The sequence below is a fragment of the bacterium genome (assembly GCA_035945995.1).
Taxonomy (GTDB): domain Bacteria; phylum Sysuimicrobiota; class Sysuimicrobiia; order Sysuimicrobiales; family Segetimicrobiaceae; genus DASSJF01.
In genome coordinates this window covers 1-46,831 of the sequence record DASYZR010000086.1, presented here as the reverse complement: position 1 = coordinate 46,831, position 46,831 = coordinate 1, and the positions used below count along the sequence as shown (strand labels likewise).

Genomic DNA, 46,831 nt, shown 5'->3' with positions numbered 1-46,831 from the left:
CGTGGATCTCGGCGCGAGCCTGGAGTGGGTCGCCGCGGACCACGCCGGGACCGCGACGGGAATGGTGTGGCTGGATACGGAGACGACCGGCCTCGCCGCCGGCACGGGAACCTACGCGTTCCTCATCGGGCTCGCATATCTCGACGGCGAGGCGCTGGTCACCGAACAGTTCCTGCTGCGGCGCCTGCGCTCGGAAGCGCGCCTGCTCGCCGCGGTGGCTGAGCGCCTCGCCGGACGCCCGCATCTCGTCACCTTCAACGGCCAACGGTTCGACTGGCCCATTCTCGAGTCGCGATTCATCCTGTCGCGCCAGCAGCCGGCCGTGCCCGCGGTCCACACCGACCTGATCACGCCGGCGCGGCGGTTGTGGCACCGGGTCCTCGGCACGCACCGGCTCAGCACGCTCGAAGCGGAAGTGATCGGGGCACCCAGGGACGGCGACGTCCCGGGATGGCTGATCCCCGGCATCTACGTCGAGTACCTCCGCTCGGGAGACCGCGCATCGCTGGACCCGGTCGTCGCCCACAACCGGGCCGACCTGCTCGCGATGGTGGCGCTCCACGGGGAAGTCGTGAGGACGCTGCGCGACCCGGAGCGCTCGCGAGTCCCCTTCGATTGGGAAGGGGCCGGCGTGCTGCTCGTGCGCCGCGGCGAGCACCCCAGGGCGGCGGCGTGCCTCGAGCGCGCCGTAGACGCCGCGGCCGATCCTGCTGATCGCTGGCGGGCGCTGCAGCGCCTGGCCCGCGCGTACCGCCTGCTCGGAGACGAGACGCGGCGGCACGCGCGATGGGAAGCCGAGGCGGCGGCGTGGCCGGCGCCGGATCGGTATCGCATGCACGTGCTCGAAGAAGCCGGGAAGGCGAGGGCGCGCGCCGGTGATCGGACCGGTGCGCGGCGCGCGGCCGCGGAGGCTCTTGCGTTGGCGGGACGGCTCGGCCTATCCGGCCCGATGGAGCGGCTGCGTCGGAGGGTCGCTCGGCTCGGCGACTAATGCATCGGCGCCGCGCGGCGCCCCGACGGCACGCGGAAAAACGGGATGCAGATCGCCATCGCGAGCACCCCCACCAGCACGACCTGAAAGGCATGCTCGAACGCGAGCACCGAGGCCTGCTGGCTGATCATTCCGTTGATAATGGCGGCCGCCTGGTGCTGGGCCGCGACCGGATCGCCGCCCCGGCCGGCCGCGAGTGCCTGGAGTTGTTGGAGCCGCGATGTGAACTGAGGATCCGTCGGGGCGGTGTGGACGGCGAGCAGGGCGTGGTAGCGCTGCATGCCGTCTTGGAGCATCGTGGCGAGCACCGCGGTGCCAAATGCCGAGCCGAGTTGGAGTTGAAGACTGAGCAGACCGGCCGCCCCGGTGAGCCGGCGGCGGTCCAACGTCGCCAGCCCCGACGTGAACAGCGGAAGGAACAGCAGCGACAGACCGAAGCCATTGACCATCAAGGCGAGGAGGATCTGTGGCGGGCCCGTGTCCAGCGTCCACCGCGACATGAGAAACACGCCGGTCGTGACGGACGCGACGCCGACCGTGGCCATCGCGCGCGGGCCGACACGGGGCATGAGGAGGCCGGCCAGCGGACTCATGCACATGGTGATGAGTCCGCGCGGCAGAAACGCCCACCCCGTCTGCGTGGCGGTATACCCCAGCACCTCCTGCAGGAACAACGATTGGAGCAGCAAGGCCCCGATGAGTCCGAACGCCATGAGGGACACGCCGGCCCAGGCCGCGGCAAACGGCGGATGGGCGAGCACGCGGAGATCGACCGCGGGGGTGTCGGTCCCGAGGAGCTCCCACAGCACGAAGAGCACGAGGCACGAGATCGCCGTGAGGCCGATCCCCCACACGAGCGGAGAATCGAACCACCCCCACTCGTTGCCCTGTTCGAGGACGACCAGCAGGCCGGCCAGGCCCACGCTGACGAGGCCGATGCCGACGGCATCGACCGTGGTCGGCCGGGCTCTCGCGTGAGCGGGGTCCGGGACGAACGCCGCCACCATGAGCGACCCGATGATGCCGACCGGCAGGTTGATGAAGAAGATCCAGCGCCAAGTGTAGTTGTCGGTGATCGCCCCGCCGATGAGCGGCCCGATCGTCGGCCCCAGCACGACCACGAGCGCGTAGAGGCCGGTCGCCAGACCTTGCTCCTCGGGGGGAAACGTTTCGCGCAGGATTGTCTGCTCCGTCGGGCTGAGGACGCCGGCGCCGAGCCCCTGCAGCACGCGCGCCGCGATCAGGAACGGCAGCGACGGGGCCAGGCCGGCCAGCGCCGAGGCGCCGATGAAGACGAGCAGGCAGGTCTGGTAGAGCCGCTTGCGCCCAAAGACCGACGACAGCCAACCGGTGAGCGGCAGCACGATGGCGAGCGCGATCAGGTAGCCGGTCGAGATCCACGCGACTTCGGTGATCGTCACGCCGTAGTTCGCCTGGATGTTGGGAAGGGCCACGTTGACGATCGACGTGTCCACCGTCCCCATCAGCGTCCCGACGGTCACGGCGGCGGTGACCAGCCATTTGTTCCGCGTGCCTCCGTCGGGGGCCGCGGTGATCGCCGGAGCGGCCGAAGATGTCACGATCGGGACCTTTAGGGAGCGGCCTGGGCCGTCCGTCCGGGCTGCGTTGTGTCGATCGTCACCTCGACCGACAGCCCCACCTGCAGCGCGCGGCCGGCGGGATCATCCAGCGCGACCCGGACCGGCACGCGCTGTACGACCTTCGTGTAGTTGCCGGTCGCGTTTTCGGGCGGGAGGAGGGATAACGCCGCGCCGGTCGCGGGCCCGAGTCGCTCGACGTGCCCGTGGAAGGTTTGATTGAGCAAATCGACGTGGACCAGCGCAGGCTGCCCCACCCGAACGTACCGCAGTTGCGTCTCCTTGAAGTTGGCGTCGATCCAGCGGGGAGAGAAGGGGACCAGCGTCATGAGCGTTTGGCCGGGCTGCACGACCTGTCCCACCTGAACAGGCACCTGGTCTGCGATCGCGCCGTCGGCCGGCGCGACGATCCGGGTCTCCCGCGCTTCCTCGGCCGCGGAAATGCGCTGCGCCTGCGCCTGCGACGCGGCGGCCCGCTGTTGATCGATCGCGGCAGCCAGTTGCCCCTGTGCCGCCCGATACTGCGCGGCCGCGGTGTCCTGGGCGGCCGTCGCCGCGTCAAGATCCATCGCCGCGACGGCCCCGGCGCGATACAGAGTCTGCTGACGGGCAAGATCCCGACGCGCCTTGGTGAGCGCGGCGTCCGCAGCCGCCACGTTACCCTCCGCGGCGCGGACCTGACCCTCGGCGGCGATCGCCTGCGCCGCCGCGGCCGCCGCCTGGTCGGCCTGCACGCGCGCGTCCGATGGGAGCAGCGTGACCAACAGGTCTCCCCGCCGTACGTGCTGATCGCCGTTCGCCAGCACCTGGGTCACGCGCGCGGAAATCTTGGCGTTGATGGCGACGGTGTCGCCGCCCACCGACGCATCGTCGGTATTCGGGTGGGTCGCGGCGTAGCTGAAGTAGTGCACCGCGTATATTGCCGCCGCCGCCACGCCGACGAGGACGCCGAGGAAGAGCCAGCGGCGGCGCATCCACGGTGCCTCGCGCCGCACGCCAGCCTGATCCGGAGGCGTGCCTGACGCCGACGCGCCGGCGTCAGGCGGTGCGCCGGACTGGCTGATCTCGGATGGAGCAGGATGGCGCGGAGGATTCGGCATGGTGCATCACCACGGTCCCGGACGTGCTGTACTGAACGGCTGCTCAGGTTATACCGTGGCTCGAAGCTTGCCTAACAGCAACTAGGGGACAGATGAGCCGGGCTCCGGAAGGGAGACCGGCAGCACTCCCTGTGCCGTGACGAGGCCGGCGAGCGCGCGCGCCCCGGCGCGCAGCGAGGCCGGGTCGTCGCCGTAGACCGCAAGACACGTCGCCTGCGGCGGCACGTCCGCGAGGACATACGGGGCGCCGGTCGCGATGACGACGAGCGGACCGGTCTCCGCCGCGGCCTGTGCGACGCGCGCGGCAGTCGTGCGCGTCTCTGCCGTGTCGCGCCGCGCGTGCCCGACCGGGAGGACGAGGACCCCGTCGCCGGGCGCCTGCCCGGCCACCAGCGGCACGCAGACCGCCTCACGCCCCGCCGCCCGCAGCGCCTCGGCCAGCCGACCCGCGGTGCCGTCACCTGCCGCTCCGTCGACGACTGCCACCGGCCCGGAGCACAACGGGAGCAACGCGCCGGGATCGCGGACCAGGGTCACGGCGGCTTCGGCCACCCGGTCGGCGACGATGAGGTGGGCCGGCACGCCGACCCGGCGCGCAACGTCTTCGACCCGTACGGTCGCCCGCTCGGCCAGTTTGACCCGCCGCTTCAGCGCGTCCACCCGCGCGACGGCGTCCGCGATCCTGGTCGGCGGAATGCGGCCGCTCGCCACCGCCTCGCGCACCGCGGCGAGGGCCTCCCGCTGTGCGTCGAGCGCCCCGCACGCGAGCACGATGTCGGCGCCGGCCAGCACGGCCTGCACCGCGGCCTCGCCGGGCCGCGCGTACCCCCTGATCGCGTCCATGGCCATCGAGTCCGTCACGATCACCCCGCCAAAACCCAGGCGCTCGCGCAGGAACCCGAGCACGGCGGGGGAGACGGTGGCCGGGCGATCGGGATCGAGGGCCCGGAAGATGATGTGCGCCGTCATGACCGCGGCGCACCCCGCGGCGATGGCGGCCCGGTAGGGGGCGAGCTCGACCCTGTCCAGCCGCCGGAAGTCGTGCTTCACGGTGGGCAATCGGACGTGCGAGTCGACGGCCGTGTCCCCATGTCCGGGAAAGTGCTTGACGGTCGCCGCGACGCCCGAGACCTGCATTGCCCGGACCGCTGCGGCGCCAAGCCGGCCGACGCGGTCCGGGTCTTCGCCGTACGACCGCACGCCGATGACAGGATTCCGCGGATTCGTGTTGACGTCGAGCACGGGCGCAAAATTCATCGGCACGCCGACCGCGCGCAGCTCCCGCGCGGTGATGCCGGCCGCGGAGGCCACCAGGGCCTCGCTGCCGGCAGCGCCGAACGCCATCGCGCTCGGGAAGTGGGTGGCGCCGGCGCGCAGGCGCACGACCGGACCGCCCTCCTGGTCCATGCTGATCAGGAGCGGCGGCTGCCCGGCGTCTGCCGCGATGCGTTGGAGCGCGTTGGTCAAGGCCGCGATCTGGACCGGCTCGGCGATGTTCTTATCGAACAGCACGATGCCGCCGGCGCCGTCCCGGATCAGACGGTCCACGTCCGGCGACGGTTCGAGGCCGGTGAAGTCCACCATGAACAGCTGGCCGATGAGATCCGACGGCGGCGTGACCGAGCCCGGCATCATAGCAGCCGCTCGCCGTGACGGTAGCGCCGGTGCGGCGCGAAGCCGAGTTTTCCGTAGAAGTCGAGCAGAATCGTCCAGTCGATCACCATCTCATCGACGCCGAGCCCGGCGAGATGAACCATAGCCCGATCGAGGAGGGCAAGGCCAAGGCCGCGGCCGCGGATTTCGGGGGACAAGCCCATGGGTCCGAGACCTCCGGCCGCCGCCGCGGGATAGGAGGCCCAGGCGATGCTCGGCCCAATCCAGCGCGACTGCGGGTGAAAGAGCAGCGCGAATCCGCGGATCGTCCCGTCCCGCGTGACGCCCATCACGTCGCCGATGGGTCCTCCGCGGGCCAGAAACCGTTCGATCGTGTACCGCCAGCGCCCCGGAAACGCCGCGGTGAGGAACGCGAGCAGCGCGGGCCGGTCGCCGGGGGCGAGCGGCCGGATTTCGATGTCGTGGTGCTGTGCCAAGAGGGCCGTCACCGCTTCCGGAGTGCGATAGTCCCTTAGGAATCGGTGCAGATCGTAGGCCTCGCCCCGAAAACGATAGCCGCACGCTTCGAAAAACCCGCCCGCGTCCGTGGCGTCCGGGACGCCGGGAAAGAAGTGCGCCGGATCGGACCCCAGGACCGCCTTCGCCCGGTGCCTGGTGCGGAGAAATGCCTCCGCGGCGCCGACGAGCGACCTCCCGATTCCGCGCCGCCGGTGCTGCGGGTCGACGGCGACGAGACTGAGCCATCCCCGGTCGGCCGCCAGGCCGTCGGCCCCGAGCGGCTCCCGCGCAATCTTGGCGATGCAGCATCCGACGACGCGGTCCGTCGACGCGGCGCAGGCGAGCGATGCCCCCTCGGGGTCGAAGTGTGGATCGAGCACGGTGTTCTGCCGAAGGAGCGCCTCCCTGAGCGGGAAGGCGGCACCGGCCGCGGCGTTCCAGAGTCGGACGATCTCGCCGATCCGGCCGGCGTCGAACGGCCGCAGGTGGATGCCCTCCGTCATCCGACCCGCATGTCGAGGGCGGCGTGGAAGAGCCGTTTCCACGGGAATCCGACGCGGTCGATGACGATCGGCACCGCGAACGAGCGGGCGATCGGCGGCACGCAGGTCTCCTGGAGCCACGCGCGCGCGGCCTCCGCGCACGCGTCGTAGGCCGGCCCGCTGTCCGGGTACCCTGCGCGCGAGTAGCGCGGCAGGACCTCCTGCAGGAGACGCTGCCGCACGACGGCCTGATACCCCCAGTCGTCGAGGAAGCGCAGGATCGTAAAATCGCGGTTGGCCCGCTCGCCGCCCCCCACGGAGATGAGGGCCTGGGCGAGCACCATTCCGAGGGTGTTGCTCATCGTGTTCCACCCGCCGTAGGCGCAAACGCCCGAGGCCCGCGGTGCTTCGAGCAGACGGGCGACGCAGGTACAATCCGCGCCGTTACTGTACCGGACGTCGGCCAGGGCGCACGGGGTCCCCGACGCGACCCCGCCGGTAAGCGCCTCGAACAGGCCGTCGAGTTCGGAGCGGGGGTAGGGCGCCTGCTGCGGCGCCTCCTGCTGCTCGCCCGGCGAGTTGTGGACGAAGAGATGTAGATCGGGCGAAGCGTTCACGCGCCCGCACCCGGCCGTCGCGATGTGCGAAGTCACCGTGAGATCCAGCGCCTGGCCCTCGTACCGCGGGATCACGTCGCGGAACGCCGGGGCCGAGTAGGTCACCTGCACCCGCGGTGGATCCCGCCGCTCAGTCACGAGCGCGCGGGCCAGCAGCCGCGCCGCGAGCTCATCCGTGCCGTACGTGACCCAGGCGCGCGACCCGGCGCCACATGAGGCGACCGCGGCGGCCAGCGCCCGCAGGTCGCGGCGCGTCCAGCCGTATTCGGCCGCGTCGTCCTGCCCGATCAAGAGCGCGTCGAAGATCTCCTCGCCGGCGAGCTCGACGAGGCGCTGCAGCACGGCGAGGTTTCGCTCGCGACGCCACCGCACATCGGCGAGCACCGTCGCCGGCACGGCGGCCGCCGCCGCGGCCGCCCGTGTCCGGGACGTCGGGTCGCCGGTCGCCGCGTAGCGGTCGTCGTCGTAACTGTGCGCGAAGATGTCCGGCCCGTACTCCGTCCAGTAGTCGGGTTCCTCGGTGGCGTCCGCGGTCCGCGGAAGACGCAAATTGCTCGCGGATAGGTACAGACGCCGGCGCGGCCGCGCGCGCCGCGCCTCGCCCCATCGGGCGGCGAGCGCCAGGCATCGGTCGAGGGGCTCGTGTCCGACCCGGCTGGGTACCAGGCCGCCGTAGATCAGCAGTTCCGCGGAGGCCACGACGAGGTCCGCGTGCGCGCCGGGTCCGGCGAGCCACGCCCACAGCCCCTCGACGTCCGCCGGCCGTTTGAGATCGCCGAGGTGCTCGGGCGCCGGGGTCAGGACGTCGGCGCCGGCGATCGCGGCCAGCCGGAGGAAAGCGCCCCGCGTGACGGGCCGGCCGTCGAGTGGCAGAAACGCAATTCTCACTTCACCGCCCCGAGCATGATGCCGCGGAGAAAGTAGCGCTGCAGCGCCACGAACACCACGATCACCGGCACCGTCATCAGCACGGCCCCGGCCGCGATGTAGCGCGTGTTGAACGCAAACAGCCCCGACAGGTAGAGCAGCCCCACCGCGAGCGGATACCGGTCCGGCGACTTCAGCACGATGAGCGGCCACAGAAACGAGTTCCAGTACGCCGAGAACTCGATGATGGCCAGCGTCGCCAGCGCGGGGGCGACGAGCGGCAGCATGACCTGGGCCCAGAGGCGGAACTCGCCGGCACCGTCGATCCGCGCGGCGTCTTCGATCTCCGCGGGGACGACGAGGTACGCCTGACGGAGCAGAAAGATCCCGAACACGCTGGCCAGGCTCGGCAGATACACCGCCGCGTAGGTGTCCACGAGGTGCAGCCGCATCATCGTTACGAAGTTCAAGATCAGCCCGACGTGTTGCGGCAGCATGAGGCTCGCGACGATGGCGTAGAAGATCTGGTCGCGCCCGGGGAAACGCATGCGCGCGAGCGGGTAGCCGGCCGCGGCGCTCACGAGCAGCGTGAGCACGATGCCCATCCCCGTGATGTACGCGGTGTTCAAGAAAAACCGGCCCACCGGCATCGTCTGCCAGACGCCGGCGAAGTTGGCCAGCGTCGCGGGACGCGGAATCAGCGCCGGCGGAAACGCAAAGACGGCGCCGTGTGAGCCGAGCGCGGTCGCGAGCAGCCAGAGGAACGGGAACACGGTCACCACGGCGAGCGCGGTCAGGAGAAGGTACATCCCGGCCGTGCCCGCGCGACGCCGGACGGCGGGTTTAATAATAGGACAATCCTCCGTGGCGCATCAGGCGGAAGTTCACGGCGGAAAACAGCGCCGTGATCGCCGCGAGGACCACGCCGATCGCGGCGGCGTAGCCCAGATGCAGCGAGTTGAACGCCTGATCGAACATGTAATAGAAGATCGTGTAGGTCGAGAAGATCGGACCGCCGCCGGTCATGACGTAGACTTCCTCGAAGACGCGCAGCGCCGCGAGAATCGAGATCGTGCTGGCCAGCAAGATGCTGGGACGTAACAGCGGGATCGTCACCCGGAACAGCCGGGCGACGGGCCCGGCCCCGTCCAGGGCCGCGGCCTCCTCGTAATAGGCGGGGATGGCCTCGAGACCGGCGAGGTAGATGACCATGTAGTAGCCGACGCCCTTCCACCAGGTCACGAGCATGACCGAGTACAGCGCCAGCCCGGGATCGCTGAGCCAGTGAATCGGGCCGTGGATCAGTCCGAGCCGCAGCAGCACGTAGTTCAGCAGCCCGGCTTCATCGTACAGCCAGCGCCACATGAGTCCCACCACGACGATCGACGTGACGACCGGCACGTAGTAGGCGACCCGGAACCAGGCAATGCCCCTGAGGGGGCGCCGCACCCACAGCGCGACCACGATCGCGGAGAGCTGCAGCGCCGGCACGACCGCGAGATAGACGGCGCTGTTCCGCAGCGCCGTCCAGAAGTAGCGGTCCTGCCACAGCGCCGCGAACTGGCTCAGGCCGACGTACCGGGGCGGCGAGATGACGTTGTAGTCGAACAGGCTGAGCGCCGTACCGAAGACGACGGGATAGAATGTAAAGACGGCCAGCAGCACCAGCGCCGGCGTGAGGAACAAGTACGCGATCGCCGTGCGGGCGACGGCCGGCCGACCCCGCCCCACGGCGGGTTTCCGCCCTCGGCGGTCTTGGGTCACGCGGCCGGCGGGACGCCCCGGCACGGGCTCAGAGCTTGGCGTTCCACTCGCGGACCGCCCACTGCAGGGCCTGCCCCGGGGTCATCTTCCTGTAGAACGCGCTTTCGATCGCCTCGCGGAACACCCGATACAGGTCGTCGCTGTGGGGCACGACCACCGTCAGGTCCCGCGCCGTCGCGAGTTCGCGGGCGGCGACGACGCGCGCACGGTCCTCCGGGCCGGCGCCGGCATGGGTGAAGTAGGGGTCCCCCGCCGCGGCGCGCGTCGACGGGAAGATGACCACCTGTTTCGAGAACGCGAGCTGATTTTCGTCGTCGGTGACGTAGAGCGCAAACGCCACGGCCTCGGCGCGGTGCCGGCTGGCCGTCGGCACCGCGAGGTCCATCGTCGGCAGGTCGAGCACGTGGCCCGCGCCGAGCGGCGCCGGCGCCACCGCGGTCTCGCGGTAGACGTCCGGGTTGTCGTTCCGCACGCGCAGGAGGAACTGCGGCCCCGTCGTCAGCATGGCCAGCTGGCCGCCGCCGAACCGTTCGGTCGCCCCGAGGTAACCGCGGCGCAGCGTGTCGTCCGGAAACTCGTCGTGCTTGTAGAGATCGACGTATCGCGCCAGCAGCGCGATGTGCGCGGGACTGTCGAACACGGCGTGCCGCCGGTCCGCGCTCAACACAGGCAGGCCTTCCTCTTGGAAGACCTTGAGAAACCGGATCCCGTCGATGTTGGGCATGAAACCGTAGACACCGGTCTTCTGTTTCACCGCCGCGGCGGCCCGGGCAAACGCGTCCGTCGTGGCCGGCGGATGGGCGGGGTCCAACCCCGCCCGGCGAAACAGCGCCTGATTGTACGCGAGCACGTCGGGCACGACGTACCAGGGCACCCCGTAGGCGCGCCCGTCGAGCCGCTGTGAGGCCCAGATGTTCGGGAAGTATCGGGCGCGCGCGGCGGCCGGCACCGCCGCGTCCATGTCGACGAGCGCGTGCGCCTCGGCCAGCCGCAGCGTCGTCTCCGTGTTGAGGTTGACGACGTCGGGCGCCACCCCGCCGGCGATGGACGACAGGAGCTTCTGATCGAGCGCCTGCGGCTGCACGTCGATCCAGCGGATCCGAATGCCGGGATGATCGTGCCGGTACCGGTCGATCAGGCCGTTGATGAACTTCGTGAAAAACGGCTGCAGCGAGATCGTCCAGAACTCGAGCGTCGTCGTGGGCGCGGCCTCAGCGGCGGGCACACTCCCGGCCGGCGACGGCCCGGCGAAGAGAAGCGGGGACGCTCCGGCGGAGACAAGCACAACGACGGCGACAGCGGCCGCGGCGGCACGTCGGCGGTTCATCGTGGGACTCCTTGATCGGCTCGCAACGTGAGTCGGCCTTCGGCGAAGCGCGAGACCCTTCCTATCTGAACGGCACGATCTGCGCCGCTCGCTGAAGGCGTCGGCCAGCACCGCCATCCGCTCGCTGAAGGCGCCGACCGCGCCGGAGGACCGCCCGGTGCGGGTCCGAACTGTCTACGCATGAACGCGGCCCAATGGTTCGACCTCACCGGCCGGGTCGCCGTCGTGACGGGCGCCCGCCGCGGCATCGGCCGAAGCCTGGCGATTGGCCTCGCACAGGCCGGCGCCGACCTGGTCGTCGTGAGCCGGACAGCGGCGGACGACCTGGCGGCGGACGTCGAGCGGCTGGGGCGCCGCTGCCTCGCGGTCGAGGCGGATCTCGCCGATCCGGCGCATGTAGACCGGGTGATTCCCCAGGCGGTGCGCGCGTTCGGCCGCGTGGACATCCTCGTCAACAACGCGGGCACAGCCACCCGCGGCCCGGCGCTGGACGTGACGCCCGACGACTGGCACCGCGTCCTCCAGGTCAATCTCCACGCGGTCTTCAGCCTGTGCCAGGCCGCGGCCCGTGACATGCTGCCCCGCGGACGCGGCAAGGTTATCAACATCGCGTCAATGATGAGTTTTCAGGGCGGCATCAACATTGCCGGGTACACGGCGAGCAAGGGCGCCGTGGGACAAATCACGAAGTTGCTCGCCAACGAATGGGCGGCGCACGGCGTCAATGTCAACGCGATCGCCCCCGGATACATCGCCACCGACCTGACGCGACCGCTGCGGGAAGACCCGGTGCGTGGTCCGGAGATTCTCGCGCGCATCCCGGCCGGCCGGTGGGGCCGGCCCGACGACCTCGCCGGCGCCGCGGTGTTCCTCGCTTCCAGCGCATCCGACTACGTGCACGGCCACCTCCTCGTCGTCGACGGCGGATGGCTCGCCCGGTAACGCGGGCGGCTCCCGTCGAACCGGATCAGCAGGCGGTCCGGCCGGACACGCCGCGGCACGCGGATGACGGAGCGCCCCCGCCGTTTCATGCGGCGGTCGGCGAGGTCCTGGACTGGATCGTCCTGCTCGGCGCGCTCGCGCTGCTGGCGTGGACCGTCGCGATGGGGCTCACATTTCTGCCGGCCGCGGGGTTCCTCACGCACCGGGTTCCACTGCTCGTGTTCGAGCAGGCCTCGCTCGCGGTCGGCGGTGCGGCGGGCATCCGCTGGCTGTTCGGCGGCCGGGCGCTGCCCGGGGCGCCCGTCGCGGCGCTGGCCGCCGTCGCCGGCGTGTGTCTGCTGTCCCTCGGGCACACGACCAACCTCTACGCGACGCGCGAGGAGATCTTTCTCATCCTCGCGCTGGCGATGTTCGCGTTCGGGCTGCTCATCGTGCTCGGCGACGCGGTCAAGACGCAGGCGTTTCTCGCCGGCCTCGTCCTGATCGCCTTCTGGGAAGCGCTGCAGGGGCTGGGGCAGTTTCGGGCCGGGACGGCGACGCCGGCGTACTGGCTGAGTCCGTCGTTCGCCGGCCTGATCCACACGCGCGTGTACGGCACGCTCGCCAGCCCGAACGTTCTCGCGGGCTTCCTCCTCTTCGGCATCGCCGGCGCCGCCCTGCTCGCGATGTCGCTCCCGGTCTTCCTGCGGCCGATCGCCGCCGCCGTCCTAACCGGGGAAGTCATCGCGTTGATGCTGACCTACTCGCGCGGCGGCTACGCCGGCCTGGCGGCGTTTGTGGTCGTCGCCGCCGTCACCCTCATCCCGGTCCGCGCGCGGGCCTGGTGGGTGCTCGCCCTCATCGCGGTCCTGGCCGTCGTCGCGCTGGCGCGCCTGCCCGCCGTCGCGGTTCGCGCTCAGAGCCTGGCGCCGGCGCAGGAAGATACCGCGACCAGCCGCCGGTTCATCTGGCGGGCGGCGGGCCGGGTGTGGGCGGATCATCGGGTCTGGGGCACCGGGCTCGGCACGTTCAACATCGTCTACTCGGCATACCGGCCGCCGGATGTCCTGGCCACGTATGCCATCCTCCCGGTCCCGGGCTCGGCGCATGACGATTATCTTCAGGTCTTGGCCGAGACAGGCGCCGTCGGGGCCGGCGTGTTCGCCGCCGCGCTCCTGTGGGGCGTGTGGCGCGCCGCGCTCCGTTACCGATGCGGCGACACGGACGACCGCCTCTGGATCGGGGCCGGCGTGGCCGCGGCCGCCGGCATCGGTGTCACGAGCCTCGTCGACGAGAATCTCTATGTGGTCAGCAACCTGGTCATGCTGGTCGCGCTCGCGGCGGTCGTGGCGGCGTACGTGACGCGCCGCGCACGGCCGCGGCTGCGGCTGTGGAAACGGCTCTTCGTTCTGCCGGCCGGCGTGGTCGTCGCCGCGTTGCCGCCGCTACTGGCGCCGCCGGTCGTGGCCACCGTGCTGCACAACGAGGCGACCGCCGAGGTGGCCGCCCTTCGGTTCACGGACGCCGTCGCGACCTTCCGCGCCGCGCGGCCGCTCGATCCGCTCAATGGCGTCATCCCGGCGTACATGGGCGACCTCGCGGCCGACCTGTACCGGCGGCGGCTCACCACCGCGCTGGGACCTTGGCAATCCATGCGCGATGTCGCCGCCGGGCTGTATGAGCAGGCGATCGCGGCCAACGCCTGGGACCCGTATCCGTGGGCCGAGTTGGGACGCCTACGCCGAGACGAACACCGCTATCCCGACGCGATTGCCGCTTTCCGGGAGGCGATCCGGCGCGACGCCTACACGCCGCGGTACCGTCTGTGGCTGGCGGACGTGCTCCGCATCACCGGAGACCGAGATGGGGCACGGCGCGAGTACGAGGAAGCGGCCCGTCTGTATCCCGTGGAGCTCGTCATGATCGTGCATCACGAAGGTCAAAGCGACCGCTATGCCGTCTCCAAGGCGCAACTCGACGAAGTCGAGCGCGCGCTCACGCAGCTCGGGCGGGCTCCGTAGCGGGCAGAACGGGGGACTAACGGGAACCTTTCGTCTCGTACAACCGCGCGTCCGCGGCGGCGAGCAACACGTCCGCCGCATCGCCGTCGTCGGGACGAGACGCGATCCCCCAGGACAAGATCAGGGTCGTCGGCATCTCCCCTAACTCGCCGGCGCGGGGAATCTCCCGAAAGCGTCCGGCAATCGTGTCGGCGATCTGCCTTGGGGTGTCCGGGAACAACAACGCGAACTCGTCCCCGCCATACCGCGCGACGAGATCGTAGCCGCGGGTACGTCGCTTCATCGTGTGGGCGACGTCTCGCAGCGCGGCGTCGCCGGCTGCGTGCCCGTACCGGTCGTTCACCGCCTTGAAACCGTCCAGGTCCACAAGGGCGATGCTGAGGGGACGGCCGGTCCGGCGGCTCCGGAGCAGTTCCACGCCGAGCCGATCGAGAAACGCCCGGCGATTGGGCAGTTCGGTGAGCGGATCGGCAAAGGCCAATTCGGCCAGCCGTTCGTGGGCCTGTGCCGCCTCGAACAGGCTGCCCAGATACGTGGCGAGGAGGGACAGCAGATCGAGGTCCCGGGCCGCGAAGGCGGCCACCGCGGAGCGGTGGGCGCCGATCGCTCCGATCGGATGACCGGTCGCGAGGAGCGGCGCATAGATGCCGGAGCCGACCTGCTCGCCTTGCCCGCGCGCGCGGGGATCGACGTGGATGTCGGGGATGCTCAGCGGCACTCGGGCGTCGATGGTCGCCCACAGCGGGCCGCGTCCGTTGCGGACGGCGCCGTCCCGGGCGTATGTGCACAGCCCGGTGGCCCCCACGATCGTGAGCAAATCGGGGTCGTGCTCGTCGATGAGCCCGATGGTGCAGGAGTCGAACCCGGCGGCCTCGCGCAGGGACTCCAAGACCTCCGTCACCAGATTTTCGAGGCTCAGCACCGCCGTGAACTGGCGCGCGAGCCTTGCCAGGAACTCCAGCGCTTTATCAGCCCCATCGGATAACCGCATCACAGGCTCCGCCATCCGCGTGATCCATCATGGGCCGACGAACAGCCCTGTTTCCCAGTCTCCTTGTGCCCGTCCGGCCGTCGGGCATAGACATGAGGACGTAAAGCGATGCTATCCTCGTCGCAGATGACCTGGCGGTAGTCCGCCACCGCTAGGCCGGTCCAGCGAGCGCCCGCAGAATCTTGGCTGGGGTGATCGGCAGCGAGGTGACCCGGACGCCGACCGCGTTCGCGATCGCGTTGGCGATCGCCGCGGGCGTCGGAATGATCGGCGGCTCGCCGACGCCCTTCACGCCAAGGTTATTGGAGATGGGATCGGGCCGCCCGACGGCCAGGGCCTCGATCTCCGGCAGGATCGACGGCCGGGGGAGGGCGTAGGCGTCGAACCCGAGATCCATCACCGTGCCGCTCTCCGGATCCGTCACGTGATCCTCGCACAGCGCCATCCCCAGCCCCTGGATCACGCCGCCCTGAATCTGGCTCGCATAGCCGAGCGGGTTGATGACGCGGCCGACGTCGTGGCAGGCGGTGATCTTGACGACGCGCACTTCACCGGTCTCCGGGTCCACCTCGACTTCCGCGATCTGCACGCCCCACGTCCGGATGGTCACCCCGTCCGGGTTCGCGCCGCGGAATCCGCGCCCGGCGATCGTAAAATTCCCCATGCGGCCGGTGAGCTCATGGACCGCGATCTTCCGATCGGGCACGCCGGCGACGGCGAGCCGCCCGTCCTCGAGCCGGACGTCGGACGGCGCCGCCTCGAGCACCGACGCGGCGGTCTCGAGGAGATGCCGGCGCGCTTCCTCCGCCGCCACACGCACGGCGGGGCCGCACGACGCGATCGTCTGGCTGCCGGCGGAGAGCGGGCTGTAGGGGAAGTCGGTGTCGCCGATCCGGACGGTGACCCGCTCGATCGGCAGCGTCAGCACCTCCGCGGCGATTTGCGTGAGCGCGGTGCGGGCGCCCGTCCCGATGTCCTGCGTCCCGATCCGGACCTCGGCGCTGCCGTCCGCGTTGAGCCGCACCTCGGCGTACGCCGGCGCCGAGCCCGAGCCGCCCCAGATCTGCGTCGCCATGCCGAATCCGCGGCGCGGGCCGCCGGTCCGGACCGGCACCTGCGGCGTGCGCGCGCGGCGCCCCCAGCCGGCGGCCTGGGCCGCCATGTCGTACGCCTCGCGCAGGAACTTGCTCGAATACCCCCGGCCGAGCACCTGGTCGGTCTCGGCGTAGTTGCGAAGCCGCAGCTCGAGGGGGTCGATGCCCAGCCGGTCGGCGAGAGCCTCCATCGCGCCTTCGAGCGCGACGGTGCCTTCGACGAATCCCGGCGCGCGAAAGGCCGCGCTCGGCCCGGTGTTGGTGAAGACGTTCCACACTTCCGTCCGGACGTTCGGACACGCGTACAGTTCCTTCGCGGGCCCCGCGATCGGCGACCCGACCGCCCGGTAGGCGCCGAGTCCCGACACGCCGCGGTAGTCGAGCGCGACGAGCCGCCCGTCGCGGCGCGCGCCGAGCCGGATGTGCTGGCGGCTTCGGGGCCGCTTGCCCGCGGCCAGACTCTCCTCCGCCCGCGTAAACATCAGTTTCGCCGGCCGCCGGGTCAGCCGCGCGGCGAGCGCGGCGATGACCGTGTACTTGCCGGCCTGGTTCTTGCTGCCGAAGCCGCCGCCCATGAACGGACTCAGGACCCGCACGTGATCCATCGGAATGCGGAGTGCGGCGGCGAGCTGGCGGCGCACGCCGAAGATGTGCTGCGTCGAATCCCAGATCGTCAGGCGATCGCCGTTCCATTCGCAGAGCGAGCCGTGCGTCTCCATGCTGTGATGCAACACGTCCTGCGTGTCGGCGTCGAGCTCCACCGTCACTTCGGCCTCCCCGAACCCGCGGCCGGCGTCGCCGCGCGCGTAGCGCTCGGGCTCGCCGCCGAGGACGTTGCCGGCCGGCTGCACCTTCGGCGCCCCGTCCGCGAGCGCGGCGTCGGGATCGACCACATGGGGCAGGACCTCGTACTCCACGTCGATGAGGTCGAGGGCGTCGCGCGCCGCCGCGGCCGTGTCGGCGAAGACCGCGGCCACCTCGTCGCCCGCGTACCGCAGCTCGACGTCGAACAGCGCGCTCAGGCCATTGTACCAGGGCAGGCCGGTGACGTTCAGGTGCGACAGCACCGCGCGCACCCCGTCGGCGCGTTCGGCCCGGGACACGTCGAGGCGCCGGATGCGCGCGTGCGCATGCGGTGAGCGAAGCACCGCGCCGTGCACGGTCCCGGCCGGGTAGAGATCCGCGGTGTACCGGGCCGTCCCGGAGGCGCGCTCCGCGCCGTCCACCCGGGCGACCGGCGTGCCCACCACGCGAAACGTCTGATCGGCCTGCCAGATCGGCGCGTCGTCGCCCTCGAGCACCACCTCGCGCTCTTCGACGCGACCTTCAAACTCGACGTTCTGCTTGACGATCCGCGGCATCGCGTTATCCTCCCGCCAGTTCTCGTGCCGCGGCCTGAATCCGCAACTGCGTCCCGCACCGGCAGACGTTGCCCTCGAGCGCGCGGCGCACCGTCTCCGCCGAGGGATGCGCCGTCCGCCGCAGCAGCCCCTCGAGCGCCATGATCTGGCCGGGGGTGCAAAACCCGCACTGCAGCGCGTCGTGCCGGATGAAGGCCTCCTGGATCGGCGCGAGCCGGCCGGCCTCAGACAGCGTCTCGATCGTCTCCACCGTGCGGCCGGCCGCCTGCACGGCGAGCACGAGACACGCCAACACCGGCCGGCCGTCCAGCAGCACGGTGCAGGCGCCGCAGGTCCCGACGCCGCAGCCCTCCTTCGTGCCCGTCAGACTGAGATCTTCACGGAGCGCGTGGAGCAGCGACCGGCGCGGCGACACGTGCAGCGTTTCGGACCGGCCGTTCACGGTCAGCGCGACGGCGCGCCGGCCCTCGTCAGGGGGCGGCGCGTCCGGCCCGCCCTCGTCAGGGGGCGACGCGGAAACATTCGGCATGGAACCCTCCTCTGGGGATGCGTACGAAGACGTCCTCTCCGCGGATTCGGTCCGGCGGCAAGGCGCTCCTCCGCTGACGCGCGTGCTACACTAGCTAACGAGATGGCCAGGCGCACGATGCCCACGCCCACCGAGATCGCGGAAGATCGCGGCGCGGGGGAACTGCGCATCACGTGGAGCGACGGGCACCTGAGCCGCTACACGTACCGGCGGCTGCGGCAGGCCTGTCCGTGCGCGATGTGCGTGCACGAGTGGACCGGGGAGCGCCTCCTCGACCCGAGCCGCGTGCCGCCCGACGTGCGGCCAAGGGAAGTCGGCCGGGTCGGCGCCTACGCCCTCCGCTTCACGTGGTCGGACGGCCACATGACCGGCATCTACACGTTTCCGCTGCTTCGGACGCTCTGCGAATGCGAGGCGTGCGCGGCCGCCCGCACCGCCGGGCAGCAGCCGCTCCGGTGACTCAGGGCCCCACGCTGTAGCGGTCGAGTTTCACCGGATCGAGCTCCAGGCCGAGCCCCGGCCCCGTGGGCAGCGTGATCATCCCCTCGTGCGGGACGGGAAACGGCCGCGTGAAGATCTCACGCAGCGGATTCTCGACGTAGGCCGTCCCCATGTACTCGTAGGTGCAGAAGTTCGGCGCCGCCGCGGCGAGGTGCAGCGAAGCGAGATGCGCCACGCCGCCGCTGAACCCGGTGTGCGGGGCGTAGGCGAGGTTGTGCGCGTGGGCGAGGGCCCACAGGCGCCGCGCGGGCGTGATCCCGCCGATGCGGGCAACTTCGGGCTGCAGCACGTCGACGCACCCCCGCGCGATGAGATCCCGAAAGCCGAACAACCCGAACTCGGTTTCCCCCGCGGCGAGCGGCACGCGGACGGCCCGGCGGAGGTGGGCGTAGCCGTCGAGGTCGTCGGCGGGGACCGGCTCCTCGAGCCACGTCACGTCGAGCTCCTCGATCTGCCGCCCCACGCGCACCGCCGTGCCGATGTCGTAGGCGCCGTTGGCGTCGAACATGAGCGCGACGTCGGCGCCGACCGCCTCCCGCACCGCCCGGGCGGTCGCGACGTCGGCGCGGTCGCCGCCGCGCGCGGCCGGCCAGCCGAGCTGCACCTTGATCTGCGAGAATCCCCGGGCCGCCTGCGCGCGCGCTTCGTCGGCCATCCGCGCGATCTCGTCGAAGTACACCTTCGAGACGTAGCAGCGGACGCGCTCGCGGCCGGCGCCGCCCAGGAACTTGTACAGCGGGACCCCCGCCGCGCGGGCCAGGAGATCCCAAATCGCGGTGTCGATGCCGCTCATCGCCTCGAGGACCAAACCGCGCGTATGTCCCCACCGGCGGAGCAGGCCGAGCATCTCGTCCCAGAGGCCCTCGACGTCCCATGGATCGCGGCCGCGGACGAGCGGCGCGAGCAGCCGGTCGACGACCGCCGTGACCATCTCGGGCGCGCGGCGCACGATGCACTCGCCCGCGCCGGCGAGCCCGTCGTCGGTTCGGACCTGGACTACGGCCGCGAAAAACGTCGGGAACGTGCCGATGGAAAATTCCACCGCCCGGGGCGCCGCGGCCGCGAGCGGCGTGCAGGTGACGGACGCGATTTTCACGCCGGTGCCTTCGCGGCCACCGTCCGGCTTTCCTCGACCGCGCGGCGGGAATGCCGCCGCGCCCCGCCGGCGTTCGACAGGGAAAGGCCGCCGGATGCATCGCGGCGGCGCCGCCGGTTCGGGGAGGCGCGGGATGGACTGGGGTCGGGTGTTCGCGGACGGACTGAGCTATGACGAATTCCTCGAGCGGCACGGCACCGCCGAGCACCGGACGCGGTGGAAGGGCGTCTACGACAAGGCGACGCTCACCGCGGAGCAGCGGGAGCTCATCGGCGGCTTCGTCCGCGAGATGCACGTCCTCGTGATCGCCGGCGCGTGGTGCGGCGACTGCGTCAATCAGTGTCCGATCATGCAGCGCATCGCCGAGGAGAGCCCGAAGGTCCAGCTCCGCTTCGTCGACCGCGACGTCCAGGCCGCGGCGCAGGACGCCGTCGTGCTGAACCTCGGCCGGCGGGTGCCGGTCGTGGTGTTCCTGAGCGAGGACGATCAGGAGTGCGGCCGGTACGGCGACCGCGCGCTCGCCACCTACCGCCAGATGGCCGCGGACCGGCTGGGGCCCGCGTGTCCGACCGGGATCGTGCCGCCCGGACCGGCGCTCCTCCAGGCGGTGACCGCGGAGTGGGTGGGCCAGTTCGAGCGCATTCAGTTGATGCTCCGGCTGTCCCGGCGGCTCCGGGAGAAGCACGGCGACTGACGGGCGTCTAGGAGGCCGGCACCTGCACGCGCGCGGGCGCGGTGGGGCCCAGAACGAGCAGGGCCTCGACCGCGGCCGAGAGGTCGGACGGGGTCGTGCCGTCCTCCGGGAACGACACCACGCCGGCGCTCTGCGCCACGCGCTCCACCTGGAAAAGGCGGCGGGCCACGTCGTCGTGTTCGAGGCGCGAGACGAGATCCTGGGTCATATCGAGCGCGCGGACTTTCGGAAGGCGCGGCAGCAGCAGCGCGAACCGGCCGGCCCCGTCGTAGGAGAGGACGTCCACGCGGCGGATCGCCGCCTGGAGGATCTTGACCGCGCGGCGAAGCGCGAGGTCGCGGTCCTCCGCGTCCGCCCCGGTGGTGGCGTAGTCTTCCAACTGGATTTCGGCGATCGAGAAGACGAGGAGCAGCGACCGGCAGCGGTCGATCTCCTCCCGGACCAACAGCTCGAAGGTCGGCCACGGACACAGCGCGCGCATCGGATCGCTGCGGATCATCCGCTGGACCTCTTCATGCAGGCGGGCGGCCTCGACCGCGGCCACGCTCTGGGTCGCGACGCCGCGAAGCTGGCGCCGCGCCGTCTCGGAGAACTCCGGCGGCTGCTCGCAGAGGCCGGTGAGCCACGCGCGCGGTTTGCCCGACCGCACGAGCGCGGCGGCGCACCACCAGCCCTCCGGTTGCTCCGGGGACCCCAACGGCTGCACGCGGATCTCACCGCCCTCCGTGGCGCCGGGCAGCGCCGGCAGGACGAGGGCGCCGGCCGCGTCGCGGGGCAGCGACCCGCGGGCCACGCTCGTGTGCAGGCTGCCGTCGTCCATGACGACATGGGCCGCGGCCCGTTCGACGCCGGTCAGCCGGCAAAACGCGTCCAGCAATGTTTCCATCACGCCGTCGACCCGGAGCTCCCCGCTGAGCGCCCCGGCGAGCGCGTTGTACGTCTCGAGCTCCTGCACGTGGGCCGCGAGCTCGCGCGTGGCGTCGCGAAGGCGGCGATCCAACTCGACGTTCCACCGGGCCTGCTGGCTGCTCGCCCGGTGCTCGTTGACGAGCATGCCGAGGACCAGCGCGAGCAGGAACGCGCCGGCGATGAACGCGCCGAGCCGGAACCCGGCGGTCTCGAACGTCGCCGCCTGGCCGCCGAGCGTCCACAGCAAGATCAAGAGGCACACCGTCGCGACGGCCGCCGCAAGCGCCTGGCGCAGGTCGAGCGAGACGGCCGCTTCCAAGATCGCGAGATAGTAGAGGTACAGGAACGGGCTGTTCAAGGTGCCGGAGAGGAGCAGCAGCGCCGTAATAACCACGAGATCGAGAACCAGCACCAGGTCCGCGCGGGCGAGGGCGGGGACGCGCCGCGGACCGGCCGCCAGCACCACGACATACCCGACCAGAATGACGAAGGTGGCCGCGGCGGCGGCGGGCGGAACGACGATGATCCCGAGCCACGTGGCCGGAATGAGCGTGAGGAGAATCACGAAGCGGATCATGGCCGACCACAGCCGCACGGGACGGACGCGCGTCGCCGCCCCCTCGGTCTCCGACACACTGTGTCCCTCGGACGGGACGGCCGGAGCCAATGCTGAAGCAGAGGCGACCACAGAGTCAGCCATCTAGATCGGTAGTATGCCCCCGAGAACATGAGAAGCGGACATCATGCGCGCCCTCGATCGGGGCAGGGCCGCAGAGCCGGCGCGGGTTGACACTCGCCGTGGACGTCCCTAGAATGACTTGTGACGCCTTTGTGCCCTCGAGTTGCAGAACGTCACAAATTGCGGAGTCTTTAGTATGGAAACGGTCCCCGCGACGCACGACCATCCCGAGCGGCTCGAGCGCTTCAACGCGCGCATCGCCGCAGGCGACCAGATCGAAGCGGGGGAGTGGCTCCCTGAACCGTACCGCTTCGAGGCGCAGCGCCTCATCCAGATGCACGCGAACTCGGAGATCATGGGTGCGCTGCCCGAGCGGGAGTGGATTCCCCGGGCCCCGACGCTGGCGCGCAAGATGGCGTTGACGGCCAAGGTGCAGGACGAGGTGGGCCACGGGATGCTGCTGTACCGCGTCGCCGAAACCCTCGGCCGCCCTCGTGAGGAGATGTACGCCGAGCTCGTCGAGGGGCGCGCGCGGTTCCACAACGTCTTTCATTATCCTGCCGAGACGTGGGCGGACGTGGCGATCATCCAGGTCTTTGTGGACGGCGCCGCGATGCAGACGCAGGGGGCGCTGCGGTCGTGCTCGTACGCACCGTATTCGCGGGTCCTCAAGCGCATCTGCTACGAAGAGGACTTCCACATCCAGCTCGGACTGGACGTCTGGCGGTCGCTCGCGGAAGGCACGCCGGCGCAGCGCGCGATGCTCCAGGACGCGCTCAACCGCTGGTGGACTCCGATCATCCACTTCTTTGGCATGCCGGACAAGGTCTCGCCGCACACCGAAACGATGCTCGCCTGGCGGCTCAAGGTGAAGTCCAACGAGGAGCTCCGCCAGCAGTTCCTCCGGCGCTTCGTGCCGATCATTCTCGAGTACGGGCTCGTGGTACCGGATCCCGGCCTGCGCTGGGTCGACGCCGACCAGCGGTACGTCTACACCGAGCCCGATTGGGACGAGCTCAAGCGCGTGGGCCGCAACGGCGGCCCGAAGAGCGCCGAACGGCTGGCCCTCCGGCAGTCGTTCTACCGCCAGCACGCCTGGGTGCGGGAGGCGCTGAGCCGGTGGAACGCGGTCGCGGCGTGACCCCCTGGATCCGCACGCTCGGGGCGCCGCCGGACGTGTGGGCGGTCTTCCTGCAGGGGCGCCGGCGGGACCCGCACGTGCACGTCGGCGACGTCCACGCGCCCGACGCCGAAATGGCGCTCGTCCTGGCGAAAGAGAGCTACGCCCGGCGCGATCCCTGCGTGAGCCTTTGGGTCGTTCCGGCGGCGGAGATTCGCGCGACGCCCGGCGACGCGGTCGAGATGTTCGAACCGGCGACGGACAAGAGCTACCGCTTCGGCGGATCGTACCGCCAGCAGCAGCGCGTCTATCGCGGAAGCTACCAGACCGCCCCGCCGGAGGACGACCGCTAGCCGTGCCCGCCCCGCTGGCCGCCATCGCCGACCCGAGCGTCCGCACCGCCTTTCGGGAGTGGCTGCTCCGCGTCGCCGATGACGAGCTCACCATCGGCCACCGGCATTCCGAGTGGACAGGCGTGGGGCCCGACATCGAGAGCGACGTCGCGATGAGCAGCATTGCCCAGGAAGAGATGGGTCACGCCCGCGTCTTCTACGAGCAGATCGCCGCGGACGAGCCCGGCGGCGTCGACCGTCTGGCCTTCGGCCGCCCGCCTGAAGAATTCCGCAACGCCGTCCTCCTCGAACAACCGAACCGGGGGTGGGAATTTTCGATCGTCCGGCTGGCCCTCTACGAGCCGTTCGAAGGCCTGCGTCTCGGATTGCTTGCCGCCTGCGGGCAAGAGCCCGTCGCCGGACTGGCCGCGACGCTGGCGCGCGAGGAGCGGTATCACGGGCTCTTCGCGTCGACGTGGCTCGAGCGGCTGTGCGGGCCATCGGACGACGCGCGGGCCCGGGTGCAGGCGGCCCTCGAGGCGGCCTGGCCGTATGCCCTCGGGATGTTCGAAACGACGCCCGCCGACGATCTGCTTCTCGGCGCCGGACTGCTCCGGGATCCGGGGACACGACAGCGCGAGGTCTGGGAGGCGGAGGTGCGCCCGCTGCTCGCGCGCTGTCGTCTCACCGTCCCGGCCGCCGAACCGTGCGACGGGGGCCGCCGAGGCCTGCACACGCCGGACCTCGTCGCGATGCACGCGCAGATGACCGAAGTCTGGGGATCCGATCCCGAGGCGCGCTGGTGAGCCCCGAGACCGCCACGCTCGAGCAGGCCGCCTGGGACGTGCTGCGCAGCGTCGAAGACCCGGAGCTGCCGATCGCGATCACGGATCTGGGACTGGTGCGCGACGTGCGCGTCGACGACGCCGCACGCGTGCACGTTCGGCTCGTGCCGACGTGGACGGCCTGTCCCGCGCTCGCGGTCATTCGCAGCCGGGTCCGGCAGGGTCTGCTCGCCGTCCCCGGGGTGCGTGACGTGTCGGTCGACTACACCTACGACGAACCGTGGACGCTCGAGCGGATGACGAGCAGGGGACGGGAACAACTGGCGGCGCACGGCCTGGCGGTGCCGGCGTGCCGGTTCGCCGAGCCGCCGGTCTGTCCGTACTGCGGCTCGCACGACGTCGCGATCGAGAGCCTGTTCGGCCCCACGCTGTGCCGGTCTACGTATCTGTGCCGGCACTGCCGGAATCCCTTCGAACGGTTCAAGCCGCCGGCCGAGCCGTAGCCCGCCGCCGGGCCTACATCGCGTCGATCGCGGCTTTGAGCACGGTCGCCGCCGCGACCATCCCCGCCACGGTCGCGTGCTCGCCCGCGTTGTGCGCCTGCCCGGACGACCCGGGACCGATGTTGCAGAAGTCGCGCGTCCGCTCGGCAAAGATCGACAGGTCCTGCCGGCCCTGGGAGAACTGGAGCGGCGCCTCACCCTGCAACCGAGCCAGCGCGTCACGGACGACGGCGAGGGTGTGCCCGGCGCGGTCGGCGAGCGTGGGCAGGCAGAGCTTCGTCACCTGCAGGTCGTGGGCGACGCCGTCGGCCGCGGTAAGCAGCTCCCCTTCGAACGTTCCGTAGTCTTCCCCGGGGGCGAGCCGCCGGTCGACCGTCAGCTGCAGGCGGTCCGGAATGATGTTGTCGGCCAGCCCGGCGCGCGCGGCAACGACGGAGAGCGACGGCACGCTCTGGACCCCGGGGGCCACTTCCACGTTTCTGTGGCGGCTGGCCGTTTCGGCGATCCGCGAGATCACGTCCACACCGCGGTAGATCGCGTTGTCGGCGCGGCGCCAATCCGAGGAGTGTCCGCTTCGTCCGCGCACGACGAGGTGGCCGATCGCACGGCCCTGACAGCCGATGCCGATCGACAGGCGCTTCTTCGCCTCGTCGTAGGACGGCTCGGTCGTGATCGCATAGTCGGGGGACGCCCGCCCGATCAGCCGGCGCACGCCGTTGCGGGGGGTGACGGCCCCGCCTTCCTCGTTGTTGGTGAAGGCGAACCACACGCGGATCTTCGGGCGCACGTGCTGTGCGAGCCACATCATGCAGGCAAGTCCCGCCTTCATGTCGGAGGCTCCAAGTCCGATGATGCGGCCGTTCTCGACGCGCGGGGAAAAGGGATCCTGCGTCCATCCGTCGACCGCCGGGACCGTGTCCATGTGGCCGTTCACGACCAGCAGCCGGCCGTCCCGTCCCGCGGAGCCGGGATCCCCCGCGCCGACCTCGGCGGTCACGTTGCCCTCAGGGTCGCGCTCGACGTGCACGTCCGCGTGTTTGAGCGCGTCATGAATGTGCTGCGAGATCGCGGCCTCCTCCCCGGTGACACTTCGGATGGCCACCAGGTCGCAGAGCGTCCGCTCGAGATACGCTGCCATGTCCGGCACTGTTCGATCCCTCCCCGATGTCTGGCGCGAAGACATGCTTCGCTGCGGGCCGCACCCGCCCTGCGGTTCGTCCACGCGACCGCCGGCGCGCCGGCGAGGTCCGCGGACCGGCTAGACCGGGTACACCACCCGAAACCGATCGTACGCCTCGATGAGCGCCGCGCCCGTCGCCGGGTCGCGGAAGGCGAACTCGTACCGGCTCAGGCGCGAGAGGAGCAGCGGGCGCCCGCCGACCGAGACATCCGTGCCGATCGGCGACGGCGCGCGCGGATCGCCCGTTGCAAGCGGGCTGGTCGTCAGGAAATAGTCGCCGACCAGACGCTCGCGCAGGAGCGATGCCAGGATCCAGGGTCCGCCCTCCGTGAGGACCAGCCGGGCTCCCCGCGCCCCGAGCAGCCCGAGCGCGCCGCGCACCGCGGGCCGGCCGTCCGGGCCCTCCTCGACGCGGACGACCTCGACCCCGAGGGCCTCGATCCGCCGGACGGCCGCCGCCGACGGCCGAGCCCCGGTGATGATGAGCCGGTCGAACCGTGCGTCGGTGAAGAACCGGCGCTCCAGCACGTCGTCGCCCCACGCGACGTCGGTCGCCATCAGCGCCACGAGCAGCCTCGCCGGGCGTCCGGCGGCGATCCGGCGCGCGGTCTCCTCCTCGGGCATCGCGGCGTGCACGTCTTCCGCCAGCATCGTGCCGGTACCGGAGAGCAGCACGTCCGCGGACCGCCGCAACCGCATGAGGACAAAGCGGTCGACGGGCGTCCCGATGGGCGCCGCCTTGCCCTCGATCGTCGCCTCGCCGTTCTGCGTCATCACCATGTTGGCGAACACGGCCGGCAGGCCGTCGCGGCTCCGCGGCACCTCGACGGACGCGTAGAGGTCGTCGAGCGGCACGTCGCGCGGATACGGCTCGGCAACATGCCACACGAGGCGGACGGTGGGAGGGAGGGAGAGGGTTTGCTTCCAGCCGGCGCCGCTCATGGATATGCCGCGTGCCCCCCGGGTAATGGTGGCGACTCAACGCTCGCGTCTTGGGTTCCTAAATACAAGCTCAAATGGTAAGCTATCCTGCACATTTGACCTGCGTGGTTGGTGGATGCGGCGGATCGTCGTGGTCGGCACGAGCGGCTCCGGCAAGACAGCGCTGGCGCGCCGGCTTACCGAGCGTCTCGGGTATCCGCACATCGAGCTCGACGCGCTTAACTGGAATGCCAACTGGACGAACGTTCCGATCGAGACGTTTCGCGGACGCGTCGTGCGGGCGCTCGACGCCGACGAGTGGGTCGTCGACGGGAACTACGCCAAGGTACGAGACATCGTATGGACTCGAGCGGACACCATCGTCTGGCTCGACTATTCGCTGCCCCTCATTCTATGGCGGCTGGTGCGGCGGACGTTCGGGCGGGTCGCGACCGGCGAGGAACTCTGGGCCGGGAACCGGGAGAGTGTACGCATTCTGTTCAGCCGGGATTCGATTGTTCTCTGGGCGCTCCAGACCTACCGGCCGCTACGCCGCACCTACGCCGCGATTCCCGGAAACCCGACCTGGGCACACCTGACGTTGGTGCGCCTGCGGTCCCCGCGGGAATGTACGGCATGGCTGGCGCGGCTGACTGGATGATACTATGTGCCTGCGATGGACGAAGCGGCCTGGCGGCAGCTGTGGGGCGCGCTCAACGTGTTGGAAGCGCGGGCGCGCGATCTCCGGCGGCTCTCACAGGAAGAGCCGTTGCTGAAGCCGCGGCCCGATTATCCGCACGCACATGTCGGGAGATCCCATGCCGATGAGCTGCGCGAGGTCTTTGCCGAGCTGGCAACGGCGTTCGCCGACGCGAACCGGCTCCTGCCTGCGATCCTCCCCAACGGAGCTGCGCCGCCCGGGGTCTCCGCCGACGAAGGACCGGCGGCGCTGGCCGGCCGGTTGGCCGCGCTCGAGCGACTGACCTCCAGTCTCGCGCGGGAGGCGTTCGAGCCGCCCCCAACGCTGCCGCCCCACGCACCGCCGTACCTCGTGACCATTCCCGGGCATGATCTGCCGGGGACGAAAGCGATGCTGCTCGGCCAGGGCATCGCCGAGATCGTGGCGTCGCTTCGAAACGCGCTGGTCGCGGCCGCGAACCCGTCGCCCCGAGAGACCTGAACGACGGCCGGGGGCAACCACCGTCCGCACGGTCCCGTCCGTTGGGTGTCCCGGTGGGAAGTGTGGAATCAGCACGCCCCCGAGCGCCGAATCTGGCGGGTGCCGTATTGGGGCACGGAGGCGCCCCAGTCCTCACCCGCGGCGACCACCGCGCTGGCGTCGTTGGCGGCCCGCTTTCGCACCGCGCTCGGGGATACTTACGCGTTCGCCGTACGGCACCGGTGTGACGGGTTCGTCACGTCGTTTGCGAAGGCGATCGAGACTCTTGATTCCCGGGGAGAAAAGGGGCACGGCTATCACAGGGATTTGGCCCCCGACGGGTGCCTCCCGGCTCTTGCGACGTGTCTGCTGGACGCCTCTCAGTCGGCGTGGGTGTTCGGGGGCATGGGCTCGTGGAACGACATGGCCTTCGACGGAGGGGCGCAGATCGAGTGCGACCGGGTTTCGGAACAGTTGTTTCCGGCGGTCTGTGACGCGATCGAAGCCGCGGCCAACGACTCGTGCGCCGGTGACGGCTGAGCGACCCTGCCCGGACGGAGCGTCAGCCGCCGACCGCCGCCGCCGTGTGCGGCTTGATCACGTCGAGCGGATCGAATCTGCCGCCGAGGATCGCATCGCTCCGCACGCCGAGCCACTGCTCCAGCACGGTGCTGTACACACTGCGGAAGTCGGTCTCGTACTTGAGGTCACCCTGATCCAGGTCGGTCAGGCTCGGCTGCCCGCCGTGGACGCCCGGCTTCACCTGGCCGCCGACGAGGAGCATCGGCGCGGCGGTGCCGTGGTCGGTGCCGCCGGAGGCGTTTTCGGCGACGCGACGGCCGAACTCCGAGAACGTCATGAGGAGCACCTTGTCTTGCAGGCCTTTCGTCTTCAGGTCCGCCAGGAACGCGCCCAACCCGCCGCCGAGCGACTCGAGCAGCCGGTCGTGCCGGCCCGCCTGGGTGACGTGGGTATCGAAGCCGCCGAGGCCGACGTAGTACACGCGCGTCGGGGACCCCGCCGCGATCAACTCGGCCACGATCCGGAGTTTCTGCGCGAAGGGATCCTTCGGATACCCCGATCCGGCGTCTTGCGTCAGCCGTCCGGCGAGCCTGTTGAGGTCCGCCGCGGCAAGCAGCGCGTTCATCTCGGTGTGCGTGAGGAAGTCGACCACGGGCTCGTCGCCCGGCACCGGCTGCAGGAGGCGGCGGAAGGCTTCGAGTTCCTGCGGACCGCCGCCCTGGACAGGATGGAACCCAAACTGCGCGATGTTCGGCACGGCCACCACGCGCGGCGAGTTGCCCTGCATGGCCAGCGGCATGTCCGGGGACAGCGTCATGCCCGCCGTCGCCCCACAGTCGGGACATTCACTGTCGAAGAGGCGGCCGAGCCACCCGCTCTTCGGGCCGGTCCCGGCCGGATCCGCAGTCTGCCAGATCTCCATCGACCGGAAGTGGCTGCGGTTCGGGTTGGGATAGCCGACCCCCTGGACGACGGCCACGCGGCCGTCGTCGTACGCGCTCTTGATGGCGGTGAGGGCCGGATGCAGGCCCACTTCGTCGGTGAGCCGCAGCACTTTCTCGTGCGGCACGGCCAGCCTCGGGCGCGCGCGGTAGTATTCGTCGTGCAGGAAGGGCACGACGGTGTTCAGGCCGTCGTTGCCGCCGCCGAGCTGGACCACGACCAGCGTCGGCCAGTCGGGCCGGCCGGCCGCGGACGCGGTCAGGCGGAGATCCCACGGATTGTTGAGCGCGAGCGCGGTCCGCGTGAGAAACATCGGCGCGGTGGCGCCGGCGGCCAGAATGGTCAACCCCTTCGTCAGAAACTCGCGCCGCGTCGTCATCGTGCGCATCGTCGGATCTCCTCCATCAGAGCGCGTCGGTCAGCACCGCCTCGCATCCAGTGCCGCCTGGGTCAACTGCTCGATCTGTGTCGTCAGAACTGTCGTGATTGGCGCCGCGTTAGGCGACCTGGTAGTCGGGCAGGCTCATGATCAGATGCACGGCCTCCCTCGACACCCGCCCGCCGGTCGCCTCCGTGAACCTCACACGACGCTGGGGCGGCAGCGGGCGCCCGAGGAGCCGGGTGATCGCGGCATCGAGCGTGGGGAACGCGCCGTCATCGACCGGACCCAGGCGTCCCGAGATAAGCGCCGCGGCGAGATCGGCCCGCGCGAACACGGTCCCGGCGTTGATCCACGCGGTCCCGCCGTGCCAGCCGGCGACGGTCGGCGGGAAGAACAGCTGCTGTCCCATCGCGCCCGCGGCCTGGTACACGCGCACCCAGGCCGGGGCGTTCACGCCGAGATGGCGGACCGCGCCCACGGCGAACTCGACCGGCCCTTTCACCTGCGCCAACATCACGTCCCGGCTGTAGAACGTCCTGGATCGAAACATCGACTTCAGCACGGGCGCGAGGTCGTAGTTGGCCGCCCGCAACCGCCGCGCCATCGCGTCGACGAGCGCCTGATCGGGGCGGGGCGCGACGAAGAACGCGGCCAGCTTGCCGGCGATGAACCGCGGCGTCGCCTCATGCGCCAGGATGATCCGCATGATGTCGGTCCCGTCCCAGGCGCCCGCCTGTCCGAGGAACACCTTCGGCCCGCCGTCGTGGATCTCCGGGCGGAAGGCGAAGGTGCGCCGGCCTTCGCCCGGCCGGAACTCGCGCAGGCTCCACCCGGTCCAGGCGCGCGCCGATTCTTTGACGTCCGTCTCGGTATAGTGGCCGATCCCCATCGAAAACAGCTCCATGAGCTCGCGGGCCCAATTTTCGTTGGGGTGGCCCTTGCGGTTCTCGTCGTTGTTGAGGTAGAGGAGCATCGCCGGGTCGCGCGCGACGCCGTCTAGGAGGCGGGCAAAGTTCCCGGCCGCGTTCCGCCGGAAGAGCTGGTTCTGATTGAACATCGCGATCGCGTCGTGCACGTCGCCGAAGGCGCTGGTGAAGTGCCCGTGCCAGAACAACACCAGCTTCTCCTGTAGCGGCGCGGGGGTGTTGGCCATACGGTCGAGCCACCACGCCGCGAGCGCGGCGAGGGCGCGCCCCTGCGACCGCCCGACCTCCTGAAACAACGTGCGCAACTCAGGGTGCGTCTTGAGATCGATCCGCTGGTGGCTCGCGCGCAGCGCGTCGAGCGTCGAGTCCAGCTGATTCTCGGCGGCCCGCACATCATCGAAAGCGGCCGGGGGCGACGGCTCGGGCGGAAAGGCGAACAGCGCCTCCACGGCGCGGTCGGGGCCGGCGGCCACGGCGCGCGCGACCTCGTCGGGGAGCGGGCCAAACCCGGCGCGGCGCAGGAGATGGGCCGCCTTGCGGGCGTCCCATGGATCGGAGGACGAGGGGACAAACGGGTCGAGGGGCCCGGCCATGCGTCAAACCTCCCCCAAGCGAATCCGCGGTGCCGGCCCGGGCGTCGGGCTTCGTCCCGCCTGTGTCCCGGCGGCCTACAACGCGGCTTCCTCCTTAAGCGCGCGGGGGGGCCGCGGAGTTCCCCTGAAAGTCGACCCGGATCGTCTCGAGCACGCTCGGCGAGGCGAGCAGATCGATGGCCGACATCACCATGACTTTGGCGTCGTTGAGCATCCCGGCGAGCCCGATCTCGGCCTTCCCGGCCTCGAGCGCCTCGCGCGTATGCATGCCGACCCCGGGGGGACATGTCGGCAGCGTATAGCTGACCGTCGGCACAGCCTGGCTCAGGTTGCCGAGGTCCGTCGAGGCCCCCACGAACCGTTCCTGCATCTCGAAGCCGAGGGCCGCCGCGTTGTCGCGCACGACGCCGGCGAGCGACGGGACGTAGCGGAACGCATCAAAGAACATCCCGCGCGCGGTCTCGACACGCGCCCCGGTCGCCTCGGCCGCCGCGCGCGCGCAGGCCTCGACGCGGCCCGCGAGATACCGGACGTACTCGCCGTCCCGGGCCCGCACGCCGAAACTGGCCGCGGCGCGTTCGGGAATAATGTTGACCGCCTGCCCGCCGTCCGTGATGATGCCGTGCACGCGGGCGTCGGACCGCAACTGCTGCCGGAGCGCGCCGATGCCGTTGAAGGTGAGGATCACCGCGTCGAGGGCGTTGACGCCGTTCCACGGCCCGGCCGCCGCGTGGGCGGGCCTCCCGGTGAACGCGACCTCGACCCCCTGAACGGCGAGGCAGCCGGTCGCCACGGAGACGTCGTCGCCCGCGTGGTACTGGAGCGCCACGTCGAGGCCGGCAAACGCCCCGCGTTCGAGCATGAGGATCTTGCCACCGCCGCCTTCCTCCGCCGGCGTGCCGTAGTAGACGACGGCGCCGGGGAGCTCCGGCAGCACCGTCCGCAGCGCGGCGGCGGCGGCCAGCATTCCCGCCGCCATCAGATTGTGTCCGCAGGCGTGGCCGAGGCCCGCGAGCGCGTCGTACTCGGCGATCAACCCGACCGTCGCACCGGGGCGCCGTCCCTCCGCGCGCGCGACGATCGCGGTCTCGATGTCGGCGACGCCGCGCTCCACGGCATAGCCGTGGCGCTCGAGCGCCTCGCTCACCCAGGCGGCGGCCTGGCGCTCCTCGAACCCGACCTCGGGATGCGCGTGGATGCGCAGCGCGAGCTCCCGGGCCTCCACCGCCACCGCGTCGAGGGCGGCCAGCGCCCGGGTCTTGAGCGCCTTCGTGTCGAGACCGGCCGAGCCGGAGCTCATCGGATCAGCCTCCTTTGGTGCGCCCGGCCGGCGTCCCGTACCGCAGCCGGCGCACGGCCTGACGCAGCCTGGCGTCCGAGACCTCGTAGTAGACCTGCGTCGTCACCGGGCTTTCGTGTCCGAGCAGCCGCTGCGCCTCCTCGATGCCGAGCCCGACGTTGGCCATCTGCTGGCCGGCGGTGTGGCGGAGGTGGTGAAAGGCGATGCCCTCGGGAATCGGGACCCGCGCCCGCGCCGCGTACTGCTTGAAGATCTTCTCCACGCTCGCGTAGTGCAGTCGAGGCCGCCGGTGTTGAAAGGGCATCCGGAAGAACAGCGCGGTGGTCGGCACGGTCGGGCGGGCGGCCAGCCACCGTGCCAGCGCGGCGCGCGCATCCGCGGCGAGGGGCAGCACCTGCTCTTTGCCGCCCTTGCGCCAGACGACGATCGCGGCGCGGTCGGGATCGGACAGCGCGATCACGCGCTCAATGTCGAGCCGGATCACTTCCCCGACCCGCAGGCCCATGAGCCCGAGCTCCGCCATCGCCCGATCGCGCAGCACGCGCGGGCGGTCGCCCTCGAACGCCGCGCGGAAACGCGCCACCTGCTCTTCAGTCCACCACCGGTGGACACGCCGCGCGCGCCGCGGCGGCCGAAGATCCAGCGCCGCGGAAAAGGGGCGCTGCTGGCGGTGCCGGAGCCACTCGTAGAACTGCCGCAGCGCCGTGATCCGTCGGGCGCGCGTCGCGACCGACAGTCCGGCTTCGGTCATTCGGCGGGTGAATTGCCAGAGATCGTCGGGCCGGGCGTCGGCGAGGTTGCCGTTCATGTACGCGGCGAAGTCGGTGACGTCCCTGACATATGCGAGCCGCGTGTTGACCGAGCGGCCGGCTCCCTCGAGATCGGTCCACCACTCCAGGAGGAGCGGATGGGTCGACGGAACGGGCGACCTGCGCCGCCGGCGCGCTGCCATGTGGTCGGGGGTTCGCAGCACCGCGGGCCTTCTCCTGTACTGTCCGCGCGAACCGGCCGCGTACGCCCCAGCGCCGCCGCGCGGCGGAGGATTTGTCCCGAGCGGGACCAAAACCGGGACAGGGCACCGTCTTCGACGCGGCGCCACGCATCAGGGGAGGGGAGCATGGCCACAACGGAACTCTGCTCGAAGTGCGGCCGGCCGTACACGCCCGGGGCGAAGGGCTGGGTTGCCCGGCTCGAAGGCGACATCACCAGCGGGCGCACGGACGCGCCGCTCCGCCGGATCTTGCTGTGCCCGGAGGATTACGCCAAGCTCCCACCCTCCGCGCGGATGGCATGGCACGAATACACGGGCCGCACGCAGGGCCCGACGCGCGAGAAACGTCCGGGACGTCTCGGGGACGAGGCCGCCCCGAGCCGGGAGTCGGGGCGGCCCGGCCGGTCAGCGCAACGCGGCCGTCAATGACTCCCTGAGAATCACCGGGATCCGATCGATCGTCTCCTCCGGCGTCATGAGCGGAGGCGCAAGACAGATCGTGTCCCCGACCGCCGGGTCGGCGGACCCGCCCCGGATCCTTGTGATCAGCCCCCGCGACCGCGCTTCGCGCACCACGCGCCCGCCGAGACCGATCGCCGGCTTCTTCGTCGCCCGATCCTCGACGAGTTCGACCGCGCACATGAGACCCAGCCCGCGCACGTCGCCGACCGCCGGGACCTCCCGCAGCGTCTCGAGGCCGGCAAGCAGTCGCCGCCCGATCGCGCCGGCGCGTTCCACCAGTCCCTCGCGCTCGATGATGTCGACGTTCGCGAGGCCGACCGCACAGCACACCGGATGACCGGAATAGGTCGCCGCGTGCATGTACTTCCTGTCCGGCGGCGCTTCGAGCATCGTCCCGTGAACGCGGTCCGAGAGCAGGATGCCGCCGAGGGGCAGGTACGCACTCGTCACGCCCTTCGCGAAGGACACGATGTCGGGCTGCACGCCCCAGTGACCGAGCGCGAACCAACGGCCGGTGCGCCCGAACCCGGTGATGACTTCGTCGGAGATGAACAGCACGTCGTACTTGTCGCAGATCGCCCGGATGCGCGGGAAGTAGCCCGCCGGCGGGGGGATCACACCGCCGGCGCCCAGGACGGGCTCCGCCAGGAACGCCGCGACGGTCTCCGGTCCCTCCCGCAGAATCGCCTGTTCCAGCGCATCGGCGGCCTCGACCGCGACGTCGCCGCCCCCGGGCCAGCGATAGGCATACGGGGCCGGGATGTGGACAAAGTTCGGGACGAGCGGCCCGAACATCTTGTGGAAGACGGCCATGCCGGTCGCGCTCATCGCCGCCATCGTGACGCCGTGGTAGCCGTGCACGCGTGAAATGATCTTCACCTTGTCGGGCTGGCCGCGCACCTTCCAGTAGTAGCGTGCCGTCTTGAATGCCGACTCGTTCGATTCCGCCCCGCCCGTCGTGAAGTACACGCCGGAGGTGCTGGGGTAGGCGAGGTGGACGAGCCGCTCGGCAAGGCGGATCGACGGGATATTGGACGCCCCGGCGTAGCTCGAATTGAACGCCAGCCGGCGCATCTGCTCCGCCGCGGCCTCCGCCAGTTCCGCCCGCCCGTGGCCGACGTTGACGTTCCAGAGCCCCGCGAGCCCGTCGATGTACTCGCGGCCGTCCGCGTCTTTGAGGATCGCGCCGCGGCCCTCGACAAGGAGCAGGGGGTCCTGATGGTCGCTCGGATGGTGAAGCGGGTGGATCAGGTGGCGCTGATCGTGCGCGAGCAACTCCCTGGTGGCGGCCATGCGGGCTCCCTCCGCCGGCTCCCGATGGCGCGGCGCCGGCCCCGGTACAGTTCTCTACGGCGCGGAAGGCGTCCTACCCGGCCGGCCCGGCGGCACGACGCACCACTCCCGGTCGACGTCGCCGAGTCCCTCGCAGCCCCCCGGGGTGACGACCACGCTGTCTTCGATCTTGATGTGCCCGACGTCGGGGTGACGAACCTCCGTCTCAATCGAGAGGACCATGCCGGGCTCGAGCCGCCGCGGGCTGTCGCGGGCGACGACCGGAGGCTCGTGGCTCACCATCCCCAGGCCGTGCGCGAGGAACCGGCCGTACTCCGCGCCGGGGCCCGCCGTGACGGCCTCCGTCCCGGCGCGCCACAGATCGCCGCAGGACGCGCCCGGCCCGACAATGGCGCGCGCGCGGGTCTGCGCCGCGACGCACAGGTCGAACAGCGCCGCCGCTTCGGCCGGCGGCGCGCCGATGGAGCCCATCCGGGCGATGTCCGCGACGTACTCGTCGAGCTCGACGCCGACGTCGAGATGCATCGGACGGCGTTCGCCCCACGTCTGGGACGACGCCGCCCGGAGGAGGCCCGGACCGACGTTGATGAGCGCGTACAGGAACACGCCGCCGCGCGCGCCGAGGTACCGCTCGATCCTGCCCGAGATTTCCCGCGTCGTATCGGCGGCGGCGCCGTCGCGGAAGACCTGCCGGATGGTCTCGGCCGTCAGGCGGTGGACCTCGCGCAGCCGCTCGAGCTCGCGCGGCTGCTTGATGGCCCGCAGTTCCCCGAGCAGCGGCGCGGCGTTCACGAAAGTGGCCTCGGGCAACTCGCGGCGCAGCGCCTCGTACGCGTCGGCCGGCAGAAACGAGGACTCGATCGCAATAGTCGCCGCTCCGTGGCCGCCCGCGCGCAGCGCGCGGGCGGCCACGGTCGCCGCATCTTCCGACATGCTCGGACCGCGCGGCACCCAGTGCCGTTCCGCGATCCAGAACGGCCCGAACGCGTCGATGTAGTGCTGCTCGTCGAACACCTCATCCCGGCGCCCCACGTAGAACGCGCCCGCCGGCCGGGCGACCGGCAGCGCCACGAACGAGAGATACCGGCCCCCGCCGAACCGGGCCGCGCGGGCAAAAAACGACACGTAGTACCCGCCGGTGAGGTAGCGGACGTTGTGCCGCGTGCTGGCCAGCACCACGTCGACGTGCTGCCCGCGGGCCAGGCGGGCGAGCCGTTCGCCGTCAAATGGCAGCATCGATCGTCACCCCGAGGCGCCCGGGCGGGCGGCTTGGGCCGCGTCACCGTGAGGCGCGGCCCGGAGGTCGTTCGCCCACAGGAAAGAGCGGTCCTGCGGCGCGCGAACGCGCCGGCCGGGCGGCGTAGCGAGCGATCGGGTGCTCCAGCGGTCACGACCCGAGCCTTCCCGCTGTTGGCCGCCCGTTACCGAACACTTGATCGTATAACGAGCCGCCGATCGTCAGACATGGTGCGGCGCCTGCATTATTCACGTTTGAACGAGGTCGCGCAGGGGGAGATTTTCACATTAGGGGCTTTTGAGAGCCGCGAACGCGGAACGTTTACCGCATCCGATCGGGGGGAGTGGCTGTGGAACGGAAACGGCAATCCACAGACGTCTTGCAGAGCACGCGTGTCGCGCACGACCGGCTTGACGGTGCGAGGGTGGGGGGCATTCTCGACGCCAACATCATTATCGCGAACGCGCCCGATCCGGTGTTCGTCTCCGACCTGGAGGGCCGCATCCTCCAGGCCAACGACGCGGTTTCGGAACTGCTTGGCTTCCGTCAGGACGAGGTGATCGAGCAGTCGCTCTCGCGGTTCATCTCCCCCGAGGAGACCCGCGAGTTCCTCGCCGCGCTGCGCGAAGTCGTCGAGCGCGGCGTCACCCGCAACGTCCGCCTCAACCCCAAGAGTGCGACCGCGGAGATCATTCCGACGGCGCTCAACGCGTCCGCCCTCCGGGACGCCGACGGCAAAGTGATCGGCGCGATCGGCATCCTCCGGGACATGCGCGAAATCGGCAAAGCCCGCGCCTATGCGGAAGCCCTCATCAAGAACGCGCCGGACCCCGTGTTCGTCTCCGACCTCGAAGGCAAGATCATCGAGTCCAACGACGCCGTGTCGCAGCTCCTCGGGTTCCGCCGCGACGAAGTCATCGAGCAGTCGCTCTCGCGGTTCATCTCCCCCGAGGAGACCCGCGAGTTCCTCGCCGCGCTGCGCGAAGTCGTCGAGCGCGGCGTCATCCGCAACGTCCGCCTCAACCCGCGCAGCGCCACCGGCGAGGGGATCCCGACGACGCTCAACGCCTCGGCGCTCCGCGACTCCGACGGCAAGGCGATCGGCGCGATCGGCATCCTCCGGGACATGCGCGAGCTCGACAAGGCCCGCGCCTACGCGGAGAGCCTCATCAAGAACGCCCCGGACCCCGTGTTCGTCTCCGACCTCGAAGGCAAGATCCTTCACACCAACGACGCGGTGTCGGAAGTGCTCGGGTTCCGCCGCGACGAGGTGATCGAGCAATCGCTGTCCCGGTTCATCTCGCCGCAGGAGACCCGTGAGTTCCTCGCCGCGCTGCGCGAAGTCGTCGAGCGCGGCGTCATCCGCAACGTCCGCCTCAACCCGCGGGCGGCCACCGGCGAAGTCATCCCCACCGGCCTCAACGCCTCGGCGCTCCGCGACTCCGACGGCAAGGTCATCGGCGTCATCGGCATCCTTCGCGACATGCGCGCCTACGAGCGCGTCGTCCGCGACCTCGAGAAGTCGAAGCTCGAGCTTCAAGAGAAGATCCTCGAACTCGAGAAGTTCGAGGAGGTCGTGGTCGGCCGCGAAATCAAGATGATCGCCCTCGAAAAAGAGGTGGAGCGGTGGCAGAGCGAGGTCGAGCGGCTGCGGGGCGAATCGCAGCAGTAGGGGAGCCCGCACCGCCGCGGTTCGCGGACCACGCCGCGGACGAGGAGGGCCGGCCGGCCGAGCACGCCCGGCTGCGCGCCCGCATCGCCGAACTGGAGTCGCGGCTGCGCCAGCGCGACGAGCAGCGCCGCGCGATGCTCCACATCATGGCCGACCTGCGCGACGTGAACCGGCGGCTGGGCAACCAGCGCAAGGCCATGCTGCACATTCTCGTCGACTACGAGCAGGACCGGCGGCGCCTGGCGCATCAGACGGAGCGGCTCGACAATTCGCGGCGCGCGCTGCTGCACATCCTGCAGGACTCACACCGCTCCAATCTGCGGCTCGGCCAGGCGCGCCGCGCGATGATCCACATCATGAGCGATCTGCACGAGATCTCGCTCGAAATGCAGCGCCGCGAGCAGGATCTGCGCGACAAGCAGGAACAGCTCGTGCAGGCCGGCAAACTGGCCACGCTCGGCGAGCTCACCACGGGCGTGGCGCACGAGCTCAACAACCCCCTCAACAACATCGGTCTGTTCATCGGCAACGTGTTGGACCAGATCCGCATCCGCCGGGCAGAGCAGGACCTCGACCTGGATCGGATCGTGACGGATCTGGATCGCGCGATGGGGCAGGTCCGGAAGGCGACGGAGATCATCTCGCACCTGCGGACGTTCGGCCGGACCGCGCCGGTCGGCCGCGAGCCGGTCTCGATCAACGACGTCGTGCTGCACGCGCTGTCGCTCATGCAGGAGCAGTTGCGCCTCCGCGACATCGACGTCGCGCTCGACCTCTCGACCGAGGACATGATCGTGGCCGCGAGCCCGATCCAGCTGGAGCAGGTGTTCATCAACCTGCTGACCAACGCGCGCGACGCGCTGGCCGAGGCGGCGGGCGACCGGCGCATCGAGATCCGCAGCACGGCCCGGCCGGGGTGGGCCGACGTCCTCGTGCGCGACACCGGCCCCGGGATCCTCCCCGGCCTCGAGCGGCGCATTTTCGATCCGTTCTTCACGACCAAAGGGGTGGGGAAGGGGACCGGCCTCGGCCTCGCAATCACGTACGGGATCCTCAAGGACCACGGAGGGTCGATCACCTGCGTCAGGCAGGACGCGCCCGGCGCGGCGTTTCTGGTGCAGCTACCGCAAATGCAGGAAGCGGTGCTCGAGCCCAGCATCTCATGAGCGCTCCCCGCGTCCTCGTCGTCGACGACGACCCGGCGCTGCTCGAGGCGCTGCCGGAGACCATCCGTCTCCGGCTGCCCGGCACGACCGTGGACACCTGCATCTCTGCCGCGCCGGCCCTGGAGCGGATCGCGGCCGTCGACTACGATGCCATTGTCAGCGACATCAAGATGCCGGGAACGGACGGCCTGGCGCTCCTCGCGCAGGTGCGCGCGGCCCGGCCGGACACGCCCGTGCTGCTCATCACCGGCCACGGCGAGCACGACCTCGCGATCCGGTCGCTGCGGGCCGGCGCCTACGACTACGTGCAAAAGCCCATCGACCGCGACTACTTTGCCGCGTCGCTCGGGCGGGCCGTCCAGGTGCGTCAGCTGCGCCGGCAGATCGGCGAACAGCAGGCCGCGCTCGCCCGCCACGCCGGACGCCTCGAGGAAACGGTGCAGGAGCGCACGACCGAGTTGCGGCAGACGATCGAACACCTCCGGGCGCTCACCGACGTCGCGGCCGCCATTCACGGGGCGCACGAGGTGGAGGAAGTGCTGCGCTCCGTCGTCGACGCGGCATGCCGGCTGTCCGACGCCGACCTGGCGGTGGCGGGATTCTACCGGGGCGATGGAGGGCCCGTGGCGTTCGCCGACGGGGAGCGCTGGCAGATCGCGATCGCGCCCCACGTGGCATCGGCGGGCATCTCCGACGAGGTGCTCACGCCCATGCTCGCGGCGATCTGTGGGGAGCACCGTCCCGGCCGCCTGCCCGAAACCGTCCTGGTACCGCTGGCGGAGACCCGCGCAAACGGCGACGGTCCGCTGTCGTCGTTCCTCACGCTGCCGATCCGGGGGCGGAGCGGGCACATCCTGGGGGCCATGATCCTGGCGCGCCCCGCCGGCGCGGCGTTTGCGCCCGAGGCGCGCGTGCATATCGAGGCCCTCGCGCTCCAACTCGCCGTCGCGCTGGAGAACACCCTCCTCTACGAACGCGCCCGCGGGACCGCTGAGACGCTCCAGCGAAGCCTGATGCCGGAGCGCCTGCCCGAGATTCCCGGGATGGCCCTGTCCGCGCGGTACCTGCCGGGCAACCAGGAAGCCGTGGGCGGGGATTGGTACGACGTGCTCACGCTGCCGGCCGGCCAGATCGGGCTCGTCATCGGGGACGTCGCCGGCCGGGGCGTATGGGCGGCGGCGGTCATGGGTCAGTTGCGCAACGCGGTGCGCGCCTACGCGCTCGAAGGCAATCCGCCGGCGCTGATCGCCGAGCGCCTGACCCGGCTCGTCGACGATCGCACGATGGCCACGCTGCTGTATCTGATCGTCGACCCCGAAACCCGGACCGTGCGATACCTGAACCTCGGGCACGTGCCGCCGCTGGTTGTCGGCCCGGAGGGGGACGTGACGCAACTCGACGGCGGCGCGCCGCCGCTCGGGGTGCGCGGGATCACCTACCGCGAGGAGACGGCCGCGCTGGCGCCGCACTCGACGATCCTCGTCTGCACCGACGGCCTGCTCGAGGCCCGCCGCGAGAGCATCGACGAGGGGCTGGCCCGGGTGACGGCGGCGCTGGCCGAGAACGGCGACGCCCCGATCGACGGCCTGGTCGACCGGGTGCTGACCGCGGCCCTCGAGGGTCGGACCGCCGAGGACGATGTCGCGCTCGTCGCCCTGCGGCTGGCCCCCCTGACGCCGGACCGTCTGCAGATCCGGCTTCCGGCCGTGCCGGCGTCGCTCGCGCAGATGCGCCAGACGCTCCGCCGCTGGCTCGAGGCCGCCGAGGTCAAACTCGAAGACGCCTACGACGTGACGACGGCGATCAACGAGGCCTGCGCCAACGCGATCGAACATGCCTACGGCCCGACCGACGGCACCTTCGAGTGCGAGTTGTCGTTCGCCGGCGACGTCCTGACGGCCGCGGTCCGCGACGGCGGGCAATGGCGGCCGGCGCGCGGGCAATACCGGGGCCACGGCCTCAAGTTGATGGAGGCGCTCATGGGAGACGTGGAGGTAGGGTCCGGACCCGGCGGCACGGTGGTGCAGATGCGCCGCCGGATCGCGCAGAGAGGACGTGTGCGGGCATGACGGCCGCGGTCGAAGTCCGCGTCATGGAAGACGCCGGGATCCCGGTCGCGGCGCTGGACGGCGAGGTCGATCTCGCCAATGCGGCCGACGTGCGCGGCCAGATTTTCGGCATGGTCTCCAATGCCGCGCCGGGGCTGGTCCTCGATCTGAGCGGCGTGACCTATCTCGACAGCCGGGGCGTGCAGTTGATCCTCGAGCTCGCCGAACGGCTCAAGATGCGGCATCTCAAGTTCCGGATCGCGCTGCCGGAGAAATCGCTGATCCGCCGCATCCTGCTGCTCACGCACGTCGACGCGGTCGTCCCGCTCGACACGAGCGTCGAGGAGGCGCTCGCGCTCATGCGCGCGGAGTAGGGGACCCGCCGCCGAGACCCCGCGACGGTCCTCCCGCCGCGTCCGGCTCCGGGAGGGCGGTCGCCGGACCGGCCTGCCACAACCGCCAGTAGAAAACCGTGATGCCGGCAAGGACGGTCGTGATGCCCACCGCCCGCGGCCAGGTCATTGTGTCGGCGAGCAGGGCGACACTGAGACCGACCGTCACGACCGGTTCCAGCATGCCCAGCATGGCCGTGCGCGTCGCGGCGAGCGTCCGAAGCGCGATGAGAACGAGCAGGGAGGCGAGTGACGCCGCGACGGCCGATCCCGCGATTGCGGCGAACGCCGCGGCCGGCGGCAGGACCGCGGCCCGGCCCGTCACCAGGCCGGCGACCCAGTACACGGCCGCCGAGCACGTCTGGATGACGGCGAGCAGCAGAAGCGGCGGGGCGTCCCGGACGAGCCGGCGCTGTACCACCAGATAGAAGGCCGACCCCAGCGTGGCCACGCCGAGGGCCGCCAGGCCGAGCGTGTGACCGGCGTGCGGAGTCGTCCCGGCCACGAGGACCGCGCCGGCCACAATCATCCCGAGCAGCACGAGCTCGCCCGGCGCCGCCCGTTCGCCGAGCATGAGGCGTTCCATCCAGGCGACGTGCACCGGCGAGGTATTGACCACGACGGACGCGGTGGATGCCGGCAGTATGGAGAGCGCGAAGAAGTACGAGTACACCTGGAGGGGCACGAAGATCGTCCCCAACACCACCAGCGTCCCGGCAAGGCGGCGTTCGAGCCGGGACACCTGCCGCAGCGCGAGGCACACCGTCCAGAACAGCGTCGCCGCGATCGTGACGCGCCACGTCAAGAGCACGAGCGGCGTGACGCCGTACGCGTACGCCGTCTTGGCCAGGATCGGCGAGATCCCGTAAAGGCAGGCGGAGACGAGAATCAGAACGGCGGCCATCTGCCTGACCCCGTTCGAATATATTGACGATATATACTGATGTGATATATACTTCGGGCGGCGAGGTGGGCACTCATGGCCAAGACACTCATCGACATCGACGAAGGACTCCTCGACGAAGCGCGCAGGCTCGCAAAGGTCTCGACCAAGCGCGAAGCCGTCCAGATCGCCCTGCGCGAATTCGTTCGGCGCCGGCGCGTCGAGCGCCTAGTCGCCGCGGCCGGCAAGAGTTCCATGCGGTGGACCCGGGCGGACCTCCGTGCCATGCGCGAGGGACGGTAGGTGTCGCTCCGGCTCATCGATTCGTCGATCTGGATTTCGTACTTGCGCCCCCAACCGGCGGCGCGGCTCGTCGCGGCCGTGCACGAGGCGCTCAAGGCCGGGGAAGCGGCCGTCGCGACGCCGATCGTCGCCGAAGTGCTCGCCGGCATTCGAGACGCGTCGGAATACGCTGCGCGGCAAACCGACTTCCGGGCGTTGCCGCACGTCGCAACCGACGAGGAGGTCGGCTACACGGCCGCCCGGATCGGTCGGGCGTTGGCCGGCGCGGGCAAGACCAGCAAGACGGTCGACCTGATACTCGCCGCGGCGTCCATCCACTCCGGTGCCGAACTATGGTCTCTTCCGGATGAGCACTACGAGGATATTCGGGCTTTTTTGAAGACCCGGGAACTCCGGGACGTAAGTCCTCTTCGAGTCCGCTGGTTGCCCTGAGCACGTTTGGATGACGGCGAGCAGCAGCGGCGGCGGGGCGTCCCCGGCCACGAGGACCGCGCCGGCCACAATCATCCCGAGCAGGACGAGCTCGCCCGGCGCCGTCCGCTCGCCGAGCATGAGGCGTTCCATCCAGGCGACGTGGACCGGCGAGGTATTGACGACCATGGACGCGGTGGACGCCGGCAGTATGGAGAGCGCGAAGGCGGCGCTCGAGCCGCGACACCTGCCGCAGCGCGAGGCACACCGTCCAGAACAGCGTCGCCGGCGATCGTGACGCGCCACGTCAAGAGCACGAGCGGCGTGACGCCGTACGCGTACGCCGTCTTGGCCAGGATCGGCGAGATCCCGTAAAGGCAGGCCGAAATCAGGATGAGCGCCGCGGCCATGTGCGATCGGGGGTATTTGGAGGTGTGTCAGCCACGCCGGCTCGACCCGTTCCCGGCCTGGATGCGGCGGTTCACCCGCGAGGGCGTTTGGGATCGCCGAGGCATGCGGTCCGCTCGCGTGGATCGCACCCCGCCGTGATGACCACGGGTCGGACGTACACATCGTCGGTCACCACGCGGGGGCCGCATGTTCGGGAGATCACCTCGAGAATCGCCACCGCCAGTTCGGGCCATGGCTTATGGAAGCTGAACGGATGCGGCGCATCCGGATCCTGCACGCCTTTGACCCAGATCGTCGCGCTCATGCCGTCGTAGCCGCGTGTCGCATCGACCACCTCGGCGTCCCAATCGTGTCCCTGTTTGCTTCGGTAGCTGACGGCGTACCCCGGGAGCGACTCGAGGATCGTCCGCAGTTCGTTGGGGGACGGCCACCGGCTTTGCCGGAAGTCGGGAGGCGCGTCCACGCCTTCCGCCTTGAGCCAATCCAGTACCGCTGCATCGAACACGAATGACATGACCATTACGCCCATCGACCACCCCGATCCGATGCCCGGCCGCCGGCTTCGGCATTGATCCTCAGAAAGGATAGCGGCGGTTTCTTCGAAAGTCTATTCTGCCGGCGCCGCGATCGCGCCGGGAGGTCGGCATGGAGACGGCTCAAGACTATTACCGAGGACACGGTACCATGAGCGCCGCGGGCGCGAAGGCCGCCGAGCTTCGCAGACTGCCTCGCGACATCGCGGCGTTGTGCGAGATTGTTCAGGGCGTGCTGATTCATCGCGACATCGCGCCGTGGCTGTACGATCTCAAGCTTTCGGACGAACAACGCGACGCTGCCAATATCCGATCGGTCGCGAAGATGCTGGTGCAGATGGGGGCTCTCGATACGCGCCCGCTGACCGAGCGACGGGAGCCGGGCTTGAGGATGCCATGCATCTGCACGCATTTTGCGACCCTGCTCTGCAGTATCCTGCGCGAGCAGGGTGTGCCGGCGCGCGCCCGATGCGGCTTCGGCGCGTACTTCACTCCGGGCAGATTCGAAGACCACTGGGTTGCGGAGTATTGGAACGCCTCGCAAAAGCGCTGGATTCTGGTCGATGCTCAGGTCGATGCGGTACAGCGCGGGGCGTTCAGGCTCGATTTCGATCCGCTCGACGTTCCGCGCGACCGTTTTATCATCGCCGGCGACGCGTGGCAGATGTGCCGCAGCGGTCGGGCCGATCCCGATCTCTTCGGCCTCTCGCTTATCAACGAGCAGGGCATGTGGTGGATCGCCCAAAACCTCATTCGCGATCTCGCGTCCCTCAATCGCATGGAGATGCTGGCTTGGGACGTGTGGGGAATGATGCCGAAGCCGACCACCGAGATCAGCATCGAGGAAGCCATCCTGCTCGACCGGGTGGCCGAACTCACGCTTGCCGGCGATGACGCGCTGGCGGAACTTCGGGAGATCTATCGGGATGAACGCCTGCGCGTCCCGAAGACGATCTTCAACGCCAGCCGGCAAACCCAGGAGACGATCGCGATCTGATGCGAGGCTCCGGGAACCGGGGGCCTGTATGATCACGCGGCTCCACGACTGGCAGGGGAGACCCCCGAAACCCTCAGAACAGACCAGGACGCGTGTCCGTGTGTGGATTGGAAGAACCGGCAGTCTACATGGCAATTATCCCCTTGACGGCAGTATATCTTTCTGCCATACTGGTGATACAAGAACGCTCCTCCAAGGAGGGAGGGCGATATGTCACCAATCCCGGGAACTCCCGAACCGATCCACGGCGGTGTGACAGCCCAACAGTTCATGCAATTCTTGGCTGACATGGCTCGAATCGTTGCGCGGCTGGAGCACATGGACAAGAACATCGAATCTATCGCAACCTCTCTGGCCGAGATTGAACATCGAGACGCAGCAAAAGCAAGACCTGTTCAAGGTGCTTGAGCACATCTTCGATTCGCTCGAAATGCTTAGCGGTTCCGTCCGCTAACGACTCGACCACAAAGCCCGTTTCGATACAGCGCACCAAAACGATCATGAGGGGCATCGTCCATGTCTAAAGTGAATCGAAACGATCCGAAGCGGTCGCGGGCCTCTGAGTCCCGCACGTCGCTCATGGAGTTCGAGCGGATGTTTCCTGATGACGCGGCGTGCCTGGACTACCTCGTCAAGACCCTGTACCCGAAGGGCATTTACTGCCCGACGTGCCGGGCGACAACGAAGCACCATCGGGAGAGAGCGCGCCCTGCCTACGCCTGCCAATACTGCGGACATCACGAACACCCGATGGCGGGGACGATCTTTCAGGACTCGGCTACGTCGCTGAAACTGTGGTTCTACGCGATGTACCTGATGGCCAGCACGCGGTGCGGAATCTCCGCGAAGCAACTGGAGCGGGAACTCGGCGTCACGTACAAGACCGCATGGCGCATGTTCAACAAGATTCGCGGGCTGGCGTCGAAGGCCGAAACCGGCGCGCCGTTCCTCGGCGGGCGAGGGGAGTCCGTCGAAATGGACGAGACATATATCGGGCGCGACAGGGAACACAACGTTCCGGTGTTCGGCATGACCCAACGCAAGCGGGCCGGCAAAGCGGGGCGGGTGCGGGTCGTGGCGATTCCCGATGGGGCCAAAACCACATCGGTCATGCCGCATGTCAAGGAACGGGTGTTGCCCCAGACCATGATCTATACGGACGAATCGCCAATCTACAACGCGGTCGGGCGTCTTAACGCGGGGCACACGCACCGCCGCATTTACCATAGTCTGAAGGTCTACGTCCAGGGTGACATTCATACCAGCACCGTGGACGGATTCTGGGCCTTGGTCAAGAACGGGATTGGCGGGGTTTACCACGGCGTTTCGACCAAGCACCTGCAAGCCTACTTGGACGAATACGCTTTCCGCTACAACACCCGGAAGCGCCCCGAGGGCGTGTTCAATGCATGGCTCGGGCTCGTTTCGAAGGACGGCGCGAAGGCTTCTGCTTCCGAATGACCTTGCCCAGAAAGCCGAACAGTTCGGTGCGCGTCGGGACTGGGATCTCTAGTCCCGTCCGCGTTTTCTGGGACGGTTCGCCAGGACGGGCGAGGGATTTGGGCTTGCGCTTCTTGGTTGCCATATCGCTCCTAGTATAGCATTCATCGGAGATACACCAAGGCACCTTTGATGTCGTTCTTCGTTAAGTGACGTTCAAGACCAAAGACGCCCTTCAAGGCCCGCATGAGGTTGCTCGGAGGAGACATAACG

Annotated in this window: 46 protein-coding genes; 23 read left to right on the top strand and 23 right to left on the bottom strand. The window is 70.0% G+C overall.

The window, feature by feature from the left end:
* The coding region (locus tag VGZ23_09060; GenBank protein ID HEV2357742.1) for a ribonuclease H-like domain-containing protein at positions 1-991 on the top strand (991 nt) is incomplete at its 5' end.
* Here the strand turns inward: VGZ23_09060 and VGZ23_09055 are convergent.
* From VGZ23_09055 to VGZ23_09020, 8 genes are all read right to left on the bottom strand, one after another.
* A complete protein-coding gene (locus VGZ23_09055; protein HEV2357741.1) occupies positions 988-2,571 on the bottom strand; it encodes a DHA2 family efflux MFS transporter permease subunit in 1,584 nt (527 codons plus the stop codon). The two genes, VGZ23_09060 and VGZ23_09055, sit on opposite strands and share 4 nt — an antisense overlap.
* A gap of 11 nt (positions 2,572-2,582) precedes the next feature.
* Positions 2,583-3,563 (bottom strand): HlyD family secretion protein, encoded by a 981-nt coding sequence (locus tag VGZ23_09050; protein ID HEV2357740.1) that lies wholly within the window; start codon positions 3,561-3,563, stop codon positions 2,583-2,585.
* 207 nt (positions 3,564-3,770) lie between these two features.
* Positions 3,771-5,324, bottom strand: coding sequence for a beta-N-acetylhexosaminidase (gene nagZ / locus VGZ23_09045; protein ID HEV2357739.1), 1,554 nt, complete (start codon positions 5,322-5,324; stop codon positions 3,771-3,773).
* The gene (locus VGZ23_09040) at positions 5,321-6,304 is read right to left on the bottom strand and encodes a GNAT family N-acetyltransferase (GenBank protein HEV2357738.1); all 984 of its coding nucleotides are present in this window, start codon (positions 6,302-6,304) and stop codon (positions 5,321-5,323) included. The genes nagZ and VGZ23_09040 overlap by 4 nt, the downstream gene beginning before the upstream one ends.
* Positions 6,301-7,788 carry a DUF4127 family protein gene (locus tag VGZ23_09035; protein ID HEV2357737.1) on the bottom strand — a complete coding sequence of 496 codons (1,488 nt, stop codon included), beginning with the start codon at positions 7,786-7,788 and terminating at the stop codon, positions 6,301-6,303. Before VGZ23_09035 ends, VGZ23_09040 begins: the two co-directional genes overlap by 4 nt.
* Positions 7,785-8,576 carry a carbohydrate ABC transporter permease gene (locus VGZ23_09030; GenBank protein HEV2357736.1) on the bottom strand — a complete coding sequence of 264 codons (792 nt, stop codon included), beginning with the start codon at positions 8,574-8,576 and terminating at the stop codon, positions 7,785-7,787. The genes VGZ23_09035 and VGZ23_09030 overlap by 4 nt, the downstream gene beginning before the upstream one ends.
* A gap of 34 nt (positions 8,577-8,610) precedes the next feature.
* Positions 8,611-9,498 (bottom strand): sugar ABC transporter permease, encoded by an 888-nt coding sequence (locus VGZ23_09025; GenBank protein ID HEV2357735.1) that lies wholly within the window; start codon positions 9,496-9,498, stop codon positions 8,611-8,613.
* A 61-nt stretch (positions 9,499-9,559) separates the two neighbouring features.
* Positions 9,560-10,858 carry a sugar ABC transporter substrate-binding protein gene (locus VGZ23_09020; GenBank protein ID HEV2357734.1) on the bottom strand — a complete coding sequence of 433 codons (1,299 nt, stop codon included), beginning with the start codon at positions 10,856-10,858 and terminating at the stop codon, positions 9,560-9,562.
* A gap of 180 nt (positions 10,859-11,038) precedes the next feature.
* On the opposite strand from VGZ23_09020, the gene kduD reads away from it, so the two are divergent.
* Positions 11,039-11,800, top strand: coding sequence for a 2-dehydro-3-deoxy-D-gluconate 5-dehydrogenase KduD (gene kduD, locus VGZ23_09015; protein ID HEV2357733.1), 762 nt, complete (start codon positions 11,039-11,041; stop codon positions 11,798-11,800).
* Positions 11,785-13,800, top strand: coding sequence for an O-antigen ligase family protein (locus VGZ23_09010; GenBank protein ID HEV2357732.1), 2,016 nt, complete (start codon positions 11,785-11,787; stop codon positions 13,798-13,800). Before kduD ends, VGZ23_09010 begins: the two co-directional genes overlap by 16 nt.
* A 16-nt stretch (positions 13,801-13,816) precedes the next feature.
* Here the strand turns inward: VGZ23_09010 and VGZ23_09005 are convergent, their stop codons facing one another.
* The 3 genes from VGZ23_09005 to VGZ23_08995 all read right to left on the bottom strand — a co-directional run bounded on the left by VGZ23_09005 (position 13,817) and on the right by VGZ23_08995 (position 17,775).
* Complete coding sequence (locus tag VGZ23_09005; protein ID HEV2357731.1) at positions 13,817-14,791, bottom strand: sensor domain-containing diguanylate cyclase; 975 nt, start codon at positions 14,789-14,791, stop codon at positions 13,817-13,819.
* 151 nt (positions 14,792-14,942) lie between these two features.
* On the bottom strand, positions 14,943-17,246 hold the full coding sequence (locus tag VGZ23_09000; GenBank protein ID HEV2357730.1) for a xanthine dehydrogenase family protein molybdopterin-binding subunit: 2,304 nt from the start codon (positions 17,244-17,246) through the stop codon (positions 14,943-14,945).
* A 4-nt stretch (positions 17,247-17,250) separates the two neighbouring features.
* The gene (locus VGZ23_08995) at positions 17,251-17,775 is read right to left on the bottom strand and encodes a (2Fe-2S)-binding protein (protein HEV2357729.1); all 525 of its coding nucleotides are present in this window, start codon (positions 17,773-17,775) and stop codon (positions 17,251-17,253) included.
* A gap of 117 nt (positions 17,776-17,892) precedes the next feature.
* On the opposite strand from VGZ23_08995, the gene VGZ23_08990 reads away from it, so the two are divergent.
* Positions 17,893-18,234 (top strand): DUF971 domain-containing protein, encoded by a 342-nt coding sequence (locus VGZ23_08990; protein HEV2357728.1) that lies wholly within the window; start codon positions 17,893-17,895, stop codon positions 18,232-18,234.
* 1 nt (position 18,235) lies between these two features.
* Here VGZ23_08990 and VGZ23_08985 read toward each other — a convergent pair whose 3' ends face one another.
* Positions 18,236-19,372: a mandelate racemase/muconate lactonizing enzyme family protein gene (locus tag VGZ23_08985; protein HEV2357727.1), complete on the bottom strand. Its 1,137-nt coding sequence runs from the start codon at positions 19,370-19,372 to the stop codon at positions 18,236-18,238.
* Positions 19,373-19,505: 133 nt separating this feature from the next.
* On the opposite strand from VGZ23_08985, the gene VGZ23_08980 reads away from it, so the two are divergent.
* Positions 19,506-20,066: a thioredoxin family protein gene (locus tag VGZ23_08980; protein ID HEV2357726.1), complete on the top strand. Its 561-nt coding sequence runs from the start codon at positions 19,506-19,508 to the stop codon at positions 20,064-20,066.
* 7 nt (positions 20,067-20,073) lie between these two features.
* Here VGZ23_08980 and VGZ23_08975 read toward each other — a convergent pair whose 3' ends face one another.
* Complete coding sequence (locus VGZ23_08975) at positions 20,074-21,609, bottom strand: hypothetical protein (GenBank protein ID HEV2357725.1); 1,536 nt, start codon at positions 21,607-21,609, stop codon at positions 20,074-20,076.
* Between the two features lie 241 nt (positions 21,610-21,850).
* On the opposite strand from VGZ23_08975, the gene paaA reads away from it, so the two are divergent.
* Genes paaA through paaD form a run of 4 tightly spaced genes read left to right on the top strand, consistent with a single transcriptional unit; the run spans position 21,851 to position 24,394 of the window.
* On the top strand, positions 21,851-22,795 hold the full coding sequence (gene paaA, locus VGZ23_08970) for a 1,2-phenylacetyl-CoA epoxidase subunit PaaA (protein HEV2357724.1): 945 nt from the start codon (positions 21,851-21,853) through the stop codon (positions 22,793-22,795).
* The gene (gene paaB, locus VGZ23_08965; protein ID HEV2357723.1) at positions 22,774-23,127 is read left to right on the top strand and encodes a 1,2-phenylacetyl-CoA epoxidase subunit B; all 354 of its coding nucleotides are present in this window, start codon (positions 22,774-22,776) and stop codon (positions 23,125-23,127) included. The genes paaA and paaB overlap by 22 nt, the downstream gene beginning before the upstream one ends.
* 2 nt (positions 23,128-23,129) lie before the next feature.
* Complete coding sequence (gene paaC, locus VGZ23_08960) at positions 23,130-23,912, top strand: 1,2-phenylacetyl-CoA epoxidase subunit PaaC (protein ID HEV2357722.1); 783 nt, start codon at positions 23,130-23,132, stop codon at positions 23,910-23,912.
* Positions 23,909-24,394: a 1,2-phenylacetyl-CoA epoxidase subunit PaaD gene (gene paaD, locus VGZ23_08955; GenBank protein HEV2357721.1), complete on the top strand. Its 486-nt coding sequence runs from the start codon at positions 23,909-23,911 to the stop codon at positions 24,392-24,394. The genes paaC and paaD overlap by 4 nt, the downstream gene beginning before the upstream one ends.
* Before the next feature lie 13 nt (positions 24,395-24,407).
* Here the strand turns inward: paaD and VGZ23_08950 are convergent, their stop codons facing one another.
* On the bottom strand, positions 24,408-25,532 hold the full coding sequence (locus VGZ23_08950; protein HEV2357720.1) for a M20/M25/M40 family metallo-hydrolase: 1,125 nt from the start codon (positions 25,530-25,532) through the stop codon (positions 24,408-24,410).
* A gap of 120 nt (positions 25,533-25,652) precedes the next feature.
* Positions 25,653-26,516: a dihydrofolate reductase family protein gene (locus VGZ23_08945; protein ID HEV2357719.1), complete on the bottom strand. Its 864-nt coding sequence runs from the start codon at positions 26,514-26,516 to the stop codon at positions 25,653-25,655.
* 115 nt (positions 26,517-26,631) lie between these two features.
* Here VGZ23_08945 and VGZ23_08940 point away from each other — a divergent pair, with 115 nt between their 5' ends.
* From VGZ23_08940 to VGZ23_08930, 3 genes are read left to right on the top strand one after another with little or no spacing between them, the layout of a single operon-like run.
* Entirely contained in the window at positions 26,632-27,156 is a 525-nt protein-coding gene (locus tag VGZ23_08940) for an adenylate kinase (protein ID HEV2357718.1), read from the top strand.
* A 6-nt stretch (positions 27,157-27,162) separates the two neighbouring features.
* Positions 27,163-27,675 (top strand): hypothetical protein, encoded by a 513-nt coding sequence (locus VGZ23_08935; protein ID HEV2357717.1) that lies wholly within the window; start codon positions 27,163-27,165, stop codon positions 27,673-27,675.
* A gap of 60 nt (positions 27,676-27,735) precedes the next feature.
* Positions 27,736-28,194 (top strand): hypothetical protein, encoded by a 459-nt coding sequence (locus VGZ23_08930; protein HEV2357716.1) that lies wholly within the window; start codon positions 27,736-27,738, stop codon positions 28,192-28,194.
* Positions 28,195-28,216: 22 nt separating this feature from the next.
* On the opposite strand, the gene VGZ23_08925 is transcribed toward VGZ23_08930, so the two are convergent.
* The 4 genes from VGZ23_08925 to VGZ23_08910 all read right to left on the bottom strand — a co-directional run bounded on the left by VGZ23_08925 (position 28,217) and on the right by VGZ23_08910 (position 33,292).
* Positions 28,217-29,506, bottom strand: a complete 1,290-nt coding sequence (locus VGZ23_08925) for a DUF1501 domain-containing protein (protein ID HEV2357715.1) — start codon at positions 29,504-29,506, stop codon at positions 28,217-28,219.
* Positions 29,507-29,615: 109 nt separating this feature from the next.
* Positions 29,616-31,019, bottom strand: coding sequence for a DUF1800 domain-containing protein (locus VGZ23_08920; protein ID HEV2357714.1), 1,404 nt, complete (start codon positions 31,017-31,019; stop codon positions 29,616-29,618).
* Positions 31,020-31,113: 94 nt separating this feature from the next.
* Positions 31,114-32,319 carry a M20 family metallopeptidase gene (locus VGZ23_08915; GenBank protein ID HEV2357713.1) on the bottom strand — a complete coding sequence of 402 codons (1,206 nt, stop codon included), beginning with the start codon at positions 32,317-32,319 and terminating at the stop codon, positions 31,114-31,116.
* Between the two features lie 4 nt (positions 32,320-32,323).
* Positions 32,324-33,292 (bottom strand): tyrosine-type recombinase/integrase, encoded by a 969-nt coding sequence (locus tag VGZ23_08910; protein ID HEV2357712.1) that lies wholly within the window; start codon positions 33,290-33,292, stop codon positions 32,324-32,326.
* 144 nt (positions 33,293-33,436) lie between these two features.
* On the opposite strand from VGZ23_08910, the gene VGZ23_08905 reads away from it, so the two are divergent.
* Entirely contained in the window at positions 33,437-33,739 is a 303-nt protein-coding gene (locus VGZ23_08905) for a hypothetical protein (protein ID HEV2357711.1), read from the top strand.
* On the opposite strand, the gene VGZ23_08900 is transcribed toward VGZ23_08905, so the two are convergent.
* On the bottom strand, positions 33,716-35,065 hold the full coding sequence (locus VGZ23_08900) for an aspartate aminotransferase family protein (GenBank protein ID HEV2357710.1): 1,350 nt from the start codon (positions 35,063-35,065) through the stop codon (positions 33,716-33,718). The two genes, VGZ23_08905 and VGZ23_08900, sit on opposite strands and share 24 nt — an antisense overlap.
* A 54-nt stretch (positions 35,066-35,119) precedes the next feature.
* Entirely contained in the window at positions 35,120-36,301 is a 1,182-nt protein-coding gene (locus VGZ23_08895; GenBank protein HEV2357709.1) for a Xaa-Pro peptidase family protein, read from the bottom strand.
* A gap of 350 nt (positions 36,302-36,651) precedes the next feature.
* Here VGZ23_08895 and VGZ23_08890 point away from each other — a divergent pair, with 350 nt between their 5' ends.
* From VGZ23_08890 to VGZ23_08875, 4 genes are read left to right on the top strand one after another with little or no spacing between them, the layout of a single operon-like run.
* Positions 36,652-37,974: a PAS domain-containing protein gene (locus VGZ23_08890; protein ID HEV2357708.1), complete on the top strand. Its 1,323-nt coding sequence runs from the start codon at positions 36,652-36,654 to the stop codon at positions 37,972-37,974.
* Positions 37,929-39,140, top strand: coding sequence for an ATP-binding protein (locus VGZ23_08885; protein ID HEV2357707.1), 1,212 nt, complete (start codon positions 37,929-37,931; stop codon positions 39,138-39,140). The genes VGZ23_08890 and VGZ23_08885 overlap by 46 nt, the downstream gene beginning before the upstream one ends.
* Complete coding sequence (locus VGZ23_08880) at positions 39,137-41,209, top strand: SpoIIE family protein phosphatase (GenBank protein HEV2357706.1); 2,073 nt, start codon at positions 39,137-39,139, stop codon at positions 41,207-41,209. The genes VGZ23_08885 and VGZ23_08880 overlap by 4 nt, the downstream gene beginning before the upstream one ends.
* Positions 41,206-41,562 (top strand): STAS domain-containing protein, encoded by a 357-nt coding sequence (locus VGZ23_08875; protein HEV2357705.1) that lies wholly within the window; start codon positions 41,206-41,208, stop codon positions 41,560-41,562. Before VGZ23_08880 ends, VGZ23_08875 begins: the two co-directional genes overlap by 4 nt.
* On the opposite strand, the gene VGZ23_08870 is transcribed toward VGZ23_08875, so the two are convergent.
* Entirely contained in the window at positions 41,546-42,484 is a 939-nt protein-coding gene (locus tag VGZ23_08870) for a DMT family transporter (GenBank protein HEV2357704.1), read from the bottom strand. The genes VGZ23_08875 and VGZ23_08870 overlap by 17 nt on opposite strands.
* A gap of 75 nt (positions 42,485-42,559) precedes the next feature.
* Here VGZ23_08870 and VGZ23_08865 point away from each other — a divergent pair, with 75 nt between their 5' ends.
* The 3 genes from VGZ23_08865 to VGZ23_08855 are packed head-to-tail and all read left to right on the top strand — an operon-like array spanning position 42,560 to position 43,552.
* Positions 42,560-42,766, top strand: coding sequence for a type II toxin-antitoxin system VapB family antitoxin (locus VGZ23_08865; protein HEV2357703.1), 207 nt, complete (start codon positions 42,560-42,562; stop codon positions 42,764-42,766).
* A complete protein-coding gene (locus tag VGZ23_08860; protein HEV2357702.1) occupies positions 42,767-43,198 on the top strand; it encodes a PIN domain-containing protein in 432 nt (143 codons plus the stop codon).
* Between the two features lie 6 nt (positions 43,199-43,204).
* Positions 43,205-43,552: a hypothetical protein gene (locus VGZ23_08855; protein HEV2357701.1), complete on the top strand. Its 348-nt coding sequence runs from the start codon at positions 43,205-43,207 to the stop codon at positions 43,550-43,552.
* A 106-nt stretch (positions 43,553-43,658) separates the two neighbouring features.
* On the opposite strand, the gene VGZ23_08850 is transcribed toward VGZ23_08855, so the two are convergent.
* Positions 43,659-44,108 carry a hypothetical protein gene (locus VGZ23_08850; protein ID HEV2357700.1) on the bottom strand — a complete coding sequence of 150 codons (450 nt, stop codon included), beginning with the start codon at positions 44,106-44,108 and terminating at the stop codon, positions 43,659-43,661.
* Positions 44,109-44,272: 164 nt separating this feature from the next.
* Here VGZ23_08850 and VGZ23_08845 point away from each other — a divergent pair, with 164 nt between their 5' ends.
* The 3 genes from VGZ23_08845 (at position 44,273) to VGZ23_08835 (ending at position 46,579) form a co-directional block, all read left to right on the top strand.
* Positions 44,273-45,118 (top strand): transglutaminase-like domain-containing protein, encoded by an 846-nt coding sequence (locus VGZ23_08845; protein HEV2357699.1) that lies wholly within the window; start codon positions 44,273-44,275, stop codon positions 45,116-45,118.
* Positions 45,119-45,328: 210 nt separating this feature from the next.
* Positions 45,329-45,526: a hypothetical protein gene (locus tag VGZ23_08840; protein ID HEV2357698.1), complete on the top strand. Its 198-nt coding sequence runs from the start codon at positions 45,329-45,331 to the stop codon at positions 45,524-45,526.
* A 171-nt stretch (positions 45,527-45,697) separates the two neighbouring features.
* Positions 45,698-46,579 (top strand): IS1595 family transposase, encoded by an 882-nt coding sequence (locus VGZ23_08835; GenBank protein HEV2357697.1) that lies wholly within the window; start codon positions 45,698-45,700, stop codon positions 46,577-46,579.
* The last annotated feature ends 252 nt before the right edge of the window (positions 46,580-46,831 follow it).

Bases quoted from the DNA above. Each gene is read 5' to 3' on its own strand.
- VGZ23_09050 (HEV2357740.1), bottom strand. From the start codon at position 3,563: ATGCGCCGCCGCTGGCTCTTCCTCGGCGTCCTCGTCGGCGTGGCGGCG.
- nagZ (HEV2357739.1), bottom strand. From the start codon at position 5,324: ATGATGCCGGGCTCGGTCACGCCGCCGTCGGATCTCATCGGCCAGCTG.
- VGZ23_09040 (HEV2357738.1), bottom strand. From the start codon at position 6,304: ATGACGGAGGGCATCCACCTGCGGCCGTTCGACGCCGGCCGGATCGGC.
- VGZ23_09030 (HEV2357736.1), bottom strand. From the start codon at position 8,576: ATGTACCTTCTCCTGACCGCGCTCGCCGTGGTGACCGTGTTCCCGTTC.
- VGZ23_09020 (HEV2357734.1), bottom strand. From the start codon at position 10,858: ATGAACCGCCGACGTGCCGCCGCGGCCGCTGTCGCCGTCGTTGTGCTT.
- kduD (HEV2357733.1), top strand. From the start codon at position 11,039: ATGAACGCGGCCCAATGGTTCGACCTCACCGGCCGGGTCGCCGTCGTG.
- VGZ23_09010 (HEV2357732.1), top strand. From the start codon at position 11,785: ATGGCTCGCCCGGTAACGCGGGCGGCTCCCGTCGAACCGGATCAGCAG.
- VGZ23_09005 (HEV2357731.1), bottom strand. From the start codon at position 14,791: ATGCGGTTATCCGATGGGGCTGATAAAGCGCTGGAGTTCCTGGCAAGG.
- VGZ23_09000 (HEV2357730.1), bottom strand. From the start codon at position 17,246: ATGCCGCGGATCGTCAAGCAGAACGTCGAGTTTGAAGGTCGCGTCGAA.
- VGZ23_08995 (HEV2357729.1), bottom strand. From the start codon at position 17,775: ATGCCGAATGTTTCCGCGTCGCCCCCTGACGAGGGCGGGCCGGACGCG.
- VGZ23_08990 (HEV2357728.1), top strand. From the start codon at position 17,893: ATGCCCACGCCCACCGAGATCGCGGAAGATCGCGGCGCGGGGGAACTG.
- VGZ23_08980 (HEV2357726.1), top strand. From the start codon at position 19,506: ATGGACTGGGGTCGGGTGTTCGCGGACGGACTGAGCTATGACGAATTC.
- paaA (HEV2357724.1), top strand. From the start codon at position 21,851: ATGGAAACGGTCCCCGCGACGCACGACCATCCCGAGCGGCTCGAGCGC.
- VGZ23_08950 (HEV2357720.1), bottom strand. From the start codon at position 25,532: ATGGCAGCGTATCTCGAGCGGACGCTCTGCGACCTGGTGGCCATCCGA.
- VGZ23_08945 (HEV2357719.1), bottom strand. From the start codon at position 26,516: ATGAGCGGCGCCGGCTGGAAGCAAACCCTCTCCCTCCCTCCCACCGTC.
- VGZ23_08940 (HEV2357718.1), top strand. From the start codon at position 26,632: ATGCGGCGGATCGTCGTGGTCGGCACGAGCGGCTCCGGCAAGACAGCG.
- VGZ23_08925 (HEV2357715.1), bottom strand. From the start codon at position 29,506: ATGCGCACGATGACGACGCGGCGCGAGTTTCTGACGAAGGGGTTGACC.
- VGZ23_08920 (HEV2357714.1), bottom strand. From the start codon at position 31,019: ATGGCCGGGCCCCTCGACCCGTTTGTCCCCTCGTCCTCCGATCCATGG.
- VGZ23_08915 (HEV2357713.1), bottom strand. From the start codon at position 32,319: ATGAGCTCCGGCTCGGCCGGTCTCGACACGAAGGCGCTCAAGACCCGG.
- VGZ23_08905 (HEV2357711.1), top strand. From the start codon at position 33,437: ATGGCCACAACGGAACTCTGCTCGAAGTGCGGCCGGCCGTACACGCCC.
- VGZ23_08900 (HEV2357710.1), bottom strand. From the start codon at position 35,065: ATGGCCGCCACCAGGGAGTTGCTCGCGCACGATCAGCGCCACCTGATC.
- VGZ23_08895 (HEV2357709.1), bottom strand. From the start codon at position 36,301: ATGCTGCCATTTGACGGCGAACGGCTCGCCCGCCTGGCCCGCGGGCAG.
- VGZ23_08880 (HEV2357706.1), top strand. From the start codon at position 39,137: ATGAGCGCTCCCCGCGTCCTCGTCGTCGACGACGACCCGGCGCTGCTC.
- VGZ23_08875 (HEV2357705.1), top strand. From the start codon at position 41,206: ATGACGGCCGCGGTCGAAGTCCGCGTCATGGAAGACGCCGGGATCCCG.
- VGZ23_08870 (HEV2357704.1), bottom strand. From the start codon at position 42,484: ATGGCCGCCGTTCTGATTCTCGTCTCCGCCTGCCTTTACGGGATCTCG.
- VGZ23_08865 (HEV2357703.1), top strand. From the start codon at position 42,560: ATGGCCAAGACACTCATCGACATCGACGAAGGACTCCTCGACGAAGCG.
- VGZ23_08850 (HEV2357700.1), bottom strand. From the start codon at position 44,108: ATGGTCATGTCATTCGTGTTCGATGCAGCGGTACTGGATTGGCTCAAG.
- VGZ23_08845 (HEV2357699.1), top strand. From the start codon at position 44,273: ATGAGCGCCGCGGGCGCGAAGGCCGCCGAGCTTCGCAGACTGCCTCGC.
- VGZ23_08840 (HEV2357698.1), top strand. From the start codon at position 45,329: ATGTCACCAATCCCGGGAACTCCCGAACCGATCCACGGCGGTGTGACA.
- VGZ23_08835 (HEV2357697.1), top strand. From the start codon at position 45,698: ATGGAGTTCGAGCGGATGTTTCCTGATGACGCGGCGTGCCTGGACTAC.